The sequence below is a fragment of the Pseudomonas putida genome (genome assembly GCF_025905425.1).
In the GTDB taxonomy this organism is placed as follows: domain Bacteria; phylum Pseudomonadota; class Gammaproteobacteria; order Pseudomonadales; family Pseudomonadaceae; genus Aquipseudomonas; species Aquipseudomonas putida_AF.
Genome location: NZ_CP109603.1, coordinates 1099861 through 1157531, shown reverse-complemented (window position 1 = coordinate 1157531; position 57671 = coordinate 1099861). Strand labels below are relative to the sequence as shown.

Below are 57671 nucleotides of genomic sequence, written 5' to 3'. Positions count from 1 at the left end.
GGAGCTGTTCAGCTATCGCCCGCGCCCGCAAGTGCTCAGCGGCCTGGGCGCGCGGCTGTCGTTCCAAGTTGCCGCGGCCCCGGCCCAAGCGCTCAAACAGCTGTGCCTGAACCACGGCGCCACGCTGTTCATGGGCCTGCTGGGGGTGCTGCAACTGAACCTGTACCTGCACAGCGAACGTACCCAGGCGGTGATCGGCACCGACGTGGCCAACCGCGAGCACAGCGAGACCGAAGGCCTGGTGGGCTTCTTCATCAACCAACTGGCACTACGTGGCGACGTTTCCGGCAACCCCAGCTTCAACAGCCTGCTGCAACGCCTGCGGCCTCAGGTGCTGGAAGCCTTCAGCCATCAGGCGCTGCCGTTCAATACCTTGGTGGAGGTACTCAACCCACCACGCAGCCTGGCCTGCAACCCGCTGTTCCAGGCCAAGCTGGTGCTGCAGAACCATCCGGACGGCGCGCTTGAGCTGCCGGGCCTGACGGTCGCGCCCGAACGCATCGAGCACGGCCAGTCGCAGCTGGACCTGCACCTGAGCGTGGAAGAAAGCCAGGGCAGCCTGGCCTGTACCCTGAAATACAGCACCGACCTGTTCGAAGCCCACAGCGCCGAAGCCTTTGCCGGCGCCTTCGTGAGCCTGCTCGAACAGTTGGTGGCGGCCCCTGAAGTACCGGTGGACACGGTCGTCGAACCGCTGCGCCGCACGCTTCAGGAACAACGCATGCAGCACGTGAGCGCACGCAGCGAACAGAGCCTGGCCCGTCTGGGCAGCAGCCGTCGTCGCACCCGCATCAGCACCGACTCTATGGAGGGATAAGACATGAACAGCCCCGCGATTGCCAAACTCGGCGGAATGCGCCGCAAGACCATCCGTGTGGATGAAGACGCACTGGTCCGGTTCACCCCGCTCAACCCAGGCAGCACCTACACCGCCGTGTGCGAACCGGCCGGCCCCGGCATCAATCTGGTGGCTTGGGCCGAGGCCAACCGCGAGCTGATCGAGCGCAAGCTGCTCGAACACGGCGCACTGCTGTTTCGCAACTTCCAGGTGGACAACGCCGAAGCCTTCGACAACTGCATCAGTGCGCTGTCCGGCGGCGCCTTGGAGTACAAATTCCGCGCCTCGCCGCGCACCCAGGTGGACCCGCGCCTGAACATCTACACCTCCACCGACTACCCCAAGGACCAGCGGATCTTCCCGCACAACGAACACTCCTACTCGCCGGTGTTCCCGCTGAAGATCTTCCTGTGGTGCGATATCGCGCCACTGTCGCGCGGTGAAACGCCGATCGGCGACACCCGGGCGATCAGCCAGGCAATCGACCCCGAGGTGCGCGAGCGCTTCGCCCGCCTGGGCATCATGTACGTGCGCAACTATGGCGACGGCTTCGGCCTGCCCTGGCAGACCGTGTTCCAGACCGAGGACCGCGCCCTGGTGGATGCCTACTGCGCCAGCGTCGGCATCCAGACCGAGTGGAAGGCCGACGGCCGCCTGCGCACCCGCCAGGTAGGCCCGGCCCTGGTGCGCCATCCGCGCACCGGCGAGACGCTGTGGTTCAACCACGCCACCTTCTTCCACGTCAGCACCCTGCCGGCCAGCGTGCGCGATGCGCTGCAGGCCGACTTCGCCGATGACGACCTGCCGCAGAACACCTTCTACGGCGACGGCAGCCCGATCGAGCCGCAGGTGCTTGAGCACCTGCGCGGTATCTACCTGCAGCACATGACCGAGTTCCCCTGGCGCCACGGCGACGTGCTGCTGCTGGACAACATGCTCTCGGTGCACGCACGCAACGAATACGACAGCCCCCGACGCATCCTGGTGTCGATGGCCGAAGCCCTGAACAGCACGGACGTGGCGCTCAGGTCCTGACGCGCCCCCACGGTTCACGGTTTTCGACTCTGCCCCCTATTCAAGGCCTCCTCATCATGTCCAGCATCGCCATCGAGGGCTTTCGCCCCGCCCTGCAACAAAACGCTCACTGGTCGCATGCCAGCGGACGCGACGCCACACTGTTCCTGACCTTCAGCCTGCCTGAGGGCACCGACCTCATCCGCCTGCGAACGACCCTCGCGCAGGTGCTGGAGCAGCACGAGATCCTGCGCACCCGCCTGGTGGCCAGCCCCGGCATGCAACTGCCGGTACAGGTCATCGACGAGCAACTGCGCATCGACTGGCGCGAGGTCGCCGACGACCTGCCCCAGCCCGCCCTGCACAGCCTGCTGGCCAGCGCATTGGCCGAGGCCAGCCTGGCCGTCGCGCTGACCCAGGCCACGCCGCCACGGGCCTGCCTGGCGCTGCCGGCGGCCAACGCCGACCACACCACCCTGCAGCTGCTGCTGCAGCAATGGCAGGCACTCTATCTGGGCCTGCCAGCGGACGAGGAAGCCGTGCAGTTCGCCGACTTCGCCGAATGGCAGTTCGAGCACCTGGGTAGCAGCGACAGCGACGCCGGGCGCGCCTTCTGGCAGCGCCAACAGGCCGACGCTGCCGACCAGTACCTGGTGCAGCACCCCTTCCAGCGCGGCGAGGCCGCACTGCCGGCACAGCCAGCCTGCCTTGCGCGCACCCCGGACGCGGCCTTCCAGGACCACATCGGCAGCGCCCTGGCCGGGCTTGGCGCCTCGGCCGAGGCGCTGTTCGGCTGGTGCTGGGCACTGCTGCTCAAGCGCCACCTGGGTCAACCCCAGGTCCTGCTGGGCTGGGCCCACGATGGTCGCAACAGCGCCACCGCGAACGCCCAGGGGCCCTACGGCAAACGCCTGCCACTGCACCTGGCGCCGGATGACCAGGACACCCTGGCCAACGCCCTCCCCGGCTTCATCCAATTGCTCGAACAGGCGCGCACCTGGCAGGAAGAATGGCCGGCCCAGGCCCAGAACACGCCTTTCGGCTTCCGCCTTCGCCAACCGCTGGCCTCGGCCTGGCCGGTGCTGGCGGTGCACGGTGAAACCTGCGCCCATAGCCTGTTGCTGGAAGTCCTGGAACAGCCCGAAGGCTTCGCCTTCCACCTGCACTACGATGCCGCCCGCCTGGACGCCGCCGCCGCCGGGCTGCTGCTCGACCAGTTCCTCACCCTCACCCTGCAAGCCAGCGCCGCCAGCCAGCACCCACTGGGCGAAGCCTCAGGCATCAGTGCCGCACACCAGGACTGGCTCGCGGCGTTGAACCGCACCGAGGTGCAGCAGCAGACCCCGGCGCTGCTGCACCAGCTGTTAGAACAACAGGTTGCCGCCCGGCCAGAAGCCATCGCCGTGCGCCACGGCGATGCGCACCTGAGCTACCAGGCACTGGAGGCGCGGGCCAACCAGTTGGCTCACCAGCTGCGCAACGCCGGCCTGGCCCCCGGGCAGGCCGTGGGCCTGTTCATGGGCCGCGGCCTCGACGCGATCGTCGGTATCCTCGGCATCCTCAAGGCCGGCGGTGCTTACCTGCCGCTGGACCCGAGCTACCCGGCCGAACGCCTGAGCGACGTGCTTGAGCAGACCCGCGCCACCCTGCTGCTGAGCCTGAGCAACCTGGAGCCACGCCTGCCCAAGGGCGACTACCGCACCCTGTGGCTCGACCGCCTCGCCGAGCATGAACTGCCCACGCAGCGCCCGGAGCCGGTGAGCGACGGCGACAGCCTGGCCTACCTGATCTTCACCTCCGGTTCCACCGGCCGCCCCAAGGGCGTGATGGTGTCGCACCGCAATGCGGTGCACTCTACCGCCGCGCGCCTGCTTGCCTATCAAGAGCCGCTGCAAGCCTTCCTGCTGGTTTCGGGGCTGGCCTTCGACAGCTCGGTGGCCGGGCTGTTCTGGACCCTGGCCCAAGGCGGCGAACTGTGCCTGCCCCAAGACGACCAGGTGCAGGACGCCCTGGCCCTGGGCCGACTGATCGGCGCCCGGCAGATCAGCCACACCCTGATGCTGCCGTCGCTGTACGGGCAGGTGCTGGAACAGGCCGCCGATCAGCTGGGCAGCCTGCGCTGCGCCATTGTCGCCGGTGAAGCCTGTCCGGCCAGCCTGGCCCGCCAGCACCGGCAGCAGTGCGCCCAGGCCCAGCTGTACAACGAGTACGGGCCGACCGAGGGCACCGTGTGGTGCAGCTACTACCGCGCCCGGGGTGACGAACACGGCGTGCTGCCGATCGGCAAAGCCATCGCCAACATGCAGCTGTACGTGCTCGACGCCCAACTGCGCCCGGTGGCGACCGGCGTCAGCGGCGAAATCTACCTCAGCGGCGCTGGCATCACCCAAGGCTACCTGGGCCGCCCCGACCTCAGCGCCGAGCGCTTCCTGAACAACCCGCTGAACCCGGCCGGCAGCCTGCTGTACCGCAGCGGTGACCTGGGCCGGGTGAACGCCGAAGGCAACATCGAGTTCCTCGGGCGTATCGACGACCAGGTGAAGATTCGCGGCTTCCGCATCGAGCTGGGCGAGATCGAAGCACACCTGCTCACCCACCCAGGCGTGCGCGAGGCCGCCGTGGTGGCACGCGCCAACGACAGCGGTGACAACGAACTGGTCGCCTACGTGGTCGCCCGCGATGCCTGCCCGGGTGCTACCGCACTGCAGGCGCACCTGGGCCTGCACATGCCGGAGCACATGGTGCCGAAAACCTATGTGATGCTCGCGGCCTTCCCCCTGACCCCCAACGGCAAACTCGACCGCAAGGCCTTGCCGGCACCGGTGCGTGAACGCCGGGCCAGCTACCGGGCGCCGGGCACCGAGCGCGAAGCCACGCTGGCGGCGTTGTGGGCCGAGGTACTCGGCGTTGAACAGGTGGGGCTGGATGACAACTTCTTCGAGCTCGGCGGCCACTCGCTGACCGCTACCCGCCTGGTTTCGCGCCTGCGCAGCAGCCTGGGCCTCGAAGTGCCGGTGCGGGCGCTGTTCCAGCACCCGACCCTGGGTGCATTCGCCGACCAGGCCCTGCCGCGGGCCGAGGCCTCGACGCTGCCGCCGATCCGTGCGCAACACAGCGAAGCGCCACTGCCGCTGTCCTACGCCCAGGAGCGCCTGTGGCTGTTCGACCGCCTGCACCCAGGCAGCACCACCTATAACGTGCCCGAAGCGGTTCGCCTGCGCGGCGCTCTCGACCTGCCTGCCCTGGAGCGCAGCTTCAGCGTGCTGCTGCAGCGCCATGCAAGCCTGCGCACCACCTTCGCCCTGGACGGTGACCGGCCGGTGCAGCAGGTACAAGCGGCCGAGGACTTCGCTCTGGGCCTGATCGACTTGAGCCGTCTGCCTGACGCGCAGCGCAGCCAGCGCCTGCGCCAGGAACTTCAGGCCCAGGCCGCGCACCGCTTCGACCTTGCGCACGGGCCACTGCTGCGCGCCGGCCTGGTGCGCCTGGCAGCCGACGAACACGTGCTGTGGCTGACCCTGCACCATATCGCCTTCGATGGCTGGTCGATGCGCGTGTTCACCCGCGAGCTGATCGCCCTGTACAGCGCCTTCAGCCATGGCCAGCCCTCGCCGTTGGCCGAGCCGCAACTGCAGTACGCCGACTTCGCCCAATGGCAGCGCCGCGAGCTTAGCCAGGCGGCGCTCAAGCCGCAGCTGGACTTCTGGCTGGAGCACCTGGGTGAGGACCGCAGCCTGCTGCAACTGCCGTGCATGCTGCCGCGTCCGGCCCTGCCCAGCCACCGTGGCGCCGAGCACAGCCTGGTGCTGGGCCCGCAACTGGCCCAGGCCCTGCACGCCTACAGCCGCGAACAGGGCTGCACGCTGTTCATGACCTTGCTGGCAGCATTCAACGTGCTGCTGGCAGGCCACAGCCAGCAATCGGCGATCCGCATCGGCATCCCCATTGCCAACCGCCATCACCAGGAGCTGGAGGGGCTGGTCGGCTTCTTCGTCAACACCCTGGCGCTGCGCACCGACCTGGCCGGCAACCCGCACTTCGACAGCGTGCTGCACCAGGTGCGCGACAACTTGCTGCACGCCCATGCCAACCAGGACCTGCCGTTCGAGCAACTGTTGCAGGCCCTGCCCGGCGCCCAGCAGCACAGCGCGCCGCTGCTGCAGGTGATGTTCGACCTGCACCAGGAGCGCAACCTGCGCTCGTCGGCGTTCGGAGACCTGAGCATCGAGCCGCTGAACGAAGACCATGGCAAGCGCAGTACGCTGTTCGACCTGATGCTGGATGTCAGCGAGCGTGAACAGGGGCTGATCGCCACCTTCACCTACAGCACCGACCTGTTCGAGCACGCCAGCATCGAGGCGCTTGGCGAGGACCTGCAGGCCCTGCTCGAAGCCCTGCCCGGCCAGCCGGCACCGTCGTTCGAGGCCCTGGTGCAACGCCTGCGGCCACAGCCAGCGGCACACGCGGGGCAGCAACCCGACGCCCGCGAGCAGGTGGCGCAACTGCTACGCGAGGTGCTGGAGCTGCCAACACTGGATGAGCAGGCGCATTTCTTCGAGGTGGGCGGCAGCTCGCTCAAGGCCGTGCTGCTGTGTGCCCGCGTACAACAGCTGTGGGGCACCCAGGTACCGGCCCACCTGGTGTTCCTCAACCCGCGCCTGGACGACCTGCTGAACGTGCTGAGCCGCTACCGCCACGCCTGACCCTGACCCGCGCGCTGGCCGTACCCAGGCCAGCGCGTGGGCTCAGCGGCAAAAGCACCGGCCCAGCCGGTGCAACCAGGCCTTGCGCCAGTACAGCAACACGCTCACGCCGAGGCCGCAGGGCACCAGCGCCAGTACCCAGAACAACGTCCCCATCGCCAGCCCCAGGCTGGCCTGCACCACCAGCCATGCCAAGCTCGATACCAGCAGCGCTGACAGGCGTAAGGCTCGCGTACCGGGAAAGGCGTGTGGCTGCATCACTTGCCGCCAATGGCCGGCCTGACTCAGGGCCAGCAGCGCCAGGCCCAGTGTCTGCAAACCCAGCCCGGCCAAACTCACCAGCCACTCAGGCATCCTTGACCTCCGCCAACCTGTGCCCGGGCGCAGCCCACCGCCGCAGGCGCCAGCCCAGGCTGCCGGCCAGCAGGGCGCAAGCCAGCAGGGCCAGATCGACACCGGCCACTGCCCACAACCCCTGGCTGAGCGCCCGCCATGGATGATCGCCGGTACTCCAGGCGTTGGACACCACGGCCAACAGCGCCAGTACGCTGATCGCCAGGCATTGGGCCGCCCATGGCGCGCGGGCCTGCGCGCAACGGTAGATCCCCCACAACGCGTGCAGACCGGCCAGTAACCAGGCGGCGAAGAACACCCGCACCTCCCAGTCGGCACGCCCGCTCAAGGCCGCTGGCAACCAGCGGTTGGCCACCAGCATGGCCAAGGTGGCCAGGGGCATGCCGGTGATCAGCACGCTGCACAGCAGGGTCATCGACATCCCGCCCTTATCCCGTGCGGGCTGTTGCAGACGGCGCTTGGCCAGCCAGTACAGCAGGCCGCTGGCGAGCATCACGCAACCACTCAGGCCTGCGAAAAAATACAGGGCGCGCAAGGCGGGCTGATGGAAGTGCGCCACGTGCAGCCCGGCCAGCACATCCAGGGTCGCGGCCGCGGGCGGCAGCCGCGATTCATGCAGCAGCCGCGCGCTGGCGGCGTCGAAGTACAGGGTCTGGCCGTCCAGGCTCAGGCGGTCGGCCAGGCTGCGGCTGACCTCGACGTAGGCATTGGCGTCGCCGGGGTGCCAGACCCTGACGAACGCCGGCGCACCGCCCCCCCACTGCTGGCGGGCCTGGGCCAGCATGCCGTCGAGCGAGGCCAATGGCCCCGGGGCGCCCGACGCCGGGCGGCTGTAGGCGGCGTCGGCCTGCACCGCGAACTGCCCGGCCTGGCCCGGATACAACGCATCGATGGCCGCCGGCAGGTACAGCGGAAACAGGATCAGCAGGCCGCTCAGCAGGATCAACGCATGAAACGGCAAGGCGAATACACCGGTCAGGTTGTGCAGGTCGAGCAACCGACGGGGGGCCTTGTCAGCCCTCAAGGTGAACAGGTCCTGGAACAGCCGCGCATGGATGCACACGCCGGCGATCAGGGCGATCAGCCCGACCATCGCGGCCAGGCCCAACAGCCGGGCACCGAGGTTCCAGGCATTGATGTTCAGGGTGTAATGAAGTCGGTAGAAAAAGTCGCCGCCGCGGCTACCGGCGGCGGCCAGCACGCCGTCGCTGCCAGGCAGCAGGAAGCGGCTGAAGCCTTCGCGCTCGACGCTCCAGGCCTGAAAACGCAGCAGCGGGCGGCGCGCGTCGGGCAGCTCGACATACCACTGCAGCAGCGCCTTGCCCTCGCTCAGGGCGGCCACCCGGGGCAGCACCTGCTGGTCCAGCGACAGCGGCGCGGGCGCCGGCGCCACCCGCAGTGCCGGCAGCATCCAGCTGTCCAGCTCGCGGTCGTACAAGGCCAGGCTGCCCATGAAAAACGCGATCAGCAACAACCCGGAAAAGCCCAGGCCCAGCACCCGGTGCGCCCACAGCATGGCCTGGCGAACACTGTCGAACATCAGCCCGCCCCCACCAGCGCACGCAGCGACGCCAGCATCGCCAGCGACCCGCCGGTCAGCCACAGGCTGTTGCGCAACACCCGACGCGCGCACAACAACCAGAGCACCAGTGGCGGGTAGAGCACGAAGGCGGCGATCGAACTGCTCAGCACCGCCTCGCTGGGTGCTTGCCCAAGCCATGCCAGGGCCAGCGCGGCCAGGGCGCTGAGTGGCCAGATGAACAGGTAGGCCAGCAGCAGGGCCAGCAGCAGCCACAACCCGCGCTGTCGGCCCCGTATGCTTGCCTTGCGTGACGCCGGTTGTTTCACCCTGCTCTCCTTGTTCCTTGGCGGCGATTGAACGCCTCAAAAAGTTCGCCCCCGCAGCTGCCCTGCTGAATCAGCGGGACATCTGTGGGGGCGGGTCTGCCGGACACTGATGCACGGCAGCGGCGCCGGCGCAGTATGCCGGGCGGCGCCGCTGCTGTCGCGCGTCAGAACTTGGCGCGCAGGGTCAAGGATACCGCGCGGGGATCACCGAAGATGTTCCCGTCCTGGAAGGTATTGATGCGCTGGTAGTACTTCTTGTTGGCCAGGTTGGTACCGAGCAGGTCGGCCGACAGGTGCTCGTTGACCTGGTAGCCGATACCCGCGTCGTACAGCGCGTAGCCGCTCTGCTGCAGCTTGGTGCCGTCCATGTCGATGCCAGGCACGTACAGCTTGTTGTAGGTTTCGCTGACAACGCTCACGCCGCCCTGCACGCTCCACTTTTCAAGCTCGCCAGGCAACTTGTACAGGGTCCAGACCCGCAGCATGTTTTTCGGCAGGTAAGTCTGCAGCTGCTCGTTGGGGCTGTCGTAGCGCTTGTAGGTGTGGGTGAAGTTGGCGGTGAGGAACCAGTCAGGCGTCATCTGCCCGCTCACTTCCATCTCGTAGCCACGGGTGCGCGCCTTGCCACCGGCCACCACGGCCCGCGAGTTCGGGTCGTTCATGTCGGGGATGGCGCGGTTCTCTTCCTCGATCTGGAAGGCCGCCAACGAGGCGTTCACCGCGCCGTCGAGGAACTCACCCTTGATGCCGAGCTCGTGCTGCTTGCCTTCGATCGGCGCGATGATGCTGTTGTTGATGTCGAGGTTGCTGACCGGCTGCGGGTTGAACACCTCGGCGTAGTTGGCGTACAGCGAGTAGTTGTCGTTCAGCTCGTAGATCAGCCCGTAGAACGGGGTGAACTTCTGCGATTCGCTCTGGCTGGTCTTTTCCGACGGCGAGCCGGCCTCGGGTTGGTGCTGGCTGCGGTGCATGTCGAGCCAGGTGACGCGGCCGCCGAGCACCAGGGTCAGCGGGTCGGCCAGGCTGATGCGCATGTTGCCGTAGACCGCTTTGGAGCGGGTGTTGGCGACGTTGGTCGGCAGGCGGTCGTCATTGGGGAACGCCGGGTAGCCGAAGTTCGGCTGTGGGTCGTAGAGATCCACATCACCGAGGAAGCTGGAGAAGTAGCCGCCGTTGGACGAGAACTCCGAACGCGAATAATTGGTCCCCACCAACAGTTTGTGTTCACGGCCGAACAGGCTGAACGGACCGTCGGCGTACAGGTCGACTTCGTCCTGTTTCTCACGGTAGTCGAACATGATCGAGTTCATCGACACCAGGTTGTCGGCCGGGTCGATGCCGCCGCCATTGCGGGCGTAGGCCTGGGTCAGGTCATAGTTGTTGTCGGCATGGCGCACCGACAGCTTGGTCTTCCAGTCGCCGCCGAGCTGATGCTCGAGTTCGGTGAACACCGAGGTGCTCCAGAAGTAGTCGCGGTTCCAGTTGGCGCCGTAGAAGTTCTTGCGCGAGACGTCCGGCAGCGACATGGCCGCTTCGCCGGCGGCGTTGGTGTAACGGAACGCCGGCAGCGAGCGCTGGGCGCCGCGGATGTCGGTGTTCTGGTTGCTGGCGCCGATGGTCCAGACGGTGTCCGGGGTCAGGTCGATGTCGACGATGCCGTAGGCCTGGTTCGTCTCACGCTTGCCGCTGCCATCGTAGGGGAAAGCCGTCTTGTTCTCGCTGAGCACCAGGCGGCCACGGATGTTGCCGGATTCGGTCAACGGGCCGGTGACATCGACCATGCCACGGTAGGCGTCCCAGGAGCCCGCGCTGATTTCGGCCGATACCGCCGCGTCAGCCTGCGGGCGCTTGCGCACCAGGTTGATGCTGCCACCGGAACCACCGGCGCCGGTCAGGCTGCCGGACGGCCCCTTGAGGACTTCGACGCGGTCGTACATGGTCAGGTCCGGCGACAGGAAGATCCGGTTGTCCATGGTGGTCGGCGTGCCGTCCAACTGCAGCGAGGTGATCTCGAACCCGCGCGAGAAGAAGCTCAGGCGGCTGGCGTCGATGCGCTGCACGGTCACACCGCCCACTTTGCCCAGGGCATCCTCGAGGGTGTAGAGGTTCTGCTTCTGGATGCGTTCCTGGCCGATGACGTTGATGGTCTGCGGCACTTCCTTAAGGCGCAGCGGCACCTTGGTGCCTACCGAGACCGTCGGCGCTTCGGTCTGCATGCCGACGATCGTCTGGTCAGGCAGCGTGATGGACGCCGGCGGCGCCTTTTCCTCGGTGCTTTCCTCGGCCCATACCGCCGGGGCGAGCAGCATGCTGCTGCTCACCAGGGGCACCAACAGCCAATTCCCCGCCTTGCTCGGCTGCCGCCCCTTTTCAACGTAACTCATACCGCAAGCTCCTGTGCATGGCCTGTTTCAGCCATTATTTTTTTAAGTGTTGTGCTACGAAAATCACGCGCCGGTCACACCGGCGCCGGCAGCGCCGAAGCAGCGCCTGCCCCAGTGCCGATGACAACAGGGTCATAGGGGAAGAGCTGGCCACCGTCGCACTTGAGCACGCGGTCGGCGATGGCGAAGTAGTGGTCGTCGTGGCTGATGGCGATGATCGTCTTGCCCTGCGCCTTGAGCTCGGGCAACAGCTCGCGGTAGAAGAACGCCCGGAAGCCTGGGTCCTGGTCGGCGGCCCACTCGTCGAGCAGCAGGATCGGCCGTTCCTCGACCAGCGCCACCAGCAGGGCCAGGCGTTTGCGCTGGCCCTGGGACAGGCGGGTGGTGGACAGCCCGCCCTGGGCGTCGATGCTGACCTTGCGCTGCATGCGCAGGCGCTCAAGCCAGGCCTGGGCCAGTTGCCGATCGAAATCGCCCTGCGGGCCGACCAGGCGCTCGAACAGGTAGAAGGTGGAGAACACCGTGGAGAAATGTGCGCGGTACCAGTCGCGTAATGCCGGGGTGATCGCCACGCCTTGCAACTTCAGGGTGCCGGCACTGGGCTCATAGAGGCCGGTAAGCAACTTGGCCAGGGTCGACTTGCCGCTGCCGTTGCCACCGACAATGAATAGGATCTCGCCCTTGGCGATACTCAGGTTCACCGGCCCCAGGCGGAAACCGTACTCGTCGGCCTGGTGCGGGTAGTCGTAGCTCAGGGCCTGCAGCTCAAGCATCGGCTGGCCGCTGTCGACCTCGCCGCCGCTGGCCGAGGGCTCTTCGCGGTAGTCGGCAAAGGCCAGGGTCTGGATCTTGGCCAACGACACATTACCGGCCACCAGGGTCGGCAGGCTGCCGATCAGGTCGTTGAGCGGCATGCGCAGGAACATCAGCACCAGCACGAAGGCGCCGATCACACCATTGCTCACCCCCAGCCAGGTGCCCGCGGCAAACAGCCCGCCGGCCAGGGCGAGGATCAGCGCCACGGTCCAGTTCAGGCTCAAGGTCCAGTAACGGTCGGCGTGCACCTCGTTGCGCCGCGCGTATTCGGCCGCCGGCTGCAGGTCGAGCGCGTAGAAGCGCTCCTTGCGCCGGGCGTTGAGGGCCAGTTCGAAGCGCCCTTCGATGGCGCCCTGGTAAGCGGCGTACAGGCGATCATCGGTTTCGCGCACGCGGGTCATCAACTGGCGCATCTTGGCGAACCAGCCGTGGGCCAGCCAGGTGCCCAGGCCCAGGCCGACCGCGCAGATCAGCAGCAACTGCCACGACAGCCAGGCCATGTACAGGCAGCCGCCCAGCATCAGGACCAGGTTGTAGAACACGAACGGCATGCGGTTGAAGGCCTGGCCGATACTGACGATGTCCTTGCTCAGGGTCGCGTACAGGCTCGCTTCGCCGATTTTTTCCAGTTGCTCGATGGAGGTGTCCAGCAGGCGTTTGACCATCTGCAGGCGCAGCTCGTAGACCACCCGGTGGCCCAGGGCCGTGAGCAATGCCTGGGAGCCGAAACCGCAACCGAACAGCAGTACCAGCAGGCCGAAGAACTTGGCCCCCAGGGCCGGGTCCATGCTGACGCTGCCGGCGATCAGCCGGTTGATCTCGTTGATCAGACCGATGCCGGCCGCCGCGCTGATCAGGCTGGCCAGCAGGCCCAGGCTGAGCAGGGCGCGATGACGCTTGAGCAGTGATAGGAACAGGGTCATGCGAAATCCTCGGGGTGGCCTGTGCAATGGCCCAAATGGTTCACTCGAAGGCGAGCAGCAGTTTTTCGATCTCGGCCAGTTCATCGACAACCGGCGTGGCGCAGGCCTGCTCGATCAGCGCCGCCATGTCGGCCAGCACCGGGTTGGCGAACAACTGGGCCAGGGCGACCTCGCAGGCGAAGTACTGGCGGATGCGCGCCTGGATCCTCACCAGTTGCAGGGACTGCGCCCCCAGGCGGAACAACTCGGCGCGGGGGGCGATCGGCCAGATGCCGAGCACCTCGCGCCAGATCTGTGCCAGGCCCTCCTGCCACGGCCCGGCCAGGGCCTCGTCGCTGGCATCGTCGGCGCCTTCCCATTCGGGCTCGGGCAAGGCCTTGCGGTCGACCTTGCCATTGGCGTTCAGGGGCAGGCTGGCCAACACCACGAACGCGCTCGGAACCATGTAGGTCGGCAGGCACTGGCGCAGTTGCTGCTGCGCCCAGGCGCTGTCGAACGCGCCCGCGTCGTGGCACAGATAAGCCACCAGCAGGTCCTGGCCAGCCGGTGCCCGACGCAGCACGACCACCGCCTGGGAGACACCCGGCAGAGCCACCAGCGCGCTTTCGATCTCGCCCAGCTCGATACGGAAACCGCGCAGCTTGACCTGGAAGTCGCTGCGCCCGAGGAACTCCAGGCTGCCGTCTTCGCGGTAGCACGCCCGGTCGCCGGTGCGGTACAGACGGCTGCCGGCCTGCGCCCCTGGCGCCGACGGCTGGGCGAAGGGATTGGGCACGAAGGCCGCAGCCGTAAGCTCCGGACGATCGGCATAGCCACGGGCCACGCCGGCGCCGCCGATGTACAGGTCGCCAGCCACACCCACCGGCTGCGGTTCGAGGTATTCGTCGAGCACATACAGACGGTTGTTGGCCAACGGCCGGCCGATCGGCAGGATCGCGCGGCTCACCTGTTCGACGGCCTGCACGGCTGACCACACGGTGGTTTCGGTGGGGCCATAGACGTTCAGCAAGTTCACCTGGCGCGCCAACAGGCGCTCGGCCAGATCGGCCTTGAGCGCCTCGCCGCCGCACAGCAGGCGCAGCCCGGCCCAGGCTGGCGAGTCGTGCTCGACCAGCATCTGCCAGGTGGCTGGCGTGGCCTGCATGACACTGACGCCATGGCGCTGCATCAAGCCGAGCAATGCACCCGGGTCGAGGCTGTCCGCACGGCTGGCCAATACCACGGTGGCGCCATGCACCAGCGGCAGGAACAGCTCCAGCCCGGCGATATCGAAGCCCAGGGTGGTCACCGCCAGCAGCCGATCGGCAACGCTCATCTGCACATGGGCCTGGATGCCATGGAGGAAGTTGACGAACGCCTCACGCTCGATGTCGACGCCCTTGGGGCGCCCGGTGGAACCGGAGGTATACAGGGTGTAGGCCAGCTGCCGAGAGTGCACGGGCAGCTCGAGGCTACTGTGGGGCAGCAGCGCGAGGGCGCTGTCCAGGGTTTCCAGCAGCACCACCCGGGCCGTGCTGCCCACCACCTGCTGCAGGTTCGCCCGTGTCAGCACCAGCCGTGGCTGGGCCTGGCCGATGATATCGCTGTTGCGCGCGGCCGGTTGGCCAGGGTCGATCGGCAGGTAGGCGCCGCCGGCCTTGTGTACCGCCAGCAGCGCCACCAGCAGGTCGGGCTCGCGTTCCAGGCAGATCCCCACCCGCTCGTCGCAGCCCACCCCATTGGCCACCAGCCAGTGAGCCAGGCGGTTGGCCTGGGCATCGAGGGCGGCGTAGCTCAGGGTTTGCTCGCCGCAGATCAACGCACAGCGCTCAGGCGCCGCCGCGACCTGGCGCTCGAACAGCGCCAGCATGTCCTCGCCCGGCACCAGCGCCTGTTCGCTGGCGTTCCAGCGTTCGAGCTGCCGGTGGCGCTGGCCCTCATCGAGCAGCGGCAGCTGCCACACCGGCCCGTCGGGCTGGTTCATCAGGCCATCGAGCAGCAGGCTGTAGCCTGCCGCGAGACGTTCGATGGTCGCTGGCGCGAACAGCTCCAGGCTGTATTCCAGCTCACAGAAGATACCGTCGGGGCGTACCGCGGCATCCAGGGTCAGGTCGAACTTGGCGCTGTCCTGCGCCGGCAGGACACGCTCGGTCTGCACCCCCGCCAAGCCGAAGTTCACCGCCGCGCCGCTGCTGAGGTTGAACATGGCCTGGAACACCGGGGTGCGGCTGGCGTCGCGCTCGACGTCGAGGTGTTCGAGCAGCAGCTCGAACGGCACCTCGGCGTGTTGCAGGGCATTGAGCGATTCCTGGCGCAGGCGTTCGCACAGCGCGCGGCCGGTCAGCTGTGGGCCCAGATCAACGCGGTAGACTAGGGTGTTGACGAAAAAGCCGAGCAGCTCGTCGAGCGCTTCATGGTTGCGTCCGCCATGGGGCACGCCCACTGCGAAGGCCTGCTGGCCGCTGTAGCGTGCCAGCAGCACCTGCCAGGCCGCCAGCAGGATCACCAGGGCGCTGCTGCCATTGCTGCGGCAGAAGGCCTGGACCTGCTCGGCCTGCGCCGCTGGCAATTGCCAGCGCAGACGCTGCCCGCGCAAGCCTTGTTGCGCCGGGCGCGGGAAATCGGTGGGCAGTTCCAGCACCGGCACCTGGCTGCCCAGGTAGTGCTTCCAGTAATCCAGGTCGGCCTGGGGCGCGGCGCCACCCAGGCGTTCACGCTGCCACAGCGCGTAATCGATGTATTGCACCGGCAACGACGGCAGGCGCGGGGTGTCGCCGCGCACCGCCTGGGCATAGGCGCTGGCCAGGTCGGCCACCAGGATCGGGTTGGACCAGGCGTCGCTGACGATGTGGTGCATCTTGAGCAACAGCCCGTGGCAAGTTGCGTCGTAGCGAATCAGCTCGACCTTGAGCAAGGGGGCCTGGGACAGGTCGAAAGCGCAGCCATCCTCGATGCCCAGCAGGCCCTGCAGATGGTCGTGCCGCGCAGCCTCGACCACGTCCGGGAAGGAACGCTCGTGCAGGAAGAACGCGGCGCTGGCCAGCATCTCCTGGCGCGGCTCGCCGTCGATTTCGATGAAGCGTGTGCGCAGTACGCCGTGCCGTTCGACCAATGCGGTGAATGCCTGACGCAGAGCCTGGACATTCAACGCACCGTTGCAGATAAACGCGCGGGTAAGGTTATAAGCAGTGGAAAGCGGCGCCAGGCGCTGCAAGAACCACAGGCGCTGCTGCGCGAACGAAAGAAGTTGCGGGCTGTCATGGGCACGCATCAGTAGCGGGTCTGGCTGTGCCTGGGCATCGCTCTGCAGCAGAGCAAGTAACGCGTCATCGAGATTGTCCATCGGTGTTCGAATTCCCTTGTAAAAACCGACTGGAGATTGAGTGCGCGGGATCTTATTCGCAAATGATAATTGATGTCAATTAAGATGATCTAGCATCCCTCCCCCTAGTTAATTGCGCCACTTCACTCTACTCATCACACAAGCTGCAGAGCTCAACGCACCGATTGCGACAAGCATCAATTCTCTTCAAGTGATGCTTCAGTTATCTGTTTACTCGATGCAGCTAGGAGCCGTAATCGTCAAGGTGATTGCCAGACAACCGGCGGGATCTGGACTTCGCCATGAAGCTTTCCCTTGCTTTCTGCTTCTTGCCTCCCCGATAGCGCTACCCGCCATAGCTGATGGCGTTCGCGAATGCTTCGGTCTAAGCCAAATGCAGCGGCAACTCACTGTCATCGAACAGTTGGCCGATAATGCATAAAGCCAGAGAAAGCCAAACTAAAAATGGGGGAAAAAAACCTCAAAGCACAAAAAAGCCCCGAAAAATCAGGGCCTTGCTGAAAAATAATGGTTTAAGTACAGGGGTTTAACTATTGCAGCCAATAGCCCCCTTGCAAAGCGCCGTAGCAATTGTGAAATCGTTTTGCCGATGGGCAAATCGATCACTCGCGTCTTGAACCGCTCTCCCGAATCAAAGACCGAGAACTAACAACGTAGACGCTGGGTGGCCCGTACCTGCTCTAGCAGGCGCTCCACACCGCACATCAGGAAACTGAGCGAAGCCTCGTCGACCAATCGACCTTCGCGGATCTTGCTGCCCGAGCTGCCGATCACGATCTGCGGGTACTGGACCAAGCGAGCCGGGATAGCCCACAACGTTTCATTGAGTTGTTGATGTGCTCGAACGCCCCCGGTAAACGCAGGTGAGGCAGTGAACGTAAGGACAGCGCGACCGCTCAGCACCGATTGACCATGGGGGCGCGACAGCCAGTCGAGGGCATTCTTCAGCACTCCCGACATGCCGTGGTTGTACTCCGGGGAGCCGATCAGCAGACCATCGCTACGGGCCACCGCCTCGCGCAAGGCCAGCACCTCCAAAGGCGCATGCACGCCATCGCAGTCCTCGTTGTATGGGGGAAGCGAGCCAAGCCCGAAGAGCTCCAGGCGAACAAGTTCCGGCAAGCATTCAGCCACCGTGCGCAACACTGCCGTGTGGGCCGACTGTGCACGCAGACTACCGGACAATCCCAATAGATTAACCTTCGTACTCATAGCACTCGCGCCTCGATACCCTGCATGAACACGACGGCCCTTGCAGCCTTAGTAGAAGTATTACGCCAGGCATGGCGGGTAGCGTTCTGAATCACCACATCACCCGCGACCACACGACGTTGCTGGCCGTCATCCAGCTCAAGCCAAAGCTCACCTTCAAGTATCACCACATAGTCAACCGTCGGCGTCCTGTGCATGGCCGGGTCCTGTGCCTCGAAGCATTCCAGCAAACCGGGCATCGCCGCCGACATTTCCGCGAGCGCGCGAGCCGGGTCCAGCGGTGAGGCCATCACGCTATCCGGCGCCAGACTGATCATCAGCATCGATGACCCGCCAGGCAGCGGTATCAGCGAGGCATTTCCCGGGGTTCGATCCTCGCTACATCCAAGTGATCCGGAGGTATCGTTGCGCCAGACCTGAGTGATGCCATAGCCCGGCATGTCGATGAAGTCCTTAGCCCTTGGCGCCGGCTCATCACTGACGAATACCGAGCGGCCCTGGGCATCATGGCCGGTAACGATTCTGCGTACGTACATCGTGGTTCCTCTTGGCAAACGGCTGCCCGGCGGGGGCCTGCGCCCCCGCCGGTACAATCAGGGGCGAATGACGAAATTGCCGAAACCACCTTTGCGGTTCTCGATACCGCTGATCGCTTCGTTCACGTCCTCTAGGGCAAAAACGCTGTGTTCGAAGAACGACAGATCCAATACACCAGACTCGACCATGTCAGCCATGGCTTGGCCCTGGGCAGTGGTAAACCAGGCTGAACCGCTGATCTGGATGTCGTTGTCCATGATCCAGTGCAAGTCGATCGGGACGTCGCCGGCGATGGCGCCGATATTGACCAAGTGACCACCCCGGTGCACCGACTTCAACGCTTGCAACAAGCTCTCGTGCGGAGCACCAGGGCCCAGTGCATCGATGGCCACGTCAACGCCCTCCCCCTGAGTGATTTCGTGTACCCACTGTTGGGTGGGCACGGTACCCAGGGTATGGATTTCGATACGACCTGGCGCAGCCAAGTCTTTGACTTTCTGGAACAGTTCCTGATTGCGGGCGGTGCCGAGGATCTTGCGCGCGCCCATGGCCAATGCCAGCGCCACGGCTCCTAGGCCCAGGGTACCGCTGATACCGTTGATCAGCACAGTGGAGCCCGGGCCGACGTTCGCCCGCTGCAAGGCCTTGTAGGCAGTACCGAGGTAACCTAAGCGCGCAGCGGTTTCGAAGCTGAGGTTATCAGGCAGCTTCACCAGACTGTATTGAGGCGCCGGGATGTACTCGCACAAGCCACCATAAGGATAGTCCTCGAACATGCGCGGACTTTTCGGGGTGAAGCCAAAGTAGCCGTTGAAGGTGTAGGCCGTACAGCCGATGGAGTTCCCGGCACGGCAGGCCCGGCACGAACCGCAATGGCGCCCGGGGTTCACGTAGACCCTATCGCCCACCTTGAAGTCATACACCTGCTCACCCACCGCCTCGACCACACCGGCCGGATCGAGGCCAAATACGGCCGGCAGTTTGGGCAGCGGATTCTGAGGGAACCATTTGACCCAGTTGGTCAGGATGTTGTGCAGGTTGGGCACGATGCCACAGGCCTTGACCTTCACCAGCACTTCAGTAGGTCGAATCTGCGGCACGGGCAGTTGCTCGATGACCATGGGTTTGCCGCCCTCGTACAGGCGCGCGGCGCGCATCGTTTTTGCAGTCATGCTGTTCTCCAACACGTATTGTTTTTGTAGTGGTCTTGAAACTTTGGGCCAACCGTATCGCCAAGGTCTCAGCGCAGTCCGTCCTCGCCCTTCACATCAGCTGCAGCCAGCCCGCCAATCCGCGCGTGGATGCGCCCTCCTGTGGCCATCGCCAGGCCGTAGGCGATCTCATTGCGCCGCGGCCCGTCCCAGATAGTCATCTCCGCCACACCGAAATGGCTGCGTACGTACGCCGCCTGAATGTGCCCCAAAGGGATCATCAAACGCGAACCCAACCCGGCAACGCTCTTGGCAGATGGCACAATCGCCTTAGGGTTACCCATCGCCTCGCGCATGGCCCAGCCTCCCGCTTCATGCCACAGCGCACCGTGCTCGAGCTCGCCATCCTCGCCAACAATCGCACCTTTGCCATAAGCCTGCACACGCGAGACACCGCCCAAAGCTGCCAACAGGCGTTGTGACAGTTCGCTGCCCAGCGCACGCAACTGGGTCATGAACACCAGCAGGTCCTCTTCATGGCGACCAGCGAAGGGGTTCTCCACCACTGCCGTGGCCACAGCCACCAGCAACGGCTCGGCGACTACCACCCCACCCTCGTGATGCACTTCCTCGACGTCCAGTTTGATTTTGCGGATTTTCACCAACGACATGCTCGATCTCCGAAAGAGGCCCGCCGGGAAGAAGTTGCTGAGCGGACTTCCACAGTATGCATTTTCTGATGTATGGTGCAAGAAATTATGTTTTATGCACAAAAAAGGAAGCACTACCGATGAAACTGATCTCCTATCGATACAACCACCAGCCCCACTTCGGGGCGGTGGTGGACGAGCATGTCATAGAGCTGACCGCGCATTTCAGAGGTATCCACGACCTGGCAACGCTGCTGGCCGATGACAAGCTGCTGGCCCAGGCGCGCGAACATGTTGCGAGCGCCGTTGCGGACTATCCGCTAAGTGCCGTGCAGCTGGAGCCGGTGATCCCCGCGCCTGGGAAGATCATTTGCGTGGGCATCAACTATGTCGCGCATGCCGCAGAAGCCGGTCGCAAGGTCGGCGAGCACCCAGTGATCTTCCAGCGCTTTGCCGAGACACTGCTGGCCCACGGCGAGCCGCTGTTACGCCCCAAGGTCTCTGAAGAGTTCGACTTCGAGGCGGAGCTGGCGGTGGTGATCGGAAAAGGGGGCGCACACATTGCACCCGAGGACGCCATGCAACATGTTGCTGGCTACACCTGTTTCAACGACGCCAGCGTGCGCGACTGGCAGTTCCACACACACCAGTACGGCATGGGCAAAACCTTCCGCAGCACCGGCGCCCTTGGCCCGTGGCTGGTGACCGCCGACGAGATTGCCGACTATCGCCAACTGCAGGTTCACGGCATTCTCAACGGTGAACAAATGCAGGAAGGTTCACTCGCCGAACTGGCGTTCGATATCCCCAACCTGATCGCCTATGTCTCCAAGGCTCTGACCTGGAACCCGGGTGACATCCTCGCAACCGGAACCCCCAGCGGCATCGGTTTCAAACGCACGCCGCCGGTGTTCTTACGCCCAGGTGATGTGTTCGAGGTGGTCATTTCGCAGATCGGTACTCTGTCAAACCCAGTAGCCGACGAAACCTGAAACGCGCCGACAATTACAATAAGAGGGGAATTTCAATGAACACCTTACCGCGCATCAACTTCACCCATACCGGTACCTTCTGCGCAGACCTGGACAACATGGTCGAGTTCTACTGCAGCAAGCTGGGCTTCATCGTCAGTGACAAGGGTGTCGCCTCTACCGGCCACCGCCTGTTCTTCATGACCCAGAACCCCGAAGTGCACCATCAACTCGTGCTGTTCGATGGCAAACCGGTGGATCTGCCCTTCAACCCGATTAATCAATTGTCGTTCCTGCTGGACACGCTCGAAGACCTGCAACGTTACTACCAGTTCGCAAAGGCCAATGGCATCGGGCCAATCGATCAGGTCGACCACGGCAATGCCTGGTCCATGTACTTCAAGGACCCCGAAGGCAATCCGATCGAGATGTATGTCGACGCGCCCTGGTACACCAGCCAGCCTTGCCGCGAACCGCTAGACCTGGAGCAAGATGCCGACCAGATCAAGACCCAAACCTTGGCCATGTGCCAGCGGCGCCCAGGCTTCCTTACCCGTGAGCAGTGGATGGCCTCGATCGCCGAGCGAATCGCCGAACAGCGCACCCGCTGGTAGTCACCTGGCGCGACCTGCTCCGGCAGGTCGCTCACTCATGGGTCAAGAGTCACGCCATGCACAAGAATCTGATTGCAGGACAGTGGTACACGGGTAGCGGGGTACGTGAAAACGTTAACCCCTCAGACCTCGACGACACGGTCGGCCTGTACGCTCAGGCGAGCCGTGACGACACACTGGTGGCTATTGCAGCCGCCCAGCAGGCACAACCGCGCTGGGCCGCATGCACACCACAGCAACGCGCCGATGCACTGGATTTCATCGGCAGCGAATTGCTCGCACGACGCGAAGAACTCGGCCATCTGCTGTCTCGCGAAGAAGGCAAGGTGCGCTCAGAGGGCATCGCGGAAGTGACGCGCGCCGGGCAGATCTTCAAGTACTTCGCCGGGGAGGCGTTACGCATCCGCGGTGAACACCTGGCGTCCACACGCCCCGGCATCGAAGTGGACATACGCCGCCAGCCGGTGGGCGTCGTAGGCATCATCACGCCGTGGAACTTTCCCATGGCGATCCCCGCCTGGAAGATCGCTCCGGCCCTGGCGTACGGCAACAGCGTTCTGTTCAAGCCCGCTGATCTGGTACCGGGTAGTGCCTGGGCACTCGGTGAAATCATCAGCCGCGCCGGTCTTCCCGACGGCAGCTTCAACCTGCTGATGGGGCGTGGCAGCGTAGTCGGCCAGGCTCTGCTGGAGAACCCGCTGGTCAATGCCATCAGCTTTACCGGCTCGGTGGACACCGGTCGTCTGCTGATGCAGACCGCCGGCGCTCGTTTCGCCAAGTTGCAACTGGAAATGGGTGGCAAGAACCCACTGCTGGTCATGGCCGATGCCGATCTGGATCAGGCAGTGCAGTGCGCTATTCAAGGTGCGTATTACTCCACCGGCCAGCGCTGCACGGCGTCGTCGCGGTTGATCGTCGAAAAAGCCATCTACCCCGCATTCACTGCAGCGCTGGTCGAGCGTTTGAATCATCTGCGAATCGGCCATGCCCTGCACGCGGACAGTCAGATAGGCCCGGTGGCCGAGGCTGCGCAACTGGAACAAAACCTCGATTACGTGGCGACTGGCTGCCAGGAAGGGGCGCGCTTGATATATGGCGGGGAGCGGCTGCAACGCGACACCGCCGGTCACTTCATGAGCCCTGCCCTGTTCGTCGACGCCAGCGCCGAGATGCGCATCGCCCGCGAGGAAATCTTTGGTCCGGTGGCCTGCGTCATCCCCGCCGACAACTACGAGCACGCACTGGCTCTGGCCAACGACAGCCCGTTCGGCCTGTCGGCGGGTATCTGCACCACCTCGCTCAAGCACGCCAGCCACTTCAAGCAACACATGCAAAGCGGCATGGTCATGGTCAACACGCCAACAGCTGGCGTCGACTATCACGTGCCCTTCGGCGGCTGCAAAGGCTCCAGCCATGGCCCGCGCGAGCAAGGTAGCTACGCCGCCGAGTTCTTCACCACGGTCAAGACAGCCTACACCCAGGCCTGAAACCCACAACAATAAAGGTGGAACACACAATGGTTTACGATCTGATCATCGTCGGCATGGGCCCGGTAGGCGCTACGGCGGCCAACCTGGCCGGCCTCTGGGGGTTGAAGACCCTCGCTTTGGACAAGGCTGAAGGTATCTACGAGAACCCCCGGGCTATGGGTCTGGACCACGAGGTCATGCGCGCCTTCGACAACATCGGCCTGGCCGACAGGATTGCCAGCCATGTCATGCCATACCGCGCCTCGCACTACCTAAGCAGCGGCGCGCGCCTGATCAAGCGCATCGACGCAGCCAAGCCACCCTACCTGCTGGGCTGGTCGCCCAACTACGTGTTCTCCCAGCCGCCAGTGGAGCGAGCTCTGCGCGCACGTATCGAAGACTTCAACAGCGTCGAGGTACAACTAGGTTGTGAAGTGCTCGAGATCGAGCATGGCTCACCAAGCCAGGTGCGCCTCCGTGATCGGGACGGTCGCGAGCGCCTTTGCAGCGCGCAATACATACTGGCCTGCGATGGCGGTACCAGCCCCATCCGTACCCGACTGGAACTGCCAATGGATGACCTGGCTTTCGACGAGCCCTGGCTGGTAGTGGATGTGACACTCAAGGATGGTGCCGGCGCCGACTTACCCGAAACCAATATTCAGTATTGCGAAGTCGAGCGCCCCTGCACCTTCGTGGTCGGACCCGGGCGGCACCGCCGCTGGGAGTTCATGATCAACCCGGACGAATCCCCAGCCGAGATCGCCAGACCGGAGTCGATCCAGCGGCTGATCTCGCGCTGGCTACCGGCGGGTGACTACGACATCTGGCGCGCTTCGAGCTACCGCTTCCACGCCCTGATCCTCCAGCGCTGGCGATACGCGCAAACATTCTTCCTCGGTGATGCGGCGCACATGACCCCGCCTTTCCTCGCCCAAGGCATGTGCCAAGGCATTCGCGACGCCATGAACCTGATCTGGAAACTTGCCTTGGTCCAGCGCCAACTGGCGTCGCCGTCCATTCTCGACAGTTATGAGGTCGAACGCGCGCCCCATGTAAGACGCACGACGGAGGTGGCCAAGACGTTCGGTCAGACTATCTGCGAGCGGGATGCCCAACGTGCCGCCGAGCGCGATCAACGCCTGGAAGAGCAATTGCGCCTGCGCCCGAACGGGACCGTGACGCGGCAATCGCTGATTCCAGGCTTAAGTGGCGGCCTTATCGATACCTCGGTAGGCGCAGGCGAACTGTTCCCGCAGCCAAGGGTGCGCAATGCAAACGGAGAAACGGACCTGCTCGACCGATTCACCGGACAGACACTGCGTCTAGTGCTTGGCGCCGAACCGATCGATTCGGACCTGCTCGACTCGCTTCAGCAAGCGTGTGCTCCGCTGCCAGTGAGCGTCATCCAACTTTCGCAAGCACCCGCCACCAACGATGTCCCCAGCCATCACTACAACGAACAGGACGATGTACTGGGTACATGGATGCGCGAGCGCGACTGCAGCGTAGTTCTGGTACGACCAGACCATTACGTCTACGGCACAGCGGTCGATACCGAGCAGGCCCTGGCACTGGTGCAACGCCTGCGCGCAGCGTTAGACGCCTGAAGCAAGGGGGCCCCGCGCAGCCACGACCTGCACGGAGCCCCCTCTGGCTGACAGCTTGTCACTGCAGCGTGGAGTGCTGCCCCAGCACTGCATCGGTAACCCGCGCCAGGGTCTCACCGATATGACGCCCCAACAGATTGAGCGCCTTTTCACTTTCACGGGCCAACACCGCGTCCATCAACTGCTTATGCTCGTCGTTCTTGTGACGCTCGACGGTGCGACGCTGGGCCGAGAAACGACGATAACGCTCGGCACGATCGAACAGCGAGTCGATGGTGCGCAACAATAACGAGGACCGGCACGCAGAGAACAAGGCAAAGTGAAACGCCTTGTGCCGCTCGGACCAATCGTCATTCAGCGCCACTGGCAGGCTGCCCAACTTCTTCTCGACCAGGCACAGGCGATGATAAGCCCCCAGCACATCAGCCTCCCAGGCATCGTCGCCGTGAGCGATGGCGTCAGCCAACGCCTCGCGCTCCAGCAGGCTGCGCAAGTGAGTGATTTCCTCGAAATCCTTGACCGTCAATTCAGCGACCCGAAAACCTTTGTTCTCGTTGGCATCGACGATGCCCTCCTGGGCCAGACGGTTGAGCGCCTCACGAATCGGTGAGCTGCTCAGGCCATAGGCCTTGGACAGCTCGGCCACCTTGAGTTTTTCCCCAGGTGCCAGTTCGCAACAGATGATCGACTTTTTCATCTGCTGGAGTGCGATCTCGATCAATGATCCGCTGTGATTGCTAAGCATGTGTAAGGTCCAATGAATGTTGCACTATTCAGGATTTTATGCGCAAAAATATCTTTGTGCAATTTCAGTCTGTCCGCTGATCGAGCCTGAAGTACCCGAGAATACTGCGTATCTCTTCGCCGAGGCGTTGCATGTCACGGCTGGCGGCAGCCATCTGGTCGTTGCTGATTTCATTCTGTTGCGCCGTTTCGCGCACATTCAGCATGCTCCTGCCAACCACTTGGGCAATTTGGCATTGCTCCTCGGTCGCAGCAGCGATCTGCTGGTTTAGCCCGTGCATGATCGCCAGCTGCTGCGCAACCTGTGCCAGTGCAGCACTGGCATCTGCCGACAACTGCTGAGCGAACACGGCCTGGTCTCGGGCATCCGCGATTCCGATGACCGCATCCTGCGTCTGGCATTGCAAAGACTCGGTCAGCGTACCGATTTGCGCAGCCGCCTCCTGGGTACGGTTGGCCAGGTGTCGCACTTCGTCAGCCACCACCGAGAAGCCACGCCCTTGCTCTCCCGCCCGCGCCGCTTCGATGGCTGCATTCAGCGCCAGCAGGTTGGTCTGTGCGGCCAGGGTATGGATCACTTCGAGTACCGTACCAATACGCAGGCTTTCGGCTTCCAGACGCTGCATGGCCTGGGTCGCACTGTCCATCTTCACCGTCAGTTGTCGGGTTTGGACGGCGACCGCTTGGACATCCCGCTCCCCGGCTTCGTAGCCGCTGCGGGCCGCCTGCGCCGACTGCAAGGTGCTTTGGGTGTGCAGGACAACCCGCTCTAGGCTGGCATTCACCTGTTGCATCGCCTCTGCTGTCCCCCCGGCCTCAAGCGACTGCACGCGGGCCGACTGGCTAGCCTGTTCACTCACCTGCAGCAAGCAGTCGCTGGCCTGGCTCAATTGCTGACTACCAGCATCAATGCGCGAGAGGATGCCATGCAGGCTACGCGACATATCCTGCATGGCCTGTAGCACCTGCCCAAGCTCGTCCCCTCGGCGTACATCGACGCTTCGCCCCAGGGTGCCGGCGGCGACATCGGTAGCCACCGCAGCGGTGTAGCGCAGCGGCGCAACGATGCTTCGGCGGATCAGCACTGCCGCGCCCGCGCCCAACAGCAACGCCAACACCGTCATCGCGGCTAGGCCAACGTACGCTTCCCGCTGCAATTGATGCTGCCCCGCCACCAAATGCGTCTGCCGGGCCTCGAACGCACTCAGCATCTGCCCAGCAATATCATCCATGCGCTGTTCACCGAGACGGCTTTGCTCGGCCAGCAAGCGGAACTCGTCGAATGCCTGACGATAGTCCGAAAGCGACACCAACGCTGCCTCGAGGGTTTCCTTCTGCACACCGCCAGCACCAGCCGCCACAGCCTGAGTGGACGATTGCAGGTCGTTCATCTGCAATTTCCACTGGTCATGGCGTGCCTCTCCCGGGGCGGCGACATAGGCCCATTCGCTCCCACGCACGGCCATCAATTTGCGCATCAACGCCATCGCGCTATCAGCCATGTTGACCAATTCCAGGCTGGCCTGGCCGCCCGCCAATTCCTGCCCCAGCGCCTCCAGCAAGTCTTGCTGCACCGCTTCGAAGCCGACCCGTGCGTCTTCGGCACGTGTCGCCATCACCCCCTGGGCGGCGGCCGCACGTTGCCGAGCGATGCTGAAGGCACGGAACTGCGAGGTGTAGTCCCGGCTTGGCTGAAGCACATCAGCGTCATCCACCAAATCACGCGACAAAGCCTGGGTCACATCCTGCATTCCCTGCTCCACGTTGGCCGTGGCCGTACTGTCGGGGTTAGTGCGATAGGTCTTTTCCGCAACTCGGGTTAGCAGCACAGCGACGTGCAAATCACTCACGCCGATCAAGCGCGCCTCGCCCTCCAATACCGTGCGCAAGGTCAAAGTCGCCGTGCCGGCTAGGACAACGGTGAGGCCGCAGAGCAGGCTGAATCCCGTGACCAGCAGGGCGTTGATGGAAAGAGGACGACGTGGAGTGGAGGGTTGAGTCGCTCGCATTGGGGGGTTCTCGGCAGATGGTACGGATGCCGCGCATCGTGGGCATCGGCAGGGGCGTGCTTTTTTCTTGACTTTAAAAAAGTACAGATTTAGTTTTTGTGCACAAAGTGATTTTTGAGGCATAATGAAATGAATCACGCACAAAACAAAAATTCAATCCTTGTTCGCCCCGCCAGTCTCCAGGAGTGACGCTCATGCCCGTCAAAGCCGTACTGGATCGCCATCAAGCGGAAACGCTGCTGGACGCTGCCGAGCAGGAAGCACAACGCAATGACTGGGCGGTGTCGATCGCCGTGGTGGATGACGGTGGGCACCTGCTCGCCTTCCGACGTCTGCAAGGCGCTTCAGCCTCTTCGACGCAGCTCGCAATAGACAAGGCCCGCTGCTCAGCCCTGACTCGCCGCCCTACACGCTTCTTCGCCGAAATGATCAACGCCGGCCATCTGGGCGTGAACACCCTGCTCGGCATCGTCGCGATGGCCGGCGGGGTGCCGGTGGTCATTGAGGGCGATGTGGTAGGCGCGATCGCCGCCAGCGGTGTGAAAGCCGAGTTCGATGCCCAGATCGCCAATGCCGGCATCGCCAGCCTGGCGACAGCGCCTGGAACCGTTTAACCCCCCTCACTTGCCCTCAGGAGTATCACCTGATCACTGCTGCCTAGCGCCGCCACTGCCGTAAATCGATTCGCGCCAACAACAATAAAAAGCAGAAGAGGTTTCCATGAAAATGCCGCATTGCCGCCCCGGCCGCCCGGTGCGCCTCAACCGTTTGACCGGTTCCATGGGCGCCGCCCTGGCCTTGTGCAGTTCGTTCAACGCCTCGGCGTTCCAGTTCGAGACAGGTATTCCCGAACTCACCACCCGTTGGGACAACACCCTCAAGTACAGCAATGCCTTCCGGCTCAACGGTCGTGACGACAATGTCGCGGCCGGGCCAGGAACGTCAGTGCCCAATCCCAACGTCGACGATGGTGACCGCAACTTCAGCAGCGGCCTCATCTCCAACCGCATCGATTTGCTATCGGAACTGGACATTCGTTACAAGGACGTGGGCGCTCGTCTGAGCGGCGCGGCCTGGTACGACTCGGTGTACAACGACAGCAATGACAACGACTCCGCCGCCACGGCGAACGCGCTGTCGGTGCGTAACGACCACTTCACCGATGACACCCGCAAGCTGCACGGGCGCAAAGGCGAATTACTCGATGCATTCGTGTACGGCGCCCGCGATATCGGCAACACACGCCTCTCGGGACGATTGGGCCAGTTCACCCAGATCTATGGCGAGAGCCTGTTCTTCGGCGCTAACGGCATTGCCAATGCACAGTCCACGGTCGACCTGGTCAAACTGCAGTCGGTGCCTGGCTCGCAATTCAAGGAAATTCTGCTGCCGACAAAACAGGTCTCGGGCAACTGGCAACTCACCGATACCATCAGTGTTGGCGCCTACTACCAGTTCGAGTGGAACAAGACTCGCCTGCCGGGCTCGGGTAGCTACTTCAGTGCCGGTGACTTCGTCGGCGACGGTGCCGAGAGCGTGTACTTCCCCACCGGCCGCCTAACCCGCGGGGCCAGCATCAACGCCAAGGACTCGGGGCAGTTCGGCGCACAGTTCAAGTTCAGCCTCGACGACTGGGAATTTGGCCTGTATGCGGCCAAGTACCACGAGAAGACCCCGATCTTCTACTTCCGCCCTGCCGCACTGATACCGGGCAACGACGACAGCTACGTCAACGTCTACGCCGAAGACGTGAAAGTGTTCGGCGCAAGCTTCAGCACCCTGGTGGGCGAGGCCAACGTGGCCGGTGAAGTGTCGATGCGGGTCGATACCCCGCTCGCCCCCACTGGCGGCGTGGTAATTGCCGGCATGGGCGCCGACAACGACAGCCATGCGGCCTATCCGGTGGGCAACTCGCTGCACGCGCAGGTGTCGATGATCAACGTCTTCGGCGGCAACGCGCTGTGGGATGGCGCCTCCCTGGCCGGTGAGCTGGCGTTCAATCGCCGCTTGAGCATCAAGAAAAACGCCGACCAACTCGACCCCAACACCACCCGCGATGCCTATTCGCTGCGCTTCACCTTCGAACCGCAGTACTTCCAGGTGCTTCCGGGGGTGGATGTGCAACTGCCGATCACCGTCGGTTACACGCCCTATGGCCGCTCTTCGGTCACCCCGCAGGCATTCGCACCTGAACATGGCGGCGACATCACCCTGGCGCTGAAAGCCGACTACCAGAAGACCTGGTACGCCTCGCTCAGCTACACCAATTTCTTCGGTGATGGCGGCCCGATCATCGACCAGAACAATGCCTACACCTTCAAGCAGACCCTCAAGGACCGAGACTTCGTCGCCTTCTCGATCCAGCGTACGTTCTGATAGCCGCCTTGTACCGGAGACTTACCATGAAACAGCATGCCCCCCTCTTGTCCCTACTGACTGTACTCAGCCTGGCCTGCGGTCATGCCATCGCGGCCGTCAGCGCTGATCAGGCCAACACTCTCAAGACCACACTGACCCCAATGGGCGCGCAGAAAGCCGGCAACGCCGACGGCAGTATCCCAGCCTGGACCGGTGGCCTGACCAAGGACGTGCCTGGCGCCAAATTCGGTGACGTGCCGGCCGACCCATTCCCGGGCGAGAAGCCCGTGCTGCAGATTACCGCCCAAAATGCCGCGCAATACGCCGACAAGCTCAGCGAAGGTACCCGTGCCCTTCTGCAGCAGTACCCCGATACCTTCCGGGTCGATGTCTACCCGACTCATCGCACGGCGGCCGCGCCTGCTTGGACCTACGCCAATACCCTAAAGAACGCCACCGACTGTCAACTGATCGAGAATGGCTTATCGGTTAAAGGTTGCTATGGCGGCGTCCCCTTCCCAATCCCGGCCAACGGCAACGAGGTGATCTGGAACTTCCTGCTGCGCACCGAGGCCGAGTCGATCCAGCACGGCTACCGCAACATGATCGGCAATGCCGATGGCAGCCGTACCCTGGCCAGCCGCGGGGTGGAGAACTGGCAGTACCCGTACTACTACAAGGACGGCAATGCACAGAGCTGGCCCGGGCAATACGTACTGCTGCGTTTCCTCACCACCGAACCGCCGTTCAAGGCCGGCGAGTCACTGGTCACCCATGACAGCATCGACGCCGCCAGCCCGCGCGAGGCCTGGCAGTACTTGGTAGGACAACGGCGGGTACGGCGCGCGCCGACTGTGGGCTATGACACCCCAGACTTCGTCGCCTCCGGGGCCAACTACTTCGATGAAGTGCATGGTTTCATCGGCCATCCCGACCGCTACCAGTGGAAGCTGATCGGCAAGAAAGAAATGTACATCCCCTACAACCTCAACGCTTTCCACGCAGCCAAGCCGGACGAGGTTTACACCGAGAAGACCCTCAATTCGGACAAGATGCGCTGGGAGCTGCACCGGGTCTGGGAAGTTGAAGCAACGGTGGCGCCGGGCAAGCGCCATGCAGTGCCCAAGCGGCGCTTCTACATCGACGAAGATAGTTGGACGGTGTCGCTGGTCGATGGCTATGACGCCCAGGGCAAGCTCTGGCGCGTCACCCAGGCACTGCCGTTTGTGGTCCCGGCGATCCCAGCGGTGGTGGTCAAGCCAGTGGTCATCTACAACCTGCAAGCGAAAACCTACAGCATGGTTCAGGGACTTAACGGCGAGACCTACCAGGTCATCGCGCGCAAGCCTGAGAACTTCTTCACCGGCAATGCCGTGGCCGCAGGCTCCGTGCGCTGAGCCTGGCCCCCGCGTTAACCGAGGCGGGCCCCGGCCCGCCTCTACCGTCGATTGTCGAGGTTCAGATGGCTATAACAAAAACGCTCCATGCGCTATGCCTGCGCTTGCCCCTGGCGGCCTCCATGCTGGGCACCCTCCCCGCCACTGCGGCAGCGCTGGACGCCCCGCTGTACCAACGCCCGGCGCTGCACAGCGAACTGGCCGCCCGCTCGCTGATGCTGGATGTCACCCGCGCCGGCAACGACCTGGTGGCCGTTGGAGAGCGCGGTTTCATCCTGCGCTCACAGGACAATGGCCAAAACTGGCAACAAGTACCTTCGCCGGTCAGCGTCACCCTGACCCAGGTGACCTTCCCTACGCCGTCGCAAGGCTGGGCGGTAGGCCATGCTGGAATCATCCTACACAGCGACGATGCCGGTCGCAGCTGGACCACGCAACTCGACGGCAGCCAGGCCGCGCAACTGGCGCTGGATGCAGCAACCGCGGCATACGCTGAACACCACGACACCGAGCACCAGCAACGCCTCGAAGACGCGCGCCAGCTCGTCGACGACGGGCCTGATAAGCCCTTGCTGGCCGTGCACTTCTTCGATGCCCAGCGCGGCCTGGCAGTCGGCGCCTACGGGCTGGCATTGGCCACCAATGACGGGGGCAGGCACTGGCGCTCGGTCAGCCAGCAGCTCGACAACCCATCGGCCCTGCACCTCTACGACATCCTCGACCTCGACGGCACGCTGTTCATTGCCGCAGAGCAAGGCCTGCTGTTGCGCTCAACCGACCAGGGCGAGCACTTCAACGCGGTGCAAATCCCCACTTCCGGCACACTGTTTGGCCTGCTCGCCAGTGAGGACAACTCACTTCTGGTGTTTGGTCTGCGCGGCAAGATTCTGCGCTCCGACGATCGCGGCGACAGTTGGAAGACTGTCAAGAACGACCAGCCGATCACACTCACCGCAGGCACGCGAGGAAGCGATGGAACATTGCTGCTTGTCGATGAGACTGGCCGCGTGCTCAGCAGTCAGGACCAGGGTCGGCATTTCCGCGCTAGCGGTACCAACGCCAGCTCACTCACCAGCCTAAGCGAAACCGCAGATGGCCGCTTCATGTTGAGTGGCGTGCGCGGGCTTACCCCTTTCTCCCTGCAAGATGGACAACGGAGCAGTGCCCGTGAACAGTAAAGTGACCGCGCCGCACAACGACGCTCTTATCGACCTCAAGACCTTCGACAAGCAGTCCGGCAGCCTGGTCGAGCGCTTGCTGTTCAATCACCGCGGCCTGGTTGTCGCATTGTGCCTCCTGGCCAGCGCTCTGCTGGCCTGGCAGGCGACCGGCCTGCGCCTGAGCGCGGCCTTCGAGAAGATGATTCCGGTTGGGCATCCGTACATCGAGAACTACTTCAAATACCGCGGCCAGCTCGGCGAAGGTGGCAATACCCTGCGCATCGCACTGAGCAGCAAGAATGGAACCATCTACGATGCCGACTACCTGGATACCCTCAGGCGTCTCAACGACGAATTGTTCCTGCTCGAAGGGGTCGACCGTCCCTACATGAAGTCGCTGTGGACCCCTGCCACCCGCTGGATAGGCGTCACCGAAGAAGGTTTCGACGGTGGCCCTGTCATTCCCGACGACTACGACGGCTCCGGTGCAAGCATCGAAGAGGTGCGCCAGAACGTCGAGCGCTCTGGCGAGATCGGGCGGCTGGTCGCAGCCAACATGCGCTCCAGTGTGATTCTGCTGCCCTTGCAGGACACCAGCGGCGAAGGTGCCACGCCACTGGATTACCATGCGCTGTCACAACGCCTGGAACAGTTGCGTCAGCAATACGAAGGCGACAAGTATCAGATCGTCATCACCGGCTTCGCCAAGGTCGTGGGTGACCTGATGGACGGCCTGTTGCTGATGCAAGTGTTCTTCGCCGCCACCCTGGTGATTTGCGCCCTGGTGCTGTTCTGGTACACCCGCTGCCTGCGCAGCACCCTGCTGGTACTGTCCTGCTCGGTGATCGCGGTGGTCTGGCTCCTGGGGCTACTGCCGACTTTGGGCTATGCACTGGACCCGTATTCGATCCTGGTGCCCTTCCTGGTGTTCGCCATCGGCCTGAGCCATGGTGCGCAGAAGATGAACGGCATCATGCAGGACATCGGCCGCGGCGCCGACAAGCTGGTCGCCGCCCGCTTCACCTTCCGCCGCCTGTTCCTTACCGGCCTGATGGCGCTGATGGCCGATGCCGTCGGTTTCGCGGTACTGATGATCATCAATATTCCGGTTATCCAGGACTTGGCCGTGACCGCCACGATAGGCGTCATGGTGCTGATCCTGACTAACCTGGTGCTACTGCCGATCCTGCTGTCGTTCACTGGTGTGAGCCAAGCCGCCGCCAAGCGCGAGGCCGAAGCCGAGCAACTGGCCCTGAGCGACAAGCAGCACCGCCGCCACCCGCTGTGGTCGTTCCTGGACCGCTTCACCGAGTTGAAGTGGGCGCGCTGGGCCATCGGGATCGCCGCGTTGCTGGGCGCGGCGGGTTTTGCTATCAGCCTGCACGTCAAGGTGGGCGACCTCAGCCCGGGTGCACCGGAGTTGCGCGCCGACTCACGCTACAACCGCGACAATGCCTTCATGGTCGGCAACTACGCCGCCAGCAGCGACAAGTACGTGGTCATGGTTAAAACGCCACCGTTCTATTGCGCCAACTACGACACCTTGGTCAGCGTGGACGCATTGGAGGCACGCTTGCTGCAGTTGCCCGGAGTAGTATCCACCACCTCTCTCGCGGCATTGAGCAAACAGGCGGCCGCCGGTATGAACGAGGGTAGCCTGCGCTGGTACGAGATTCCCAAGAACCAGGGGCTGTTGAACGCGATCATCACCCGTGCCCCGCGCGAACTGTTCAACCAGAACTGCGACCTGCTGACCGTCAATGTTTTTCTCAGTGACCACAAGGCCGACACGCTGACGCGGGTGGCACAGACCGTCGACCAGTTTGCCGCGCAATACAACACCCCGCAGCTTCAGTTCATGTCGGCGGCCGGCAATGCTGGCATCGAGGCCGCGACCAATATCGTGGTCAAGCGCGCCAACCTGCAAATGCTTCTGATGGTCTATGCCGCAGTGATCGTACTGTGTTTCATCACCTTCCGCTCCTGGCGCGCCGTAGTGTGCACAGTGCTGCCACTGATGCTCACCTCGGTATTGTGCGAGGCGCTGATGGTGGGCCTGAACATCGGACTCAAGGTTGCCACGCTGCCAGTCATTGCCTTGGGAGTGGGCATCGGCGTGGATTATTCCTTGTACGTGCTGAGTATCACCCTGGCCAATCTGCGCAAGGGTGACAACCTCTCCAACGCCTACTATGCCGCTCTGTTGTCCACTGGCAAGGTGGTGGTGCTGACCGGCGTGGCGCTAGGGGTGGCGGTGGCGACCTGGGTGCTGTCACCGATCAAGTTCCAGGCGGACATGGGCATCCTGCTGGCCTTTATGTTCGTGTGGAACATGCTCGGCGCACTCATTCTAACTCCGGCACTGGCGCGGGTTTTCTTCAAACCCACCCTGCAGCCTGTATCGACGTGAGAGCTCGACACGTTCACACCTAAGGCGCCCTCTGGGCGCCGCACTCCTTCCCAAAATCTATCAATGAGATGGTCACTGACATTGAGACCAACAAGGACATTAGTGACTGGCGCTGCGCTGACGAACTGATTCGACTCACTGCGAAATCATCATTCTGTAAAACCTGCCATTCTTACGCGCCAAGCTTGGTTGTGCGGCCCGCACCTGCGTACAGAACATGAACACCGAGGCTTGATGATGGCATTATGGTTTTTTGGTTGAGAGAAATTGCTCATGCTTCAAGAGTTATGGCCGCAATTCCAAGGCGGAATTACTGAGATTGCCGCAGTATGCAGCGTGATTTACCTCGCATGGACGAGGTTATCCAAGTCTGTTTCGCTGTATGACGGCCACTGGACTCGACGACGTCATAAGCTACTGAAGGAGTTACGAGCCGACGAAACCGCCCAAGGCCCCTACGCTCGGTATCTTGATGAAGCTATCTATCTTGAGAATTATCGAATCGTAAGCGGAGTCAGGACGAACAAGAGGAAAGCGGATCTTCTGGTAAAGCTTGCCTTGCTAGGTCACTGGAATAGCTGGCAAATCCGCCAAATTGCTCGATATCTGCATGTCTCACCTGAACATCCCGAGCCAAGGCTCAGAATCACTGGATCTGATGTCGCAGGCGCCTGGATATCACTGATCTTCGCATGGTGCCTTCTAGCGGTAGGCGCAGTAGTCGGCGTGGCAGTCATGTACCAGGGGGCATCGATAAATGCAGTGTTCCTAGGTCTGTTTCAGGTGCTCATTTTCACTTTCAGTGCGGGTATAGTGATGTTTGGTCGAGAGAGCTACAGAGTTGCCTGCCGATTCCAGAAGTATCTGGAGGATCACCCGGAAACCCTCCATGACGATGCCTCACCCTCCCTTGATTCGCCTGCTTCTCCTTCGTTGGAGGCTGTCACAAGGGAGACAAAAGAGCCGACATCTGGACGGCAGCATGTTGCTCCCAAGCACGAAAACTCACTTTGAGGAAGGTTGCAGGTTAGCGGTTTAACGAAGCCGCTAGGCTGCGCTCGTGGACGTGCGCAGGCATTCAGCTGCGGGGCCGTGGGGGACGCCAGCACCAGGTCCAGGCGTCTCCGTCGCAGCCTGCGCCGAGAGCGTCCAGCACGGAGCAATTTGCTGCACTGAGTTCAAAGCTCGCTGCAGTCATATTCTCGCCCAAGTGCCTGATCTTACTGGTGCCAGGGAGAGGTAGCATCGCTCTGCTGCACTTGAGTACGGCTACAGGCCGCGTTCTGCAAGGGTCGCCGTTTCAGTTTTGGAACTGATTTCTTCCCACCTCCAGCGATCTGCCGACTCGCCTACCTGCCTGGCCGGGACACCAGTCATCAACATAACTGAAATGCCCACCTTGTCCTGGATAGCAGCCGGCCACTAGCCCCATCAATGTGACGTGTAACCAGGCCCGCCGAGCGCATGCAACTGGTAGTCGTTGAGGGCTTGTAGCAGCGACTCAGCCAGAATCTTCAGGCGCTTAACCTCTTCAGGCGGCGCACCAAGATCCTTTGCTTGGTGGTAGCGCTTCATGGCCTCCATTGCATCGGAGAAGGCTTGATGATCCGGAAGAAGTACCTTCGTCACATCTCGATTCACGAATCACTCCCCCGGTGTCAATGCAGGATGTGCGGCGCTTTACCGCGGGTGATGAGCTGATGCTCGGTCACCAATCGATAGCGTAAATCCGCGACCGCCCTGAAGAGTTCGATCTCTTCAGGTAGCGCACCGGCTGCCTCAGCCTGTCGCAGGCGGTACTGTGCATCGATCGCTTTCTGGATCAGCCCTTCACCAGCCTCAGCTAGTCCCTCGATTGATCGTTTCATAGCAATCACCTGGCAGTCTGACCCGAGCAGTATAGAGGTCCTGGAGCCGGCGAAGAGATCCGCCAAGGCCTGTGACTGCTGCAATCGCCCCCTCAGCGGACATTCAAAATTTCCTTTGGTCGGCGCAGGTCCATCTCATTTTTGCAGCGCCCCCAGCTCCACCACGTTGATAGAGGAATGTTTCCAGATCCCCAGTCTCCGAGGAAGCCAGCCTCGGAAAGGAATTCTCTGCCATTGCTGATCGAGGCTCATGCCCTAGCGGGAGCCGCACACGCAGAGAATCAAAAAACCTCAAATAGATTGATTAATACTTTCAACAAACTCGACTGGGTGTTTATCGGCTCATCTGAGAATAGATAACAACTGCAGCTCAAAAGTGCGGACTCCCAACAAGTAGCTGTCGTCAAGTTGAAATGAATGGATGTCGGTTTTCAGACGTTTTAGAAGAGAACGTCATATACCGTCGCGGAGGTGAAAATGCTAAACCCATCGAATTGTAACAATTTGCGTCTCATAAAAATTGTCAAACCCTTGAAACACGTGGGCTGTGCATGCATACAGTCAAAAAAATCGGATCCAAAAGGTGGTTTGCGCTCAATTTACTCGCACCCTAACCGCTTGCGGATCGGTATTTTCTTGATTATGTTGTAGTCAGCTAGGCAAGCACGCACTAGATGTAGTGCTTCCTACGCGGCCTCGAAACGGATTTCCTGGGGTGGTGCTAGGTGCGCGAGGGTGAACCATTGGGTTGCCCCGCCACAGCGGCCAGCGAAAGAACGGGCGGATGATGTGCATGGTGAATGCTCGGCCAGCGCGCCGGTTGGTTGATCAAGCCAGCCAGTGATGAGCTTCTCTAACACTGCCCGATTCTCCCGAAATCCGCACTCAGCACATATTGCGTAAAAACAACTTGCTAAAGCGATTAATCATTCGTGGTTCGCCTTTCTCTTGATTGGCGGAGGCGAGAAACTATAAACGTTTTTCAGCGACTGAAAGATAGTGCCCTGCTGTTTCCTGGGTGCTGTTTTGCAGATAGCGCAGGAGATTCGAGTGCCAGCTAAGTTTACTTTCTTCCAAGTCGGCAACGGGGATATGACCCTCGTGCGCCTGGCGGACTTCAACGTTACAACCATTCTGATCGACTGCCACATTCGGGCGAAGGCTGATGACCCGAATGATGACACCCCCGACGTGGCTCGAGCTCTGCGTGAACGCCTGTCGCGTGACGATAAGGATCGTCCTTATGTTGATGCCTTCATGCTGAGCCACCCGGACAAAGATCACTGCGGTGGCCTGAGCAGTCATTTCTGGTTGGGCCCACCTGACCAGTATCCGGACGACAAAAAAGACCGGTGGGAAAAACGCATCATCATCCGTGAGCTCTGGTCATCTCCTCTGGTTTTCCGGCGGCGCTCGAAGAGTCACACGCTGTGCGATGACGCGAGTGCGTTCAACAAAGAGGCGCGTCGTCGTGTTCAGTACTGGCGCGATCACGGTTATGCATTCAGCGGCAACCGCATCAAGATCATGGGTGAGGACGTGGATGGCAAAACCGACGATCTTCGCCCGATCTTGGTCAAGTCAGACGAATGGTTCAGCGAGATCGACGGGACTTCTTCGCCTGTGTTCCGGGCCCAGCTTCTGGCGCCTGCACCTCATGAGGATAATGCTGCTCTAGAAGAGGAACTGACCAAGAACGAGTCCAGCATCGTCATGAACATGGAGATTGCCCCGTCACAATTCAGCACCAAACGCACCCGTTTCTTCGTAGGAGGTGATGCTGAGGTGCTGATCTGGGAACGGATGTGGGATCGCTTCAAAGACAAGCCTGAAACGCTCGCATACGACCTGTTGCTCGCTCCGCACCATTGCTCTTGGCACACGCTGTCCTGGGATAGCTGGTCGGGCAAAGGTGAAGACGCGAAGGTCTCTGCGCGGGCTCGCAATGCTCTCGGCCAGGCAAAGCAGTCCGCCACAATCGTTTCCAGCAGTAAGAAGATCGTCGACGATTTCAACGATCCACCTTGCATTCGCGCCAAGCGTGAATACAAGGCAATCTTACGTGGGGTCAACGGCTGGTTTGCCTGCACGGAAGAGGACGGTTCCAAAGGCGTCCTCGAACTTGAGACGGCCTCTGATGGCACGGTTATCAAAGCTGTAGTAGGGGTTGCCGCTGCGGCGACTTCGGCAGCTGCTGCTGCTGCCCCTCGCGCAGGAGCCCTTAAAAAATGACTAGCTTCTACGTGGTGGGTGAACCATTGAGCGATCAGGCCGAGCCTATGCATGCCTGTACCAAAGCCTTGGTACAGGCATGCAAGGGGTTCTCGGGGGTCGACTTCCTGGAGCTTCGGCAGAAAAGCGAAGCTGGCGGCGTAACGGAGTACGTCGTCATAGAAGCGGGCGATGGGACGATCGCAGGCTCAAATCCAGGTGGAATTCACCGCGTAGAAATGATGGCGATTGCGGTAAATCCGCGGCTTCGTGTCCCTGTTACGGTGCATGCGTTGCGCAAGGATTTCCCGACGCTGTCCCATCTCCACAGCTCGGCACCGGGCATGCCAACAATCCTCTGCCTCTACGACGTAGATTGGAGCGCGGTTGAGAGGGTCTGGACCGCTGAGCGCTTTCTGGAGCGAATGTTCTGGTGGCTACGGCAGTCATCGGAGCTTCGTCTGCATCGCGACGATCAGCCTCTGGAACAGATGTTTTACGAAAGTCCTTTCCAGCTCATCCTGCCTGCTCTGGATACGACGAAGCTGGCTAACGGAGAATGCAAGCTGCGCGTCGAGATGACCGATAGCATCGGCAAGATAACGCTGCGCGCAACTGTAGACACCGCCACATCGCCCAAGAAGTCCGGCTATCAACTGCTGAATATCATGGTGGAACCCGTCGAGCCAACCTCGGTGGTCATGTTCCCAATCAACTTGGGTGAGCTACATGACCAGTTGGTTGAATGGGGAAGCGAGCTCTCCGCTCATCTTGCTGACGCTGTACACGAGGCCGCATCCGGCGGGCTTCGTCAGTCTGAACAGAATGATAAGCAAGGCATTCTGATCCTGGCTTGGGTGCCAAGGCTACGTAATGGCGAGGTAGAGCGGATGGATGTCAAAGGCTACATGCTGGAGATCAGTCTGTTCGATCTGGCAGCTTCATTTGAGATGCTGGCCCCGCCCACTCCCCAGGGAATCTATTACCCAGCATTGTCAATTGGAGGTTACACAGGAACGACCTGGAGAGAGCTCAGCATTCGACCCGTTGAGGTACGAGGCTCCTTGAACGCTGAGTTTGCTCGAGACCTGTCGGCTGTCGACCCTGCGACAGCAAGTTTCAAGGGCGTACTGGCAGGAGCAGGAGCGCTCGGAGGCATGCTCGCCGACATCTGGGCTCGCTTGGCTTGGGGCACCTGGACATATGTCGACCCGGATCTGTTGCTACCGCACAACGTCGCCAGGCATGTCGCTGACGACCACTACATCGGTTTTCGAAAAGCGGATGTGCTGCAGGAGATGATGCGACACATCTACCCAGGGGAGCCGACTCCAAGCGCCATCGCCAAGGGAATTTTGGCCGATGACGTGCACATTCACGAGGCGATCAAAAATGCTGAGCTACTGGTAGACGCAACGACGACCTTGGCTGCCCCTCGCGATTTGGCGCTACGGGAGCAGGCTCCTCGGATCGCTAGTGTCTTCCTTACCCCGTCCGGGATGTCCAACGTCATCTTGCTCGAGGACTCGGCGCGGCTGACGCGTGCCGATGCCCTGGAGGGTCAGTACTACCGGGCCATCTTGTCCAGCCCTTGGGGCCAGACTCATCTCAGCAACCACCTAGGGGATCGATGGGTAGGGGGCGGCTGCCGGGATATATCGTTCCGGATGTCCAATGAAAACATCCATGTCCATGCAGGGTTGATCTCTCGGCAACTGCGCAAGGTAGTCACCGGGGCGGATGCCAAAATCTTGGTTTCAACGCTGGATGAAGAGACGGGCAGCGTTGAGGCCCATGAGGTGCAAATTCATCCAGTCATGTGCACGAAGGTTGGCGAATGGTCCGTGAAATATGACGGAGGCCTCGTCGAGAAGATCAATGCCCAAAGGCTATCGGCTCTCCCCAACGAGACTGGAGGATCGATTCTCGGCATCACTGACTTGAAAAGTAAGACCATCGTCCTCGTCGATACCATGCCGCCGCCGCCCGACAGCGAGTCAAGCCCCACCCACTTCATTCGGGGGGAAGAGGGGCAACTGGATGAACTCAAGAAAGTGCACCAGCTCACCGCAGGCATTGTTGATTATGTCGGGGATTGGCACTCGCATCCCGATGGCTATCCAGTCAAACCAAGCGCCGACGATCACGTGCTGTTTGCGACCTTGGTAAGCAGGATGAAAGTCGAAGGTCTGCCAGCGGTGATGTTGATCGTTTCGGATACCGAGCTGGGAGTCTATATCAACTAAAAACCTACGGAAATAGCTTAAAAGCCTCCTGCTACGGGCGGTTCGCGACACGCTACGAATTCAATATTTCTTAAAACTTCTCCTTTTCGGAGAACGGTTGCTTTGCGCCTGAACAACGCGATCGATTATTGAGGCATTCAAATTTGGAGGCGGCATGCCAGTAATAAAAAGTTTATCCGTAGGCAATGGCGACATGTTTTACATCGTACACGCCAGCGACAACTTCACCATGATCGACTGCAACCTAAAAGCAGACAATGTAGATGAGATCATCGCGGAGCTGAAGCAGGTTTCCCGAACCAAAACGATGAACCGCTTCATTTGCACCCATCCTGACGAGGATCATTTCCGTGGAATTGAACACCTGGACAAGGCGCTTCCGATCAACAATTTCTACTGTGTGAAGAATGACGTTCAGAAAGACAATTTGACGGACTCCCTTCTGCACTACAAAGCCCTGCGAGACGGAAAGAAATCGTTCTTTTTGGAAAAAGGAGTGCGTCGCCGATGGCTGAACCAGAGCGACGACACTCGGCCAGGAGCCGGCATCCATGTCCTCTGGCCGAATGTGTCCAATCCCAATTTCATCGAGGCCCTACGCAAGTGTGATGCCGGTGAGAGTCCTAATAACGTGTCGTGCGTACTGCGATACTCCATCAAGGGCGGCGCGAGTTTCATGTGGTTGGGCGACTTGGAAACTGAGTTTATGGAAAGTATCGTCGATGACATCGAACTCGAGAAAACCACCATCGTCTTCGCATCGCATCACGGACGCAAATCCGGAAAAATCCCGGATTCCTGGCTAGAAAAACTCGATCCTCAAATTATCGTGATAGGTGAGGCACCCAGTCGCGACATGCACTACTACACGGGCTATCACACCATCACGCAGAACAGCGCAGGCCATATCACCATGGACTGCAAAGATAATTTCGTGCACTTCTATGCCTCCAAGGAGACGTACAAGCACAAGTCGTTGATCAATGAAGGCGAGAGCCGCTTCCCTGGCTACATTGGTTCACTTGAAGTAGAGACGGAATACACTCTCTGAGAGGTCAATATGGATTTCAGCAAATTTTTTGATCCGTATAAATACAGTGCCAGGATTAAGCCTGCCTTGCTGTTGATATTGCCAGTAGTTGTCTATGTGGTGGCATTTTTTGAGGCGGCGCGATCTTGGGGCGGGGTACTCACAACCTTCCTCGTATCATTCGGGGTGATCGCATTTGCGGCTAGCCAAATGTCCAGCAAAGGAAACAAGCTTCAGGAAAAACTGTATAAGGCGTGGGGGGGCGCACCGACCACAATCGTACTCAGGCACTCCGATGACACAGTGGAGCGACCCACTAAAAAACGCTACATGCAGCGCCTGGCAGAACAGATCAAGGACTTTGCCATAATCACTGAAGCTGAAGAAAAGGCTGATCCAAAATCTGCGGACGAGATGTACCGATCTGCTACCAACTTCCTTCGTGAGAAAACGCGGGACACCAAACAGTATTCTATGATCTTCAATGAGAACGTGGACTATGGATTTGCACGCAACCTCACGGCGTGCAAGCCTATCGGAATCCTGCTGACCTTGAGCAGTCTCGTTCTGTGCTTAATCGGCCTTTACCTCGCTGTGGGACTGCCCCTGCAGCAGTGGAGCCTGCCAGCTTTGGCAAAGCACCCGATCCTGCTCGCTGCTACCGGGGTAGATCTGTTCATATTACTGTGTTGGTTGTTCTTGGTGAACCACGACTGGGTTCGAGTTCGGGGTTTTGCGTATGCTAAACGCTTGTTCGCCAGCTGCGAACAGGTAAGTTAGTTAATCCTCCTGCTGATCCGGATTAAGGCGTTTTCTCTCTCGTGCCATGCGTTGCGCGAGAAAGGATAGGCCTGCTCATCTTTAACGAATAGCCAGCAGGACGAGTGACGCGCAGTTCAAGCTCTGCTGGCCATAAAACTTAGCAAGGAAAAACTCATGTCAACACTTAATGAACTACGTCAGCGCCTGCCAATCAATGCTCACGAGATGACTCGTATAGAAGGACCACTGCCTACTTACTTATTAGTCGAAGGACAAATTAACAGCCTAGCGCAAGAAGCATTGAAAAAAGATCAAAGCTTTATTGAGCGAACCGGTCGGAGCCTGGGCCTGGTGAGGTCCGAGGCTAAATGGGAAGGCTGGAGCGGCTGGAGCGCCGGCCGCAAACTAAAATGCGCCGCATTGGAACTCGCCGGCTGGAGCTATGACGAAAGTCACTACCCATATGAATCAGCTGCTCATGCCTACGAGGTAGTACGACTCGCCCTCCTCTCTCCAACGTGTCAGTCTGCCGATGACTTGCTCAATATCGTTGAAAAAAAACATGCTCAATTAGTTTCCGCCTAGCATATTGATAGCGCAAAATCGCCCACAGAGAGCACATTGGCGCAAACTTAGGATGCTTATCATCCAGCTGATTACGAGCATCCAGAGGAAGATGAGAGCATAGATGGATCCACGCCCCCTAAAATTTTTGGCAACCGTGGTGCCGCATACAACATCGCATACCGGAATGAGGTCATCGGTGGAATATTTTTATCATTTGAGGTGGGCAAGCCGCGCAAAACGCTCTCATTGCTTTGGATTAAAGCGGATTTTCAAGAACTTGGCATCGGCGTTTATGCCTGAAGTGCAATTTAGAACTTACACTTAGAGAGAAACCATGGCAATTGCACACACCTGCTTATGCCTTAAGAAATCTCGCACTTCATATAAACCAGTGCAGCTTTGTAATATACGAATGTAGACACGCGTCTCGGCCAAGCCAAGCGCCGGGATGCGGAACGGTACCTGAATGAGCTTCTCGAGGTAGTTACGTGCGTAGTTCGACGGGCCCGAGCTTTGCGGGAGGTCTGGGAAATGCTCACGTACCGCATATTCGATCATGGCTTCATCAGCACCGATAACGAACGCGGTGCGCTCAACGAACAGGAACAGCCGTATCGCTTCCAACGTTTCGATGGCCGTTTTCGGCAGGCACCGGTCGAGGTCGTCCACGATGACAACGAGCTGGTCGATGTCGGCGGCGTCCAGCAGCTCTTTGAATTCCTCTCGGAATTTATGGATGTGCTCAGGGAGCTTCTCGGAGTCGTCACCGCCCTCCTTGAGGAAGTCGCCGATCTTCTCGGCAGCGCCCTTCAGATCATCCTTGCTCACATGATCCGATGGATTGGCGACCACGGACGTGACCAGGTCATACACCCCCTTCAACTGATCCATGGTGGGGATGCCGGTCATGGCAGTGAACGCGAAGCCGCCGGCTTTGCGCGCGACCTTCAGCCAATCAACACGCTTGAGCACCTTAGCCGCAGCGGCTTTCACTTTTGCTGAGTCTGGCCTGGCTCGCTTCAGCTCATCGACGATCGTCTCGATAACTACTGTTTTGGCGTCTTCAAACCCTTCGAACGTCCAGCCGTTAAACCAGATGCAGCAGACACGATCGTTGGCTTTGAGCTCATCCTGTGTCATGCGCAGGACGCTCGACTTACCGGCACCCCAATCCCCGTGCACACCAATGGTGATGGGGGTGTCCGGGGTATCTTTGATAAGCCTCACAACCGTCTTGGAGATCGCGCTGTAGTACAGCAAGTCCGTTGCGGTTTCCTGGTCGTTTAAGAACACTGCGCTCTCCATCGCCTGCAATCTGCTGAGGGATTTAGTTATACAGGCAATGAGCCATCAAGCGCTAATATCAAGGACGGGCTGACCGGAGGCGACAGCTTATGAATGAGTCGCCCTCAACATGATAGAAACAGACTCTGGTTTCGCTTGTAAGACGCCGCCATCGGCGCTGGAGAGATATACAAAGCCGAGATGCAGCTTCAGAGTCCCATTCTGGAAGCAATGCTGAGGTTTGAACCTCTCCCCCAATACATCCATCACAATCCGCCAAGTACCAAGGGAAGCCTAACGAAAAATGGGGGACCAGATGGGGGACCAAAAACGTCTAGACACAAAAAAGCCCTGAAAAATCAGGGCTTTAATGAAAAATAGTGGCGGAAGCGTAGGAATTCGAACTCAAAAATCGTTTAGCGATACCTCCCTTCGCCCCATGCCAACTAGGCAGCATCGCTACGACGCACCCTCGGCATACCTCAGAGCTACGGACTGAGGCAAAACGCATGGGCTGGTACTCAACGAGAGCGGAGCGGGCTTCTAACTCTCCGATCCAACAATTGAATCCAGATTCTCACGGGTTCACGGCCAAGGCACGTGGTTAGCGCCAGCACCACGGTGCGGGCAATCAAAAAACGCCTTAGTCATCAAAAATCTTCGGTGGGGCAAAAAGTGGGGCAAAAACCCCCATTGCCGAAAAACGCATAGGCATAAAAAAATCCAGTCACCATTAAGTGACTGGATTTCTTGGAGTTTTTTGGTCGGGACGGAGTGATTCGAACACTCGACCCCTTGCACCCCATGCAAGGAGAGATTGGACAAAAGACCATCTACGCCGATCGTCGCCCCCGAATCAATGATGACAAGATGCTCTCAAAATTCCCTGGCTGCACAACATCGAGCGGTGTACGCCCTCTGAGCCTATCGTGGGGCTCACTTAGCAAACGATAGACTTCCCAAGCCTCGAGCTGAGGCAACGATTTGAAGATAGCAAGAACTAGCTTGTGCTTCAGCGGATCCAGCTGCCAGTCAGGAATTCGCTGACCTCGATTCCCCAAGCTAAGTGACAGCAGACGTCGTGCCTTGATATCACGGTTGATTTGATCTCGCGATTTTCCGGCCAGCCGTGCAAATGAGAGGAGAGGTAAATTGGTCGCTGCTTCGTAGATCCCAAGCATCTCCGCCCGTTCTCTTTGAATATCAGAAACCAGCCGAACACCAGACGCTTCCGATGTGTCGAATCGATCCGCTGAAACCTTACTGCCTTCAACGACTAGAGGCATTTGTGGCTTCATGACATTGCGTACGGGAGTGAGAGGTAAACTCTGCAACCCGAGCGACAGCTGCGATGCCCCCTCCAATCGAATAGTTAACGGCGAGCTCGCCGCCTTAGCGTGTCCCTGCATCCACAGGTCTAATCGATTGGCCCAATCCTGCATCATCGTACGGCGTTGCTCGACGTACTCCGCATGGTTATATGCCGAACTCACCTTGTCAGGATCAGCATGTGAAAGCTGCGCATCAATCCAGATCTTCGGATAACCGATCTCGTTGAGCGCCGTTGAGATCGTCGCCCTCACACCGTGCCCCGTAAGCCGGTCAGCAAATCCCATACGTCGCAACGCACTGTTCAGCGTGTTCTCGCTGATGCGTTTGCTCAGATCGCTGCGATGGGTGAGTAGATGCCGTTGTGCCGGCACCACCTGATCCAGCAACAGCCGCACGACTTCGGTCGCTTGGATAGAGAGCGGAACGATATAGGGTGGCACCTTGGCGGTTTGACGACGCGTTTTGCGCATCTTGAGCTGGAGCTGCTTGACCACCTCCGGCGGGATGGTCCAAAGACGGCGCTCTAGATCAAACTGATCGGGAGTCGCCAGACGCAACTCACCGGTACGGACTCCGGTCAGCAACAACAGGCGTATACCGAGTTGCGTCTGTTGCGAGCCGCGGCACGCACGTAGTTTGCCCAGGAAGTGCGGAATCTCCTCCATGCGCAGGAAGGGATTGTGCTCCACCGGCGGCTTGGGCACCGCCACGACATCGAGATCTGCGGCAGGATTGTGCTCAAGGCCCGCTATTCGCACCAATGCGTAGCGGAACAGCTGATTGAGCCAGGTCCGGCACTTCTCCGCCGTAGTGAAGGCCTTCCTGCACTCGATACGGCTGAGCAGATCCATAAGCACATGCCGATTGATCTCATGGATCGATTGTTCGCCAATGTAGGGCTGTATGTCTTTCGCAAAAATGCGCAGGATCTGCGACAGCGTGCTTTGTCGCCCTTCTTTGAGACTAAGCCTACGAAAGGCAATCCATTGCTCAAAGACAGCATCGAAGGTCTGATCACTGGCAAGGCGCACGGCTACACGCTGCTGCTTGCGCTGTTCACAGGGATTGCATCCCTGAGCTAGGAGCGCTCGTGCCTCATCTCGCCGCTTTCGCGCGTCACGCAGCCCCACCTGCGGGTAACTGCCGAAGGACATGCGCTTCTGCCGGCCCTCCCAGTAGTAGCGGAAATGCCAGATCTTACTGCCTTGGGCAGTGACATTGAGGAACAAGCCGTCACTGTCTGCGAGCGTGTACTCCTTTGCGGTGACTCGAGCATGCCGAATCGCCATTTCCGTGAGTGCCATGGTGACCTCCTGAATCTGTCAGGGGCCAAATGCTCGTCTCGTTACCTGCGCAGCTCCACCGAAAAACCGAATGAGCCGAATTCCAATTCTGGACTCATTTCTGGACTCATTTTGTCCGGCTACCCCCGGTTTTCGGAGGTTTTCGCTGGAACGAAAAAAGGGCCTTTCGGCCCTTTTTTCAACGACTTACAGACTTCCATGGAACTCTGTAGATCTATAACTGGAGCGGGAAACGAGACTCGAACTCGCGACCCCGACCTTGGCAAGGTCGTGCTCTACCAACTGAGCTATTCCCGCGTCGTGATGGGTGCCATTCTAACGATATCTAAAACGGCGTCAACCCCTTGATTCAAAAAAGTTTTATTTCTGCTCCGATCCTTCGCGCAAGTGTGGCCAGGCGGCCAGCAGGTAATGCGCCATGGACCACAGCGTCAGCCCTGCCGCCACCAGCAGCAGCCCGTACCCCAGAATCACCCAGAACGTCACCGCCGGCGGGTTGGCCAGCAGGATCACCAGCGCCAGCATTTGCGCCGCGGTCTTCCACTTGCCAAGGTTGGACACCGCCACATGCGCCCTCGCCCCCAGCTCGGCCATCCACTCACGCAGCGCCGACACCACGATCTCGCGGCCGATGATGACTGCCGCAGGCAAGGTCAGCCAGAAGTTGGCGTGCACCTGCACCAGCAGCACCAGGGCCACGGCGACCATCAGCTTGTCAGCCACCGGGTCCAGGAAGGCACCGAACGGCGTGCTCTGCTGCAGGCGACGCGCCAGGTAGCCGTCCAGCCAGTCAGTGGCGGCGGCGACGGCGAACACGCTGCTGGCGGCCATGTAGCTCCAGTGATAGGGCACATAGAACAGCAGGATGAAGATCGGGATGAGCAGGACGCGTAGAACGGTGAGCAGGTTTGGAATATTCATCGGTACGACTGGCTGCGGGTTGAGCCCGGCATTCTACTCGCTATGCAGGCTGGCATAAATCGACTCGGCAAGCTTTTTACTAATGCCGGGGGCTTTGGCGATTTCATCGACACTGGCGCGGTTGAGCTCTTGTAGGCCGCCGAAGTGTTTCAGCAGGTCGCGACGGCGCTTGGGGCCGACGCCGGCCACGTCTTCCAGGCTGGACACGCGCCGGGCCTTGCCACGCCGAGCACGGTGGCCGGTGATGGCGAAGCGGTGGGCTTCGTCGCGGATCTGCTGGATCAGGTGCAGGGCCGGCGAGTCGCCCTTGAGGGTGAACTCGTGGTGCACGTCATTGAGGTACAGGGTCTCGAAACCGGCCTTGCGGGTCACGCCCTTGGCAACGCCGAGCAGGGTCAGGTCGGTGAAGGCCAGTTCCTGCATGACGTCGCGGGCCATGTTCAACTGGCCCTTGCCGCCGTCCACCAGCAACACGTCGGGCAGCTTGCCCTCACCGTCCTTGATCCGCCCGTAGCGGCGGGTCAAGGCTTGGTGCATGGCGGCGTAGTCGTCGCCTGCGGTCACGCCCTCGATATTGAAGCGACGGTAATCGGACTTGATCGGGCCTTCCGGGCCAAACACCACGCAGCTGGCCACGGTGGCTTCGCCGCTGGAGTGGCTGATGTCGTAGCACTCCAGGCGCTGTGGCACTTCGTCCAGGCCAAGCACCTGGGCCAGGGCCTCGAAACGTGCGGCCATGTGCTGGCGGTTGGCCAGGCGAGCATTGAGCGCTTGCTCGGCGTTGGTGACTGCCAACTGCTGCCAGCGGGCACGGGTGCCGCGCACCCGGTGGGTGATGGTCAGCTCGCGGCCGCGCAGGGTCTGCAGCGCTTCGCGGATGGCGTCGAAGTCTTCGTGCACCACGTTGACGATGAGCTCGCCGGGCAATTCGCGCTCGGCATTACCGACGTAGTACTGGGACAGGAACGCCGCCATGACTTCGGCCACTTCCTCTTCGATACCCACCTGCGGGAAGAAATTCTTGCTGCCCAACACCCGCCCGCCGCGCACGCTGATCAGGTGCACACAGGCGCCACCGGGGTTGACGAAGGCGGCAATCACGTCGACGTCACCGGTACCGCCTTCGATGTACTGCTGGTCCTGCACACGGCGCAACAGGGCAATCTGGTCGCGCAGTTCGGCGGCCTTTTCGAAATTGAGGGCCATGGCGGCCTTCTCCATTTCGGCATTGAGCTCGTTACCCAACTGCTGGCTGCGGCCTTCGAGGAACATCACCGAATGGCGGATATCGTCGGCGTACTCGTTTTTATCCACCAAGCCGACACACGGCCCCTTGCAGCGTTTGATCTGGTACTGCAGGCAGGGCCGGGTGCGGTTGGCGTAGTAGCTGTCTTCGCACTGGCGCACCGAGAAGGCCTTTTGCAACAGGCTGAGGCTTTCGCGAATGGCACCCGCGCTGGGGTACGGGCCGAAATAACGGCCCTTGGCCTTTTTCGCACCGCGGTGGATGCCCAGGCGCGGGAACTCGCCGTCAGACAGGAAGACGTAGGGGTAGGACTTGTCGTCGCGCAACAGGATGTTGTACGGCGGCCGCCATTCCTTGATCAGGTTCTGCTCCAGCAGCAGCGCCTCGGTCTCGTTGGCGGTAATGGTGGTCTCGACCTGGGCGATGCGGCCCACCAGGGCAGCCGTCTTCGGCGCCAGGCCGGTTTTGCGGAAGTAACTGGCCAGGCGCTTCTTGAGGTTCTTGGCCTTGCCCACGTAGAGCAGCCGCGCCTCGGCGTCGAACATACGGTAAACGCCCGGGCGACCGCTGCAGGTCGCCAGGAACGCGCTGGCATCAAAAACTTGAGACATGAGGTTTACAGGCTTGCGTCAACCATACCGTGGCGAACGGCCAGCAAGGTCAGTTCGACGTCGCTGGTGACCGAGAGTTTTTCAAAGATCCGATAACGGTAAGTATTGACGGTCTTGGGCGAGAGACACAACTTGTCGGAGATGATCTGCACTTTCTGGCAGCCGACGATCATCAAGGCGATCTGGATTTCGCGCTCCGACAACGCGTCGAACGGCGAGCCTTGTGGCTGGAACGACTTGAGCGCCAGCTGCTGAGCGATTTGCGGGCTGATGTAGCGCTGGCCGGCAAAGGCCAGGCGAATGGCCTGGACCATTTCGTCGAGCCCGGCGCCCTTGGTCAGGTAACCGGCGGCGCCCGCTTGCAACAGGCGCGTGGGGAACGGGTCTTCCTCGCACACGGTGACCGCGACCACTTTGATGTCGGGATGGCTGCGCAACAGTTTGCGGGTGGCCTCCAGGCCGCCGATGCCCGGCATTTTCACATCCATCAGGACGACGTCGGGTTTAAGTTCCCGGGCCAGCTTGAGCGCCGACTCCCCCGAATCCCCCTCACCCACCACCTGCAAGCCGTCGATGTCGGCCAGCATGCGTGTAATACCGGTTCGTACCAGATCGTGATCATCGACCACTAAGACCCTAATCAAGCACACACCTCGTCTACAGGGCGATTGGATCCCGCCACCTTAACAAAATTTTTCATGGCGGGCCTAGCGCAACACTTCTGTCAGATATGCCTGATGGCCAAGTGTGAAAGGCCTCACTGTTTCGCGGCATTTAACCTCACCCGACAAACGCCCCAGCAAGTGCCAGAGCGCGGCTTGATCGGCGACCGGCAACTGCCTAAAGGCCCCCAGCAGTTCCGCCTCATCCCGGGTCAGGTTTTCTAGCGGCGCTGGGGTGCGCACACCGCTGAGCACATAGAGCGCATCCACGCCCTGGGCCGCCAGTGCTGCCAGGTAATCGGCGCGGGGCGTGCGTTCACCGCTCTCGTACTTGCCCTGAGCATTGGGTTCGACCCCGCCGATGTCACCAAAAACCCGTTGGGTCATCCCCAGCCGCTCACGTTCTTCCCGCAGTCGCGGACCGAATCCATTCATATGGCGCTTCTCCTTAATCCCCGAACATCATCCAAAGCCACCCACCACCCTGTAAGCAGCTGTAAATTCCTAAGCCCACTATGCCCATGGTCACCTGCCGCGACAAGCCATCATTGAGCTATCAGTCGATCACGCGTTGCATACGTACGAAGCACGCGTCCTCGCCCATTTCTACAAAGCCCCTTCGCTGATACAACAACCGAGCCGGGTTACTGCGAAACACCATCAAACGCAGCAGTGGCAGGCGCCGCTGCTTCGCCCAACCGGCAAGCGCCTCCAGCACCCGGCTGCCAATGCCGCGCCCACGGTGTTCAGGCAGCAGGTGCAACTCTCGAATGAACAGTGCCTGGCGGTCCTGGCTGAGGCTGCAGTAGCCCAGCACCGTTTGCCCTTCCATCACCAGCCACTGCTCGCGCCAGGCCCAGGCTTGATCAAAGGCTTCTTCAAGCCATAACAGGTCGAATTCACGGTAGTACGGCAGCATGGCCTGGCGCGTGAGGTCGCGGGCGAAGTTGCGCTGGGCATCGGTGGCGGCTATGAGTTTCATGCCTTTTATTGTGCACCCTTCACGTGGCATAGCACACAGGCGAACTGCCTGGCCCACGGCGCTCCAGCTCATCCTCCAGCCATTCGGCCAGTACCTGGGCGTTGTTGTGTTCGGTGTCCTTGCCGGCATAGAGCAACGTCAGCGTTCCTTTGCAGGCCAAGTCCAGCAGCGGGTACCAGTGCTCAGGGTGTGCCGTCAGTTCCTGGTGGTAGCGCTGGGTGAAACCGACGAAATCTACCTCTCCCTGATGAAACGCCTTACGCAAACCATCCGAAGGCGCCACCTCGCGCAGCCACTGGCCATGCAGGTCATCCTTGCGTTTGTTGCGCGGCCACAGGCGGTCGACCAGCACACGTTGGCCATCTTCGTCCGAGACCGCTTGGTAAACACGTTTGCAGCGGATCATGGGCTTCTCTCGCATTTGCCGTCTGTCTTGAGCCTAGATAATTCATTGATCGAGGTCACGGGCTGGTAACGAATTGTTTCTATGCTCACAGCCTTCGGCACCTTCGCCCGACGCCAACCGGAGCCCCCATGGCAACCCCGTCCCTGGCCAGCCAGCCGCAACTGGCCCAACGCGACTCGCGCCCGCAGCTGTCCCACAAGCCCGGACGCGCCACCCTGGTTTTGTTCTTCGGCCTGCTAGTGGCCGGCCTCGCCTACACCGCCTGGAGCCTGAAACAGGACGTCAGCGCCAGCGGCACGGTGATCACCACCGTCACGCCCTTTCTGCTGCTGGGCCTGGCGCTACTGATTGCCCTGGGCTTCGAGTTCGTCAACGGCTTCCATGACACCGCCAACGCCGTGGCCACGGTTATTTACACCCATTCGTTACCTGCACCGGTGGCAGTGGTCTGGTCGGGCTTGTGCAACTTCCTCGGGGTGCTGCTCTCCAGCGGCGCGGTGGCATTCGGCATCATTGCCTTGCTGCCGGTAGAGCTGATTCTGCAGGTCGGCTCTTCGGCCGGCTTCGCCATGGTATTCGCCTTGCTGCTGGCAGCGATCATCTGGAACCTGGGCACTTGGTGGCTGGGCCTGCCGGCCTCGTCCTCGCACACGCTGATCGGCTCGATAATCGGTGTCGGGGTGGCCAATGCATTGATGCACGGGCGCGATGGCACCAGTGGGGTGGATTGGGGCCAGGCAAGCAAAGTGGGCTATGCCCTGCTGTTTTCGCCATTGATCGGCTTTGCCTGCGCCGCGCTGTTGCTGCTGGCGCTGCGCGCACTGGTCAAGCGCAAAGAGCTGTACCAGGCACCGGAAGGCCAGACGCCGCCACCCTGGTGGATCCGCGGTGTGCTGATCCTGACCTGCACCGGGGTGTCCTTTGCCCACGGCTCCAACGATGGCCAGAAAGGCATGGGGCTGATCATGCTGATTCTGGTCGGTACGCTGCCGATGGCGTACGCGCTGAACAAGACCATGCCCAGCGAACAGGCGCTGCAGTTCTCGGCTGTTGCCGAGGTAACACGCCAGGCGCTGGTGCGCAGTGACCCGCAACCAGTGCCGGCAGACCCTCGCCAGGTGCTGACCCTGTTCATCACCGACCCCAAGCCCACTGCGCAACTGGTACCCGCACTCGCCGCCCTGACCGGCATGATCGGTGAAGAAGTCAAAGGCTATGGCTCGCTCAAGCGCGTACCGGCCGAAGCCATGGCCAACGTGCGCAATGACATGTACCTGACCAGCGAAGCCATCCGCCTGATCGAGAAAAACCAGTTGGTAACGTTCGATGCCGACACCCGCAGCCATGTGCAGCTGTTCAAGACCCAACTGGACGACGCCACGCGCTACATCCCGCTGTGGGTCAAGGTTGCCGTGGCCATCGCACTGGGGCTGGGGACCATGGTCGGCTGGCGGCGTATCGTGGTGACGGTGGGCGAGAAGATCGGCAAGACCCACCTGAGCTACGCCCAGGGCGCATCGGCCGAGGTGGTGGCGATGTGCACCATCGGCGCGGCGGACATGTTCGGGCTGCCGGTGTCGACGACCCACGTGCTGAGTTCGGGCGTGGCCGGGACCATGGTCGCCAATGGCTCGGGCATCCAGAAGCGCACACTGATCAACCTGCTGATGGCGTGGGTGCTGACCTTGCCGGCGGCGATGTTGCTGGCGGGTGGTCTGTACTGGGTTCTGAGCCAGATTTTCTGACCGCGCAGCACGCCTTGTGAGCGCGGGTCACCCGCGCCCGCAAGGTTGATGTTGGCTGTTCAGCCTGGGATTTTCAGGCCGCGCTGCACAGCCGGCCGCTCAAGGAAGGTGGCCAGCACGCGCTGCACTTCCTTGAACGCATCGAACCCGACCAGCTCACGGGCGTTGTAGCGTTCCACAAGGTTGCGCACCCAAGGGAAAATGGCGATGTCGGCGATGCTGTATTCGTCGACCATCCACGCGCGGCCTTGCAGATGCCGGTCCAGCACACCCAGCAAGCGCTTCGATTCATTGACGTAGCGGTCCCGTGGGCGCTTGTCTTCGTAGTCCTTGCCTGCAAAGAAGTGGAAGAACCCGACCTGGCCGAACATCGGCCCGATGCCGCCCATCTGGAACATCAACCACTGCAGGGTCTGATAACGAGTGGCGGGGTCCTGGCTGAGCAGCTGCCCGCTCTTCTCCGCCAGGTACTGCAGGATCGCGCCCGATTCGAACAAGGGTAACGGCTGCCCGCCGGGGCCGTTCGGGTCGAGGATGGCGGGGATCTTATTGTTGGCGCTGAGGGAGATGAATTCGGGGCTCAACTGGTCATCGTTGTCGAAGCTGACCTTGTGCGGCTCGTACGCCAGGCCGATCTCTTCGAGCATGATCGACACTTTGACGCCGTTGGGCGTGGGCAGCGAATACAGCTGCAGGCGCTCGGGGTGCTGGGCGGGCCATTTGCGGGTGATGGGGAATGCGCTCAGATCGGTCATGATCAACCTTGCCTGGGGAGTGAATCTGTCACTTTAGTGACATCCCAAGCGGCTGACCATCACCGACCACTCATCGGCACGGGCGGATCATGCCTGGCCGTGGGCCTTGAGCTTGAGCTTTTCGGTGTCAACCCTGACGAACACCGAATCGGCAGTCACGGTGAGCACATCGTCCGCCCAGACCTCGCAGATGACCCGGCTCTTGCGCCCGACTTCGCCTTCCACGCGTGCCTTGAGCAGCAGCTCGACGCCCATGGGGGTCGGCTTCAGGTAGCTGAGGTTGAGTGTGCCCGTGACGCAATCGATACGCGGCAGGCTACCCGCTTCGCGGCCTTCGTTGCGGTAGTGGTAGGCCATGGCGGTCCAGTTGGAATGGCAATCGACCAGCATCGCCAGCAAACCGCCGTAGACCAAGCCGGGCCACCCAATGAAGGTGCTGTCGGGCGCGTGGCGGCACAGCAGGTGAATGCCGTCGGCGTCCCAGTGGCTTTGCAGGTGCAGGCCGCTGGGGTGGGAACAGCCACAGCCAAAGCAGGTGCCCTCAGGCGCGGCGAGTTGCTGGAGGGAAAGGGTGTGCTCGTTCATACGCTTCCTGTGCTTGTTGGAATGGGAAGTGATGCAAGCTGCGATGGTAGCGCTGCATGTTGTCAGCGCCAATGAGAATGCCAGGGCTGCTTTGCAGCCCATCGCGGCACAAGGCCGCTCCCACAGGTTCTGCGCTGTCTTAGACGAGCCAGTTACCCTGTGGGAGCGGCCTTGTGCCGCGAATGGGGCGCGAAGCGCCCCCAACAATCAAGCAGTCTGCGCGACCACTTTGCTGCGACGCTGGGTCAGCGACACCAGCAGGATGAACAGCGTCACCCCGGCGGTCATCAGCGTCTCGTAGCGGTAGGCATCGCTGAACAGCATGTAGCCCAGGACCATGACGATGGTGCCGATCACCAGCCAGGTCAGATAAGGGAACAGCCACATCTTCAGCTCCAGCGGTGTACCTTCACGGTCTGCACGGGCCCGCATGCGCAACTGGGACACGGCGATCACCAGGTACACCAGCAAGGCAATGGCGCCGGTGGTAGACAGCAGGAAACCGAACACCTTGCCGGGGAACACGTAGTTCACGAGGCAACCGGCAAAGCCTGCCAAGGTGGAGAAGATGACTGCCACCGTCGGCACACCAGAACCGGAAATGCGCTTGGTCATGCTCAGCGCCTGACCACGGGCGCCCAGGGAGTAGAGCATGCGCGAGGCCGTATAAAGGCCGGAGTTCATGCAACTGGTAACGGCCACCAGTACCACCAGGTCAACCAGCAGCTTGGCACCCGGCACGTTGAGCACTTCCAGCACCCGTTGGAACGAGCCCACGGCTTTCAGGGCCGGGTCGTTCCAAGCTACCAGCGACACCACCAGGAAGATCGAGGCCAGGTAGAAGATGGCGATGCGGTACACCACCAGGTTGGTGGCGCGGCGGATCTTGTCTTTCGGGTTGGCCGTTTCGTCAGCGGCAATGGTGACGATCTCGGCGCCGAAGAACGAGAAAATGGTGATCAGCACGCCGCCCAGGACGGTGCCAAAGCCATTAGGCATGAAGCCGCCATTGTCCCAAAGCCGGCTCACACCCGAAACCTCGGCCAGCGGCCAGAAGCCGAACACGGCCAGGCTGCAGACGACGATGAAGGCAATGATGGCAATGACCTTGACCAGTGCGAACCAGTACTCGAAGGCACCGAAGTTCTTCACGCTGATCAAGTTGGTACCCGACAGCACGACCATGATCAGGAAGGCGAACAGCCACGACGGCACACCTGGGAAGTAGGCATGCAGGATGTCTGCACCGGCAATCGCCTCGACCGGAATGATCAGCACCCAGAACCACCAGTACAACCAACCGATGGTGAAGCCTGCCCAAGGGCCAATAGCCTCGGAGGCGTAGGTGGAGAATGACCCGCTGTTGGGGTTGGCGATGGCCATTTCGCCCAGCATGCGCATCACCAGCAGCACCAGCAGGCCGGTCATTGCGTAGGAAATGAGGATGGCCGGGCCGGCGGTGGCAATGGCGTTGGAGGAACCGATGAACAGGCCGGCGCCGATGATGCCGGCGATGGAAATCATGGAAACCTGACGGGACGTCAGACCATGCTGCAAGGAGCGCTGTTTCTTGTTTTCTAGCGAAGCCATGGAGAACCCTCGAATGGGTCGCCGTCGTGGGACGGCTAAAAAATGGAGCAGAATTCTTATCAATTTCTGATGCTGGTTTTTTTGTTGTTTTGAAGACGCCGGCGGTGGCCACTTCCCTCCTCTTCGCACGACCGGTTGTAATCGTTGATCCAGGTCAGTATTAATCTATAGGTCTGGGTCAACAAACGACCTTTTCGAAGCACATGATTCCTATTTGGAATGAACTTCATCCTTTTTTGCTCGGTACGCGCCTGTCATGTCCAAACGCCTGATGCCCTCGACCACCGCCCTCCAGTGCTTCGAAGCGGCTGCCCGCCACCTAAGCTTCACCCGCGCGGCGCAAGAGCTGCACCTGACCCAGAGCGCGGTCAGCAAACAGGTGGCGCAGCTTGAGGAAATGCTTTCGCACTCGTTGTTCCAGCGCATTCGCCGGCGCCTGCACCTGACCCCGGCCGGCGCGCTGTACCTGACCGAGGTAAACAAGATCCTTACCCAGATCGACATTTCCAGCCGCTACATCCTCAGCTATGGCGACGAGACCGAAGTGCTGCGCATCGCCACCCAGCCAACCTTCGGCGCCCGCTGGCTGGTGCCCAGGCTCAAGGGCTTTGGCGATCGCTATCCGCGCATTCATCTGGACATCCGCAACGAACTGGAACCCTTCGACCTGGTGCAGGCCAAGGCCGACATCGCCTTCTTCTTCGGCCAGGGCACTTGGCCTGGGGCTACGTGTATCGAGCTGTTCAGCGAAGAAGTGGTGCCAGTGTGTGCCCCAGAGCTGCTGGCCAGCCACCGTTTCAACAGCGCCGAGGCGCTGACCGAGCACCGTTTGCTGCAGTGCGTGTCGCGCCCGGAGGCCTGGCATGAATGGTTTCTGGGGCTGGGGCTGCATAGCCAGAACAGCTACCACGGGCCGCGTTTCGACACCTTCTACCTGTGCATCCGGGCCGCCATTGCCGGCTGTGGCATTGCCTTGATCCCGCGGTACCTGGTGGCGGAAGAGCTGAACGAAGGCAAGCTGGTGGTGGCTTGGGACCACCCGGTGCCGAGCAATGGCCGGCACTTCATCG

44 protein-coding genes, 2 tRNA genes and 2 pseudogenes (2 of these 48 only partly in view) are annotated in these 57671 nt (G+C 61.2%); 20 read left to right on the top strand and 28 right to left on the bottom strand.

Going from position 1 to position 57671, the window contains the following annotated elements:
- From OGV19_RS05210 to OGV19_RS05200, 3 genes and pseudogenes are all read left to right on the top strand, one after another.
- Window positions 1–817 (top strand): annotated as a pseudogene (locus tag OGV19_RS05210) (non-ribosomal peptide synthetase) (its annotated part extends 3950 nt beyond the left edge of the window); the annotation flags it as partial.
- Window positions 818–820: 3 nt separating this feature from the next.
- Window positions 821–1873, top strand: a complete 1053-nt coding sequence (locus OGV19_RS05205) for a TauD/TfdA family dioxygenase (RefSeq protein WP_264312434.1) — start codon at window positions 821–823, stop codon at window positions 1871–1873.
- 56 nt (window positions 1874–1929) lie between these two features.
- Window positions 1930–6555 (top strand): non-ribosomal peptide synthetase, encoded by a 4626-nt coding sequence (locus tag OGV19_RS05200; RefSeq protein ID WP_264312433.1) that lies wholly within the window; start codon window positions 1930–1932, stop codon window positions 6553–6555.
- A gap of 42 nt (window positions 6556–6597) precedes the next feature.
- Here the strand turns inward: OGV19_RS05200 and OGV19_RS05195 are convergent, their stop codons facing one another.
- The 10 genes from OGV19_RS05195 to OGV19_RS05150 all read right to left on the bottom strand — a co-directional run bounded on the left by OGV19_RS05195 (window position 6598) and on the right by OGV19_RS05150 (window position 19773).
- On the bottom strand, window positions 6598–6909 hold the full coding sequence (locus OGV19_RS05195; RefSeq protein ID WP_264312432.1) for a DUF3325 family protein: 312 nt from the start codon (window positions 6907–6909) through the stop codon (window positions 6598–6600).
- The gene (locus tag OGV19_RS05190; protein WP_264312431.1) at window positions 6902–8449 is read right to left on the bottom strand and encodes a PepSY-associated TM helix domain-containing protein; all 1548 of its coding nucleotides are present in this window, start codon (window positions 8447–8449) and stop codon (window positions 6902–6904) included. The genes OGV19_RS05195 and OGV19_RS05190 overlap by 8 nt, the downstream gene beginning before the upstream one ends.
- A complete protein-coding gene (locus OGV19_RS05185) occupies window positions 8449–8757 on the bottom strand; it encodes a hypothetical protein (RefSeq protein ID WP_264312430.1) in 309 nt (102 codons plus the stop codon). The genes OGV19_RS05190 and OGV19_RS05185 overlap by 1 nt, the downstream gene beginning before the upstream one ends.
- 164 nt (window positions 8758–8921) lie before the next feature.
- Window positions 8922–11141 (bottom strand): TonB-dependent siderophore receptor, encoded by a 2220-nt coding sequence (locus OGV19_RS05180; protein WP_264312429.1) that lies wholly within the window; start codon window positions 11139–11141, stop codon window positions 8922–8924.
- A 74-nt stretch (window positions 11142–11215) separates the two neighbouring features.
- On the bottom strand, window positions 11216–12880 hold the full coding sequence (locus OGV19_RS05175) for a cyclic peptide export ABC transporter (RefSeq protein WP_264312428.1): 1665 nt from the start codon (window positions 12878–12880) through the stop codon (window positions 11216–11218).
- Window positions 12881–12920: 40 nt separating this feature from the next.
- Window positions 12921–16202 carry a non-ribosomal peptide synthetase gene (locus tag OGV19_RS05170; RefSeq protein ID WP_264312427.1) on the bottom strand — a complete coding sequence of 1094 codons (3282 nt, stop codon included), beginning with the start codon at window positions 16200–16202 and terminating at the stop codon, window positions 12921–12923.
- Window positions 16203–16847: 645 nt separating this feature from the next.
- A complete protein-coding gene (locus tag OGV19_RS05165; protein WP_264312426.1) occupies window positions 16848–17414 on the bottom strand; it encodes an NADPH-dependent FMN reductase in 567 nt (188 codons plus the stop codon).
- Window positions 17411–17950, bottom strand: a complete 540-nt coding sequence (locus OGV19_RS05160) for a cupin domain-containing protein (protein WP_264312425.1) — start codon at window positions 17948–17950, stop codon at window positions 17411–17413. Before OGV19_RS05160 ends, OGV19_RS05165 begins: the two co-directional genes overlap by 4 nt.
- Window positions 17951–18007: 57 nt before the next feature.
- The gene (locus OGV19_RS05155) at window positions 18008–19123 is read right to left on the bottom strand and encodes an alcohol dehydrogenase catalytic domain-containing protein (RefSeq protein ID WP_264312424.1); all 1116 of its coding nucleotides are present in this window, start codon (window positions 19121–19123) and stop codon (window positions 18008–18010) included.
- A 68-nt stretch (window positions 19124–19191) separates the two neighbouring features.
- A complete protein-coding gene (locus OGV19_RS05150; protein ID WP_264312423.1) occupies window positions 19192–19773 on the bottom strand; it encodes an amino acid synthesis family protein in 582 nt (193 codons plus the stop codon).
- A gap of 119 nt (window positions 19774–19892) precedes the next feature.
- Here OGV19_RS05150 and OGV19_RS05145 point away from each other — a divergent pair, with 119 nt between their 5' ends.
- The 4 genes from OGV19_RS05145 to OGV19_RS05130 are packed head-to-tail and all read left to right on the top strand — an operon-like array spanning window position 19893 to window position 24416.
- A complete protein-coding gene (locus OGV19_RS05145; RefSeq protein ID WP_264312422.1) occupies window positions 19893–20744 on the top strand; it encodes a fumarylacetoacetate hydrolase family protein in 852 nt (283 codons plus the stop codon).
- A 35-nt stretch (window positions 20745–20779) separates the two neighbouring features.
- Complete coding sequence (locus OGV19_RS05140) at window positions 20780–21337, top strand: VOC family protein (protein WP_264312421.1); 558 nt, start codon at window positions 20780–20782, stop codon at window positions 21335–21337.
- 56 nt (window positions 21338–21393) lie between these two features.
- The gene (locus OGV19_RS05135) at window positions 21394–22824 is read left to right on the top strand and encodes an aldehyde dehydrogenase family protein (protein WP_264312420.1); all 1431 of its coding nucleotides are present in this window, start codon (window positions 21394–21396) and stop codon (window positions 22822–22824) included.
- A 29-nt stretch (window positions 22825–22853) separates the two neighbouring features.
- A complete protein-coding gene (locus OGV19_RS05130; RefSeq protein ID WP_264312419.1) occupies window positions 22854–24416 on the top strand; it encodes a bifunctional 3-(3-hydroxy-phenyl)propionate/3-hydroxycinnamic acid hydroxylase in 1563 nt (520 codons plus the stop codon).
- 58 nt (window positions 24417–24474) lie between these two features.
- On the opposite strand, the gene OGV19_RS05125 is transcribed toward OGV19_RS05130, so the two are convergent.
- From OGV19_RS05125 to OGV19_RS27705, 3 genes and pseudogenes are all read right to left on the bottom strand, one after another.
- Window positions 24475–25161 (bottom strand): GntR family transcriptional regulator, encoded by a 687-nt coding sequence (locus OGV19_RS05125; protein ID WP_264312418.1) that lies wholly within the window; start codon window positions 25159–25161, stop codon window positions 24475–24477.
- 64 nt (window positions 25162–25225) lie between these two features.
- Complete coding sequence (locus OGV19_RS27710) at window positions 25226–26104, bottom strand: methyl-accepting chemotaxis protein (RefSeq protein ID WP_413470127.1); 879 nt, start codon at window positions 26102–26104, stop codon at window positions 25226–25228.
- Window positions 26099–26284: pseudogene (locus OGV19_RS27705) on the bottom strand (HAMP domain-containing protein); the annotation flags it as partial. The gene OGV19_RS27710 and the pseudogene OGV19_RS27705, both read right to left, overlap by 6 nt.
- A 1079-nt stretch (window positions 26285–27363) precedes the next feature.
- Here OGV19_RS27705 and OGV19_RS05115 point away from each other — a divergent pair.
- The 6 genes from OGV19_RS05115 to OGV19_RS05090 all read left to right on the top strand — a co-directional run bounded on the left by OGV19_RS05115 (window position 27364) and on the right by OGV19_RS05090 (window position 35508).
- Window positions 27364–27783 carry a GlcG/HbpS family heme-binding protein gene (locus OGV19_RS05115; protein ID WP_264312416.1) on the top strand — a complete coding sequence of 140 codons (420 nt, stop codon included), beginning with the start codon at window positions 27364–27366 and terminating at the stop codon, window positions 27781–27783.
- A gap of 166 nt (window positions 27784–27949) precedes the next feature.
- Window positions 27950–29545, top strand: coding sequence for a DUF1302 domain-containing protein (locus OGV19_RS05110; RefSeq protein WP_413470126.1), 1596 nt, complete (start codon window positions 27950–27952; stop codon window positions 29543–29545).
- 26 nt (window positions 29546–29571) lie between these two features.
- Window positions 29572–30924 (top strand): DUF1329 domain-containing protein, encoded by a 1353-nt coding sequence (locus tag OGV19_RS05105; RefSeq protein WP_264312414.1) that lies wholly within the window; start codon window positions 29572–29574, stop codon window positions 30922–30924.
- A gap of 65 nt (window positions 30925–30989) precedes the next feature.
- Window positions 30990–32102: a YCF48-related protein gene (locus OGV19_RS05100; protein WP_264312413.1), complete on the top strand. Its 1113-nt coding sequence runs from the start codon at window positions 30990–30992 to the stop codon at window positions 32100–32102.
- Window positions 32092–34494 (top strand): efflux RND transporter permease subunit, encoded by a 2403-nt coding sequence (locus OGV19_RS05095; RefSeq protein WP_264312412.1) that lies wholly within the window; start codon window positions 32092–32094, stop codon window positions 34492–34494. The genes OGV19_RS05100 and OGV19_RS05095 overlap by 11 nt, the downstream gene beginning before the upstream one ends.
- A 273-nt stretch (window positions 34495–34767) precedes the next feature.
- Window positions 34768–35508 (top strand): hypothetical protein, encoded by a 741-nt coding sequence (locus OGV19_RS05090; RefSeq protein ID WP_264312411.1) that lies wholly within the window; start codon window positions 34768–34770, stop codon window positions 35506–35508.
- Between the two features lie 417 nt (window positions 35509–35925).
- Here OGV19_RS05090 and OGV19_RS05085 read toward each other — a convergent pair whose 3' ends face one another.
- Window positions 35926–36135, bottom strand: coding sequence for a hypothetical protein (locus tag OGV19_RS05085; RefSeq protein WP_264312410.1), 210 nt, complete (start codon window positions 36133–36135; stop codon window positions 35926–35928).
- A 17-nt stretch (window positions 36136–36152) separates the two neighbouring features.
- Window positions 36153–36362 (bottom strand): hypothetical protein, encoded by a 210-nt coding sequence (locus OGV19_RS05080; RefSeq protein WP_264312409.1) that lies wholly within the window; start codon window positions 36360–36362, stop codon window positions 36153–36155.
- A gap of 1050 nt (window positions 36363–37412) precedes the next feature.
- On the opposite strand from OGV19_RS05080, the gene OGV19_RS05075 reads away from it, so the two are divergent.
- From OGV19_RS05075 to OGV19_RS05055, 5 genes are all read left to right on the top strand, one after another.
- Window positions 37413–38594 (top strand): anti-phage 6A-MBL system MBL-fold protein, encoded by a 1182-nt coding sequence (locus OGV19_RS05075; RefSeq protein WP_264312408.1) that lies wholly within the window; start codon window positions 37413–37415, stop codon window positions 38592–38594.
- The gene (locus tag OGV19_RS05070) at window positions 38591–40819 is read left to right on the top strand and encodes an anti-phage 6A-MBL system cap2_3 protein (protein WP_264312407.1); all 2229 of its coding nucleotides are present in this window, start codon (window positions 38591–38593) and stop codon (window positions 40817–40819) included. The genes OGV19_RS05075 and OGV19_RS05070 overlap by 4 nt, the downstream gene beginning before the upstream one ends.
- Before the next feature lie 154 nt (window positions 40820–40973).
- Window positions 40974–41870, top strand: coding sequence for a ComEC/Rec2 family competence protein (locus OGV19_RS05065; RefSeq protein ID WP_264312406.1), 897 nt, complete (start codon window positions 40974–40976; stop codon window positions 41868–41870).
- A gap of 9 nt (window positions 41871–41879) precedes the next feature.
- The gene (locus tag OGV19_RS05060; protein ID WP_264312405.1) at window positions 41880–42629 is read left to right on the top strand and encodes a hypothetical protein; all 750 of its coding nucleotides are present in this window, start codon (window positions 41880–41882) and stop codon (window positions 42627–42629) included.
- A gap of 156 nt (window positions 42630–42785) precedes the next feature.
- Window positions 42786–43196 (top strand): hypothetical protein, encoded by a 411-nt coding sequence (locus OGV19_RS05055; protein ID WP_264312404.1) that lies wholly within the window; start codon window positions 42786–42788, stop codon window positions 43194–43196.
- Window positions 43197–43499: 303 nt separating this feature from the next.
- Here OGV19_RS05055 and OGV19_RS05050 read toward each other — a convergent pair whose 3' ends face one another.
- The 10 genes from OGV19_RS05050 to OGV19_RS05005 all read right to left on the bottom strand — a co-directional run bounded on the left by OGV19_RS05050 (window position 43500) and on the right by OGV19_RS05005 (window position 51926).
- Window positions 43500–44471 (bottom strand): KAP family P-loop NTPase fold protein, encoded by a 972-nt coding sequence (locus tag OGV19_RS05050; RefSeq protein ID WP_264312403.1) that lies wholly within the window; start codon window positions 44469–44471, stop codon window positions 43500–43502.
- A gap of 752 nt (window positions 44472–45223) precedes the next feature.
- A tRNA-OTHER gene (locus OGV19_RS05045) sits at window positions 45224–45315 on the bottom strand.
- Window positions 45296–47098 carry a tyrosine-type recombinase/integrase gene (locus OGV19_RS05040; protein ID WP_264312402.1) on the bottom strand — a complete coding sequence of 601 codons (1803 nt, stop codon included), beginning with the start codon at window positions 47096–47098 and terminating at the stop codon, window positions 45296–45298. Before OGV19_RS05040 ends, OGV19_RS05045 begins: the two co-directional genes overlap by 20 nt.
- Before the next feature lie 221 nt (window positions 47099–47319).
- Window positions 47320–47395, bottom strand: a tRNA-Gly gene (locus OGV19_RS05035).
- 63 nt (window positions 47396–47458) lie between these two features.
- Window positions 47459–48019 carry a CDP-diacylglycerol--glycerol-3-phosphate 3-phosphatidyltransferase gene (gene pgsA / locus OGV19_RS05030; protein WP_264312401.1) on the bottom strand — a complete coding sequence of 187 codons (561 nt, stop codon included), beginning with the start codon at window positions 48017–48019 and terminating at the stop codon, window positions 47459–47461.
- Window positions 48020–48052: 33 nt separating this feature from the next.
- Entirely contained in the window at window positions 48053–49876 is a 1824-nt protein-coding gene (gene uvrC, locus OGV19_RS05025) for an excinuclease ABC subunit UvrC (RefSeq protein WP_264312400.1), read from the bottom strand.
- A 5-nt stretch (window positions 49877–49881) separates the two neighbouring features.
- Window positions 49882–50520 carry a response regulator transcription factor GacA gene (gene uvrY, locus OGV19_RS05020; protein WP_027916239.1) on the bottom strand — a complete coding sequence of 213 codons (639 nt, stop codon included), beginning with the start codon at window positions 50518–50520 and terminating at the stop codon, window positions 49882–49884.
- A gap of 63 nt (window positions 50521–50583) precedes the next feature.
- Entirely contained in the window at window positions 50584–50973 is a 390-nt protein-coding gene (locus OGV19_RS05015; RefSeq protein ID WP_264312399.1) for a helix-turn-helix domain-containing protein, read from the bottom strand.
- A gap of 121 nt (window positions 50974–51094) precedes the next feature.
- A complete protein-coding gene (locus OGV19_RS05010) occupies window positions 51095–51520 on the bottom strand; it encodes a GNAT family N-acetyltransferase (protein WP_264312398.1) in 426 nt (141 codons plus the stop codon).
- Window positions 51521–51539: 19 nt separating this feature from the next.
- Window positions 51540–51926 (bottom strand): DUF488 domain-containing protein, encoded by a 387-nt coding sequence (locus tag OGV19_RS05005; protein ID WP_264312397.1) that lies wholly within the window; start codon window positions 51924–51926, stop codon window positions 51540–51542.
- A gap of 128 nt (window positions 51927–52054) precedes the next feature.
- Between OGV19_RS05005 and OGV19_RS05000 the strand changes: the two genes are divergently transcribed.
- On the top strand, window positions 52055–53671 hold the full coding sequence (locus tag OGV19_RS05000; RefSeq protein WP_264312396.1) for an inorganic phosphate transporter: 1617 nt from the start codon (window positions 52055–52057) through the stop codon (window positions 53669–53671).
- A 59-nt stretch (window positions 53672–53730) separates the two neighbouring features.
- Here OGV19_RS05000 and OGV19_RS04995 read toward each other — a convergent pair whose 3' ends face one another.
- The 3 genes from OGV19_RS04995 to OGV19_RS04985 form a co-directional block, all read right to left on the bottom strand.
- On the bottom strand, window positions 53731–54426 hold the full coding sequence (locus OGV19_RS04995) for a glutathione S-transferase N-terminal domain-containing protein (RefSeq protein ID WP_264312395.1): 696 nt from the start codon (window positions 54424–54426) through the stop codon (window positions 53731–53733).
- A gap of 87 nt (window positions 54427–54513) precedes the next feature.
- Window positions 54514–55011: a PaaI family thioesterase gene (locus OGV19_RS04990; RefSeq protein ID WP_264312394.1), complete on the bottom strand. Its 498-nt coding sequence runs from the start codon at window positions 55009–55011 to the stop codon at window positions 54514–54516.
- A 207-nt stretch (window positions 55012–55218) separates the two neighbouring features.
- Window positions 55219–56601, bottom strand: a complete 1383-nt coding sequence (locus tag OGV19_RS04985) for an amino acid permease (RefSeq protein WP_264312393.1) — start codon at window positions 56599–56601, stop codon at window positions 55219–55221.
- A 256-nt stretch (window positions 56602–56857) separates the two neighbouring features.
- Here OGV19_RS04985 and gcvA point away from each other — a divergent pair, with 256 nt between their 5' ends.
- Window positions 56858–57671 carry the 5' portion of a transcriptional regulator GcvA gene (gcvA, locus tag OGV19_RS04980; RefSeq protein WP_264312392.1) on the top strand. The gene runs 83 nt beyond the window's last position, so 814 of the gene's 897 nt are visible here — the first part of the coding sequence; it begins with the start codon at window positions 56858–56860; the stop codon falls past the right edge of the window.

What these genes read in the sequence shown, in the direction of transcription:
- OGV19_RS05010 (WP_264312398.1), bottom strand. Translation starts at nt 51,520, where the DNA reads ATGAAACTCATAGCCGCCACCGATGCCCAGCGCAACTTCGCCCGCGAC.
- OGV19_RS05155 (WP_264312424.1), bottom strand. Translation starts at nt 19,123, where the DNA reads ATGACTGCAAAAACGATGCGCGCCGCGCGCCTGTACGAGGGCGGCAAA.
- OGV19_RS05105 (WP_264312414.1), top strand. Translation starts at nt 29,572, where the DNA reads ATGAAACAGCATGCCCCCCTCTTGTCCCTACTGACTGTACTCAGCCTG.
- OGV19_RS05070 (WP_264312407.1), top strand. Translation starts at nt 38,591, where the DNA reads ATGACTAGCTTCTACGTGGTGGGTGAACCATTGAGCGATCAGGCCGAG.
- OGV19_RS05205 (WP_264312434.1), top strand. Translation starts at nt 821, where the DNA reads ATGAACAGCCCCGCGATTGCCAAACTCGGCGGAATGCGCCGCAAGACC.
- OGV19_RS05090 (WP_264312411.1), top strand. Translation starts at nt 34,768, where the DNA reads ATGCTTCAAGAGTTATGGCCGCAATTCCAAGGCGGAATTACTGAGATT.
- OGV19_RS05140 (WP_264312421.1), top strand. Translation starts at nt 20,780, where the DNA reads ATGAACACCTTACCGCGCATCAACTTCACCCATACCGGTACCTTCTGC.
- OGV19_RS05100 (WP_264312413.1), top strand. Translation starts at nt 30,990, where the DNA reads ATGGCTATAACAAAAACGCTCCATGCGCTATGCCTGCGCTTGCCCCTG.
- OGV19_RS05190 (WP_264312431.1), bottom strand. Translation starts at nt 8,449, where the DNA reads ATGTTCGACAGTGTTCGCCAGGCCATGCTGTGGGCGCACCGGGTGCTG.
- OGV19_RS05145 (WP_264312422.1), top strand. Translation starts at nt 19,893, where the DNA reads ATGAAACTGATCTCCTATCGATACAACCACCAGCCCCACTTCGGGGCG.
- OGV19_RS05080 (WP_264312409.1), bottom strand. Translation starts at nt 36,362, where the DNA reads ATGAAACGATCAATCGAGGGACTAGCTGAGGCTGGTGAAGGGCTGATC.
- OGV19_RS05055 (WP_264312404.1), top strand. Translation starts at nt 42,786, where the DNA reads ATGTCAACACTTAATGAACTACGTCAGCGCCTGCCAATCAATGCTCAC.
- OGV19_RS05160 (WP_264312425.1), bottom strand. Translation starts at nt 17,950, where the DNA reads ATGTACGTACGCAGAATCGTTACCGGCCATGATGCCCAGGGCCGCTCG.
- OGV19_RS05165 (WP_264312426.1), bottom strand. Translation starts at nt 17,414, where the DNA reads ATGAGTACGAAGGTTAATCTATTGGGATTGTCCGGTAGTCTGCGTGCA.
- OGV19_RS04995 (WP_264312395.1), bottom strand. Translation starts at nt 54,426, where the DNA reads ATGACCGATCTGAGCGCATTCCCCATCACCCGCAAATGGCCCGCCCAG.
- OGV19_RS05170 (WP_264312427.1), bottom strand. Translation starts at nt 16,202, where the DNA reads ATGGACAATCTCGATGACGCGTTACTTGCTCTGCTGCAGAGCGATGCC.
- OGV19_RS05115 (WP_264312416.1), top strand. Translation starts at nt 27,364, where the DNA reads ATGCCCGTCAAAGCCGTACTGGATCGCCATCAAGCGGAAACGCTGCTG.
- OGV19_RS05125 (WP_264312418.1), bottom strand. Translation starts at nt 25,161, where the DNA reads ATGCTTAGCAATCACAGCGGATCATTGATCGAGATCGCACTCCAGCAG.
- OGV19_RS05065 (WP_264312406.1), top strand. Translation starts at nt 40,974, where the DNA reads ATGCCAGTAATAAAAAGTTTATCCGTAGGCAATGGCGACATGTTTTAC.
- OGV19_RS05000 (WP_264312396.1), top strand. Translation starts at nt 52,055, where the DNA reads ATGGCAACCCCGTCCCTGGCCAGCCAGCCGCAACTGGCCCAACGCGAC.
- OGV19_RS05150 (WP_264312423.1), bottom strand. Translation starts at nt 19,773, where the DNA reads ATGTCGTTGGTGAAAATCCGCAAAATCAAACTGGACGTCGAGGAAGTG.
- OGV19_RS05040 (WP_264312402.1), bottom strand. Translation starts at nt 47,098, where the DNA reads ATGGCACTCACGGAAATGGCGATTCGGCATGCTCGAGTCACCGCAAAG.
- OGV19_RS05200 (WP_264312433.1), top strand. Translation starts at nt 1,930, where the DNA reads ATGTCCAGCATCGCCATCGAGGGCTTTCGCCCCGCCCTGCAACAAAAC.
- OGV19_RS05005 (WP_264312397.1), bottom strand. Translation starts at nt 51,926, where the DNA reads ATGATCCGCTGCAAACGTGTTTACCAAGCGGTCTCGGACGAAGATGGC.
- OGV19_RS27710 (WP_413470127.1), bottom strand. Translation starts at nt 26,104, where the DNA reads ATGTCGCGTAGCCTGCATGGCATCCTCTCGCGCATTGATGCTGGTAGT.
- OGV19_RS05175 (WP_264312428.1), bottom strand. Translation starts at nt 12,880, where the DNA reads ATGACCCTGTTCCTATCACTGCTCAAGCGTCATCGCGCCCTGCTCAGC.
- OGV19_RS04985 (WP_264312393.1), bottom strand. Translation starts at nt 56,601, where the DNA reads ATGGCTTCGCTAGAAAACAAGAAACAGCGCTCCTTGCAGCATGGTCTG.
- OGV19_RS05015 (WP_264312399.1), bottom strand. Translation starts at nt 50,973, where the DNA reads ATGAATGGATTCGGTCCGCGACTGCGGGAAGAACGTGAGCGGCTGGGG.
- OGV19_RS05195 (WP_264312432.1), bottom strand. Translation starts at nt 6,909, where the DNA reads ATGCCTGAGTGGCTGGTGAGTTTGGCCGGGCTGGGTTTGCAGACACTG.
- OGV19_RS05060 (WP_264312405.1), top strand. Translation starts at nt 41,880, where the DNA reads ATGGATTTCAGCAAATTTTTTGATCCGTATAAATACAGTGCCAGGATT.
- OGV19_RS05130 (WP_264312419.1), top strand. Translation starts at nt 22,854, where the DNA reads ATGGTTTACGATCTGATCATCGTCGGCATGGGCCCGGTAGGCGCTACG.
- OGV19_RS05135 (WP_264312420.1), top strand. Translation starts at nt 21,394, where the DNA reads ATGCACAAGAATCTGATTGCAGGACAGTGGTACACGGGTAGCGGGGTA.
- uvrC (WP_264312400.1), bottom strand. Translation starts at nt 49,876, where the DNA reads ATGTCTCAAGTTTTTGATGCCAGCGCGTTCCTGGCGACCTGCAGCGGT.
- OGV19_RS04990 (WP_264312394.1), bottom strand. Translation starts at nt 55,011, where the DNA reads ATGAACGAGCACACCCTTTCCCTCCAGCAACTCGCCGCGCCTGAGGGC.
- OGV19_RS05110 (WP_413470126.1), top strand. Translation starts at nt 27,950, where the DNA reads ATGGGCGCCGCCCTGGCCTTGTGCAGTTCGTTCAACGCCTCGGCGTTC.
- pgsA (WP_264312401.1), bottom strand. Translation starts at nt 48,019, where the DNA reads ATGAATATTCCAAACCTGCTCACCGTTCTACGCGTCCTGCTCATCCCG.
- OGV19_RS05180 (WP_264312429.1), bottom strand. Translation starts at nt 11,141, where the DNA reads ATGAGTTACGTTGAAAAGGGGCGGCAGCCGAGCAAGGCGGGGAATTGG.